Source organism: Agrobacterium sp. H141, assembly GCF_057158725.1.
On sequence record NZ_JBXENI010000002.1, the window covers coordinates 1 to 57404 of the forward strand.

A 57404-nucleotide genomic window follows, 5' to 3' on the forward strand; every position below is an offset into this window, starting at 1 on the left:
ACCGTCTATGGCAAACGAGCCTTTGTTGAAACCCGAGGGGCCGGCCCCTCGTCTGCCTTGCAGTTCGGCTCCCAGATTACCGTGAGTGCCTCGCGGCACACCTTCATCGCGATGCAGTTTGTCACCGAGCTTTCCGGCCGATCGTCGCGCTTTTCTTTGGCAAAGCGCCGCCTGAATGTCTCAGCCCAAAGGCTCGCAACAAGACCTTTCGCCAGAGCCAGTTATCCATGCGCGCCAATCGCGTGGCGATCAAGCTCTGCCCAGAGAGTGTCTGGAATGGATTGATCGAACAACTCGACATTTCGCCTCAGGCTCGAAGGCTTGGCCGTTCCGATCAACACGCTTGCCACGATCGGATTGTCCAACGGATAGTGCAGTGCAGCGGCAGCGAGTGTGATTCCGGCTGTCTTTGCCACTGTTTCCATTGCGCTGACCCGTTTCATGATTTCAGGTGGGGCTTCGGTGTAATTGAATGTTGCACCCGGCCGAGCGCCGGTTGCCAGAATGCCGGAGTTGAACACGCCGCCAATGACCAGCCGCGTCCCTGTTTCCCGGCAGCGGTCTAGCAATTCAGGCTCCGCCGATCTGTCCAGCAGGGTGTAGCGTCCTGCCAGCAGGATCGCGTCGAGTGGATAACTGGCAAGGAGGTTAAGGCAGGCCGGCACCTCATTTACCCCGAGACCAACTGCTTTGACGGCGCCCGAAGACTTCAAGTCATCAAGCGCCCTTGCGCCCCCATCCATAAACGCCTTGAAATGATGAGCGTAGCCGCTCTCGCCAAGCGTCGCGACCTCGAGATCGTGAATATAGAGAATGTCAATGGCGTTGATACCGAGGCGCGCAAGACTGTCCTCGTAGGAGCGCATGATACCGTCATAGCTATAGTCGTGAACCTGCGCGAAAGGCAGGGGACGTACAAATCCGTGATCAGGTATCTTGTCCTCCGCAACCGGCTTCAACAATCTGCCGACCTTGCTTGAAATGGCGTAGGATCCCCTGGGCTTGTCTCGCAGGTAGTCACCAAGCCTGCGCTCGGACAGGCCATGACCATAATGCGGTGCAGTGTCAAAATAGCGTATGCCGGCATCCCAAGCTACATCCAGCGTCGCCATGGCATCGTCGCGCGATACTTCCCGGTAAAGATTGCCAATTCCGGCAGCGCCAAACGAAAATGCCGAGAGTTCCAGCCCCGTTGTTCCGAGTGTGCGGGTCTTCATACTGTCGTCTCCTCACGATCAATTTGGCGCGCCATCGCGCGGATTGCGCCGCGCAATTCGCCGAGGCCTTTCACGCGTCCGATATAGGAATAGCCGGGGTTGGTCTCTTTCAAAATATCGTCTCCAAGCAGATGTCCATGATCCGGTCGAAACGGAATAGCCGGACGATCATCGCCAACTGCTGCACGACGGCTCTCCTCACGAAGCAGAATTTCCAGCACAGAGACCATGTCGGTGCCGCCATCAAGGTGATCATCTTCGAAGAATGAGCCATCCGCTTCGACGGTCACGTTACGCAGGTGCGCGAAGTTCACGCGTGATGCAAACTCCCTCGCCATCGCCACAAGATCATTGTCAGCCCGAGCCCCATAGGATCCGGTGCAGAGCGTAATGCCATTGTTGGGGCTATCGACAGCGCTCAGGATTGTACGGATATCCTCAGGGGTTGATACCACTCTGGGCAGGCCGAAAAGAGAAAACGGCGGATCGTCCGGATGGATGCCAAGTAGCACGCCATATTCCTCGGCGACCGGCACGACTTCCTTGAGGAAGGCCACCAGATTGCCTTGCATCGTCGCTGCATCGATCCCGTCGAAGGACTCGAGCAACGCGGCGATTGATTGTCGGGTCTGAACGAGCGCACCGCCCGGTAAGCCAGCGATAATATTACGTTCCAGTCGTAGCTTTTCTTCCTCATTCATCTGTTCGACACGTAGCTCGGCACGCGCAACAAGATCTGCGTCATAGCTGTCGGCAGCGTTTTTGCGCTGGAGAATGAAGACGTCGTAGGCGACAAAATCTGTCATCTCGAACCGCAAGGCAAGGCCAGTGCCGCGCGGAGAACGCCAGCGCAGGTCAGTACGGGTCCAGTCAACCACAGGCATGAAATTATAGCAGACGACCGGAACACCGGCACGACCGAGCTGGGCAAGCGTATCCTTCCAGCGAGAAATCGCTTTCGGCGCGTTCTCATCGCCGCGCTTCACGCACTGCTCCATGGGGATCGATTCGCAAACCGTCCATTCAAGACCTGCAGCTTCGATCATGGCCTTGCGTCGACTGATCTCCTCTGCTGGCCAGGATGTACCGTCCGGTACTTGATGAAGAGCTGTGACCACGCCGGTCGCACCGGTCTGGCGAACATGTTCGAGCGTGATAGGATCGTTTTCGCCGTACCAGCGCCAGGTTTCCTGCATTTTTTACTCTCCTCAAACAATAAGCTCTATGGCGCCCAGAGCGCCATGTGTTTTGATTGCGCGATAGGCATCGACCAATTCAGTGGCAAAATCCAAATTCGCCCCCCATTCCGCTCCAAACACGCCGTCGAAGCTTATAAAGCGGTCGATCACTTCCTCGGCTGTCAGACTGTTTTGATCGACAGGGGGCCATCCATTGAAAACAGGGTCGCGGATGACAATTATCTGCCCGTTTTCATCCTTGTGCGCGCAGGAGCGGATCCAGAGCGCAAGCGCCATAAGGACCGCGCGATGTTCCTTCTTCTCGCCGATCAACTCGCCAAGTGGTGCTAAAATACGTTGAGGGACCTTTTGCGATGCATCCGAGGCAATCTGAACAGAACGGTGTTGCAGCGCGGGGTTGGCGAAGCGCTGCCTGAGGCCAGCGACATATTCTCCGCCGCTGACTGCGGCAGACAAAGTTGGTTCCAGCTCGCGCCAATAGCAATCGATGAAGCGCTTTACATGCGGATTTCCATAGACGTCCGCAACTGTCGCCAGACCAGTGATCTGACCGATCGCCGCAATGGCTGTATGGGCGCCATTCAGCATTCTAAGCTTCATGTGCTCGTAAGGCTCGACATCATCGACAAATTCAACCCCGGAAGCTTCCAGTGCCGGGCGCCCATGGGGGAAGTTATCTTCTATCACCCAGCGGAAATATGGTTCGGCTACAACCGGCCAGGCGTCTGTCACGCCGAGTCCTTGCTCGACAGCGGTCCTGTCCGTATCCGTCGTTGCAGGCACAATGCGATCTACCATGACACAGGGGCAGGACAGGTTCTGGTCAATGTAATTTGCGAGATCGGGATCACCCTGCTTCGCGAACTGAACCAACAAGGTTTTCAGGACTTTACCGTTTGACGGAATGTTGTCACAAGAAAGGAGCGTTAACGGTACGCCTCCTTCTTGTCTACGTCGGCGGGTTGCCTCGGTCAGGACACCGTGGATCGTGCGCGGCTTATCACCATGGACGAGATCGTATCGGATGTCGGGGTGGTCAAGCAGCAAGCTTCGATCCGAGAGGTTCGCAAGATAACCCTTCTCCGTCACTGTCAGCGTCACGATGCGCACCCGCGGATCGCATAGGCGCTCGATCAGTCTAGCCGGGTTTTCCGGCGCGACTAAAATCTCGATGATGGAACCGATGACGCGTAGCGTCTCACTTCGGCCGTCACGCTCGCTGTATGTATACAGATTGTCCTGCGGAGCCAGGGCATCACGGGTATCGACACTGCGCATCGAGGCGGCAACTATGCCCCACTCCGCTTCACCTCGAGCGAGGCAATCGTCGATGAATACAGCTTGATGGGCACGATGAAACGCACCGACACCCAGATGAACGACGCCGGGCGTTATGCTCGCGCGGTCGTAGGCGGGGATTGTAATGCCAGTGGGGAGGCTCGCGAGAACGGATTCCGAGAGATGCATTTCAGACACGTCATTTTCCAATTGATTGAGATCGAGCGCGGCTTCGATCAGCCGAATTGAAGTCCACCGTTCATGTCGATCACCGTGCCGGTCATGAAACCGCTCAGCGGTGAGACAAGGAAGCGGACCGTATGCGCAACCTCTTCGGGCTCGCACAATCGTCCGACCGGAATGGCGGCGAGCTGGCGGTTGCGGTCCTCTTTCGAGAGCTGCTCCATGATCATCGGAGACACCACATAAGCTGGCGCGACGGCGTTTGCGGTCACACCCTCAGCGGTAAGTTCACGCGCCGTGGAGTAGGTCAATCCAACCAGCGCTGCCTTTGAGACGGCGTAGCCCGTACCTGCTGTCAGACCGCCCGACTTCCAGGCGTATGACGCTATGTTGACGATCCGGCCCCATTGCTTCGCCTTCATTCCAGGGACCACAGACTGGGTTAAAAGAAGGGCGGCATCCAGATTGATCGCCATGATGCGATGCCATTCCTCAAGCGAAGTTGAGGCCAGCTTGTTGGGCGACAGGATGCCCGCATTATTCACCAGGATATCGACATGCCCGTGGCGCGCCAGAACGTCTTGCATTGTCGCTGATATATCCGTCGGATTCGCCAGATCGACAACGACGGGCTCGCAGGCTTTCCCAAGACGATGGAGGGCATCAGCATCTCGATCAAACGCCAGCACCATTGCGCCAGCCTCTGTCAGCGACGCAACGACGGCGCCGCCAATTCCTCCAGCCGCACCCGTTACCAGGGCAGTCTTTCCACGCAATTCCATCAATTTCCTCCCCGCCCTGAATTCAGACGGCTAAATTTTTTCGCTGTTGTTCCGGCATGCGGTCAAAAATCACGAAAATCATATCGAGATGTGTCACAAGTGCCTGCTCTGCTTCCATCGCTTCACCGCGATCCAAGGCGTCAACGATTGCAAGGTGCTCGACGATGACGTCGTGCAGACGCTCGGCCGTTTGCCATGACCGCTGAAACCGTGTGAGCGAGACCTTGGCGGCGAGAATGGCCTTCCAGACACCTTCGCGACCGGCAAATGTACCGAGCAGATGATGGAAATCTTCGTCAGCACGAAAGAAACCGTCGCCGTCCCGGGCCTTGATGTAGCGCTCCTGCTCGGCAATGACCTTGCGCATGGAATTGCTCATCTCGGTCGTCCAAAGTGGCGCGACTTCTCTCAGCAGAGCTATCTCCAGCGATCTCCGAATGAAGTGACTGTCCTGCAGGCCCGTTAACCGGATCGGCGCAACGAAGCTGCCGACCTGCGGATAGACGTCCACCAGTCCTTCTTCGGACAACCGTTGTATGGCTGCCCGCACAGGTGTGCGGGATACGGCAAACTGCCGACAGATCGAGTTTTCGCTGATCGGGCTTCCCGGAGTCAGTCGCACTTCGATGATGGCGCGACGCAATACTGCATGGACTTGGTCGGATGCCGAACGCTGGCGATCGAGCGCCAGGTCGAGTCCTTCAAGGCCAGTCGCTCCGAGCGTTGCTCCCCCGTCACTGGCGATCGGCATTTCGGGCAATCGTTTTTTCATAGTGGCGCTCCCTGAAAACGCAGTGCCAAAAATTCTGTTTACAGCTTGGATACAAGTATTATAGTGTCCAAGATGTTATTGCAAGTGGCGAGATGATTGAGCGATCGAACGGCGATGTTGTGTCTCACCACCGGCGAAGGACAATCGAGGAGGTTTCGAAGTGAGGAGGATTTACATGTCTAGGATTTTGCGCGGCCTCGCAGCCGCAAGCGTGTTTGGGTTGAGCTTTGCAGGAATGGCTCAGGCCAGTGACAGCGCCATCGCGCTGGTGCCTGGTGGTCCGCATCCGTATTTCGCGGCGTGGGAGCAGGCTGGTGCGGATGCGGTGAAGGACTTCGGCCTCACTTCTGCCGACTACAAAGTGCCACAGAAGTGGGAATTGTCGCAGCAGAACCAGTTACTCGAGAGCTTGTTGTCTCAGGGCTATAATGGCTTTGTCATTTTCCCAGGAGATCCTGTTGGATCGGTCTCGACGGCTGACGAGTTAACGTCAAATGGCGCTCCGGTTGTTGCTGCCGGCGGCTGCTTCAAGGATCCGTCGACCGCGGCTTTCTGCCTCGGAACGGACACCGGAAATTCTGCCTATCTTGGCACCAAGGAATTGGTCCGCGCGATGGGAACGGGAAAGAAGCGCATCCTGCATCTGACCGGCTTCCTGGTCGATCCAAACACGCAACTTCGCATTGACGCTGTCAACAAGGCCGCTGCTGAAGCCGGCGACGAAGTCATACAGGTTATCGCCGACATCGACGCACCCGAACCCGCGGAAGAAAAGATCAATGCCTATCTGGCTGCACATGCAAGCGAGGTTGACGGCATCATCGCAACGGCGTGGGTACCTGCCGTCGTTGCAGCGAACTCTCTGCGGAAAATCGGTGACAAGCGCATCCATATGGTTGGCATCGATCACGACCAGACGGTTCTTCAAGCCGTTAAAGATGGCTTCCTCGACGGAACAATGATTCAGAACCCCTATGGACAGGCTTATGTCGGCGCATACGCGGTCAACAAACTGCGTGAAGGTTGCACAATAAAGGCAGATGCGCCGTTCAAGACGAACGCGCTGACGACCAAATTCATCGACTCCGGAACTGCTTTTGTCGATGCGAGCAAGGTGGATGGGTACGTCAAGACGATGCAGGACGAGACGAAAAAGCTCCTGGCTGGCTTCGACGAAAACTACCTGACCTGCAAATAAACTTCTGAGCGCAAAGCAAGGAAGGGGCCAACTGTCCCTTCCTTGCAATTGGCAGGCGGGTTTGGCTTCAAAGCCTGCCTGTTCCAGCGGGCGTATGTGTGCGCCTACCGATCAGAATTCCAAGGGAATGTCCCATGCCAACGCATGATACTCCAACAACCGCCACGCCCTTTTCGGAAAAGGGACCGAGCTTGCAGGCGGGACCACCGCGCAGTCGCATTTTCGTATCCAACGAATTCGGTCTGATATTGCTGATCGTGATTTTCACCATCGTTTTCAGTCTGTCCTCGAAGGGTTTTTTGAGCCCCTTCAACCTCTTTACTCTCGGACGTAATACCGCTGTCAACATCATGATTGGTCTGTCAATGATGACTGTGATCGTGACGGGCGGGCTTAACCTGGCTGTCGGTGCGGTGGGCGTTTGCGCAGCGATGTTCTGCGGCTATGCGATCGAGGTCTTGCATCTACCTTGGCCCGTTGCGCTCGTCTGTGGCATTGCGATGGGAGCGGCCCTCGGCTTCGTCAACGGTATAGCCGTTGTTAGAACCGGCCTGCACAGCTTCATCATAACGCTTGCAACGATGAGCATATTCTTCGGCGTCATGGTGTTTCTGACCCGCGGCGAGGCATTCCGTGGTCTTCCACCGGAGTTTACCGGCTTCGGAAAAATGAAGCTTTTGAACTATGTCTCGCCATTGTTGATCTTGACGATCGCGGTCGCTCTGGCGCTTGCTTGGCTCTATCGTAGCACTGTCCTTGGTCGTGAAATGCTGGCGTCTGGTGCTCGGCCCGAAGCTGCCGAGCTTTCGGGGATCCATGTCGGGCGCATCACCGTTTTTTGCCATAGTCTGTCCGGCGCATTGGCTGCTGTCGCAGCGTTGATGCTGGTGGCACGCAACGGTGCGGCGATCCCATCAATGGCCGGTCAGCTTGGGCAAGACTGGCTCCTGCCCGCATTTCTAGGCCCGGTACTCGGCGGCGCTATACTCAACGGTGGGAAAGCCCCCGTTTTAGGCACCTGTCTCGGCGCGACGCTCGTGACACTGCTGACCGGCGGCCTTCTCCTCATGCAAATTGGGGGGTTCTGGGTGCAGACCTTCCTGGGCCTGCTTCTTCTCGTCGCTGTGTTCATGGACAAGGTGCGCCGCAGCTATCTTGCCTATCGCAACCTTGCCTAAAAGGAGCCGTCCATGACGACCATCAATTTTTCACGGCTTGCTAAGGCTGACTGGTTCGGCCCGCTGCTCGCGACCTTGATCGCAATTATCGCCATCCGCTGGTACAGTCCGAACTTTCTCTCGTCGTTCAACATCCAGACTCTTCTTCTGGCAATTGCCATCAATGCGCTCATCGGCTTTTCGCAGATGATCATCATCGCCATTGGTCAAATGAACCTGTCTGTCGGTGCAATCGGGGGCCTGTCTGCGATTGCTTTTGCCGGCATGCTGCAGATCTGGGGATTACCTGTTCCGGTGGCCGCTGTTCTGGCACTTGCGATCGGAACTTTGTGCGGCATCGTGAATGGCGTGCTGATCAATATCACCGGTATCTCAGCCTTCGTCATAACGCTCGCCACCCTGTCGATCTACAAGGGAATAAACCTCGGCATCACAGAGGCTCAGCCCTTCTATGACATACCCGAAAGTGTCAAGGAATTCGGCTCCGCGCTCGCATTCGGTTCGGTGCCGATGCTGGCATTGCCAATGGTGATCATCGCTGTTGCCCTCTGGTATCTTCTATCTCGTCTGCCGATCGGTCGCTTTATCCTGGCGGTCGGCGGGAATGAGCATGCCGCATCGCTCTCCGGCATCTCGGTTCGCACAGTTGTTATCGTCGCGCACGCGATTTCAGGCTTTATTGCAGCATGTGCCGGCACTCTGCTTGTTGCCAGGCTGCAGATAGGTCAACCATCAATCGGTGATGATTGGCTGATCCTGTCATTTGCAGCACCCGTTATCGGTGGGGCCGTGCTGTCTGGTGGACATGTCGGTGTTGTGGCCACCTTCCTGGGTGTCGTGATCGTTGCACTGATCACGCAGGCTCTGGTTCTTTTTTCAATCGATCCGTTTCTGGTTCAAGTGGTCCTTGGCACACTGATATTGGCCGCAGTTGGCATAAACCGGCTTCGCGGAACGCGCAGAGCCGTCAGGAGAGCGTGATATGACAATCACTCCAACCTTCGAGGCACGTCGCATTGAAAAAAGATTTCCAGGCGTAAAAGCCTTGGACGGCGTGTCCCTTTCATTGATACCGGGCTCCATCCACGCGCTTCTCGGTGAAAACGGTGCGGGCAAATCCACCTTGATCAAAGTCATCACCGGTTACCACCGCCCAACAGGCGGGCAGTTGCGGATCGATGGCAAGGAGGTCCAGTTTTCCAATACGCGAGACGCTGTGGCGCACGGTATTGGCGTCGTGCATCAGGAGCGAAATCTGATCCCCCGTTTCTCGGTAGCCGAAAACATTCATCTGGAACAGATGAGCCGATCGGCCCTGAAGCCAATCAATTACGCCGAACTAAACCGTTCCGCGCGCGAATGGCTTGACGCGCTACACTTCGACATCGATCCAGCAACGCCCGTATCGGAACTCTCCGTTGCGCAGATGCAGCTTGTCGAAATTGCCAAGGCGCTGTCACTGAAAAGTCGTGTCCTGCTGTTGGACGAGCCGACTGCCTCGCTGACCTCTAGCGAGACCGAGGGCTTGTTCAAGATACTTTACAGACTGCGAGACAATGGAGTGAGCCTTGTATTCGTCAGCCACAAGCTGGAGGAGGTACAGGAAATCTGCGATCAGGTGACGGTATTACGTGATGGCGTCAATGCCTGCCAAAGCCAACCTCTGAAAGGACTTGATCGGCAGGATCTTGTCCGCTTCATGATCGGGCGCAGTGAAAGTGTCAGTGGCTGGGCCAAGCGCGATACAACTGAAAACCCGATTGCACTCGAGCTTAAAGACGTCTCCACTGTAATCGGTCATTCCGGTGTCAATCTTTCTGTCCGCAAAGGCGAGATAGTCGGACTTTACGGGCTGATTGGCGCTGGCCGGACCGAACTTGCGAAGGCGATCATGGGTCGAATTCCGGTCACGGCTGGCGAGGTGCAAATCTTTGATCAGACTGTGCGCATTACATCGATCGCCGATGCAATTCACCGCCATGGACTCGGCTATGTCAGCGAGGATCGCAAGACCGAAGGCCTGGTCTTGCCGCACTCCGTTCTCGCCAATGCGGGAATAGTTGTCTGGAAACGGCTTTCAGGGTTCATGGGAAGCCTTTCTGATACTAAGATCCGCGACACGGTAAGACCTTTTCTGGAGCGTCTGGAAGTCAAGGCACCAAGCCTGTCTCAGATTGTTGGCAACCTTTCAGGTGGCAATCAGCAGAAGATCAGTGTCGCCAAATGGCTGGCCGCCGGCGTCAAGATTCTGATCATTGATGAACCTTCAGTTGGAATCGACATCAAGACCAAGGCCTACCTTCATGACTTGATCCGCGAACTGGCAAACAGCGGCACCGCCGTTATCGTGATCACCAGTGATATGCCGGAGATTGTCGCCGTTGCCGACCGAATTGCTGTGATGGACGATTACCGCATCCAAGGCATGATCGATAACGATGGGAACTATGATCGCATGAGCGAAGGGATCATGAATTTGATCCACCGCGAGAAAAATGATCGAGCCGTCGAACCGGCGTAAGTCACTGATCGGAATCATAATGTTACCCTGCTGCGATTGGCTTGCGCGATTTGCGGCATGACACAAACCGTTCGTGATCCCCGGCATCGCCGCCACCGACTCCCAGCGAAATGAATGCTTATTCCGTCTGGCTTTATCTTCGCTTCCCGCTCAGCTTACGGATGGTCGAAGGCTTACTGGCGGCGCGCGGGATAGCAAAAGGCGCCGTTCGTGAGAATTGAGATTGAGCTCGCGGGGTTCCGTCGCAAACTTTCCGTGGGTTTGCCGGCAGCTTGATCTTGCCATAGATCTGGGTTGAGGGTGAGCAGGCATGTTGAGTTTCAAACTATGGTTGATTTCAAAGGCAGCCACTACCCCAAAGACGTAATTTTATACGCGGTGTTTTTCTACGTCCGATATGCAGCGTCCTATCGTGATCTGGAAGAGACCCTAGCCGTGCGCGGCGTCGCCGTTGACCACGCGACGTTGAACAGATGGGTCGTAAAATATTCGCCGCTTATCGCTTGCCAGGCCTGCCGCCGCAAATCCGCGACCAGCCGTTCCTGGCGAATGGACGAGACCTATATCCAGGTCAAAGGCAAGTGGACCTATTTCTATCGCGCTGTCCATAAATACGGTAAAACCCTTGATTTCATGCTGTCCGAGCATCGCGATGGGGCTGCAGCCAGCGCCTTCTTTGCCCGCACGATCGATAACAATGGTTGGCCCGAAAAGGTCGTCATCGACAAGAGCGGCGCGAACCTGGCAGGATTGCAAAACACCAACTGGCTGCTCCTACAGCATGGATGGTTTTGGCTGATCGAGATCCTGTAGGTCAAATATCTCAACAACATGATTGAGCAAGATCACCGGTTTATCAAGAAGCTGACCCGGCCCATGAAAGGCTTCAAATCCTTCCAGTCGGCGTCAGCAACATTAGATGGCATCGAGGTGGCTCACATGATCCGCAAGCGGCAATTTTCAACCAGTGGCCAATCCGCATTTCAACAATTCGCTGCGCTCGCCGCATAAATGTGTCCAGCGATAGACCTGTCTCCGGCCCTTGCAGAAATTTGCGACAGAGCCTGCGCCGGTCCTTGTTGCCGGTCCCTCGGCATTCGATGCCCTTCGCGACATTGCACAAATCGGCTGACTGGCGCGACGGGTCTGAGCCTGTCGGCGCCATGCATGCCGCGATGTCCACTGATAGAGCTGGACGCCTGCCGGCCATCTCGACAGTAAAATGCAAGCCGCCCGGGTTCGAACGGCTACGCCTGTTCGTATCTAGTCGCGGCCAGACGCCGTTCAGCCGGCCTTCAGGCTGTCTGCGATCTTCTCCGCAATCATGATGGTCGGGACGTTTGTGTTGGCGCAGGGAATGGTCGGCATCAACGATGCATCACAGACGATCAGCCCTTCGACACCGCGGACACTTCCGGATCCGTCCGTGACGGCCATGCGGTCACCAGCTGCCCCCATCCGGCACGTTCCTGAAGGATGCCAGACACCACTGACGACTTCGGAGAGATAAGCCTCCAGGTCAACTCTGTTGCCTGCGAGAAGTTTTGGATCATCGTAGTTGTCCAGCATATAGGGGAAGACTTTTTCGCGCAGACCGCCAATGGCATCGAGCCCAACGGCGCCGATAGCGGTTACCGCAGCTCCGAACCGTGACGGCTTTGAAAACAGCTTGCCAATCTCCGACATGCCGCCCGCATACACACCTGTCACGACCGATCCGAGGCTTGGATCGGATGTCAGCCGGACAGCGTGTTCAAAGGCATCGGCGAGACGCACAAGATCGCGGCGATCAGACAGCATGCGAAAATCGATGCGTGGTGCACCCTCGGGAGAAGACGAATCCAGCATGAGCTGGCCGCGGGAATAGGACTTGTTGACCCAGAAGAACACCGACCCCAGCTGGCGTCCGACGGAATGCCAGGCGGCTCGTGTGACGAAATTCATATGCATGTCGCCGGTCGGGCAACCCTCAAGCCCGGACGAAAAGCGGTATCCGATCGGGATATGATAGTCGGGGACGCCCTTTTGCCGCGCACCGGATCGCAGAAATGGCACCAAGCCTGTAGAGGGATGTTCCATCAGATTCTGCCCGATGCCGGGCAGGTCGCGCACGACGTCGATACCGCAATCGACCAAATGGGTCGCCGGACCAATGCCAGACCGCATCAACATTGCAGGCGTCGCAAGCGCCCCTGCAGACAGAACGACGCGATTGGCCCTCAATGTCTGCGTATATCTTGACCGCTTCGCCAGGACACTGGTCGCTTTTCCACCCTCGACCAATATTCTGGAAACAGTGGTCTCCGTGCGAATTTCGAGGTTCGGACGACGACGGACGTCAGGTGTCAAGTAGGCCCAGGCCGTGCTGACGCGACGCGCCTGGCGGTCCATGTTGACGGCCATTTCAAAGGCGCCTTCTTCCCAAGCGCCGTTCTGATCGGGCAGGAAGGGAATGCCGTTCTTCTCGCAGATCCTAAGCATGGCGCGCGTGAAGGGGGTCCACAGAACCTCCCCGCGTCGGCGGATCGGGAATGGGCCGCTTTTGCCGTGAAATTCATTGTCGAAATCGAGGTCGGTTTCGAGTTTCTTGAAATAGGGTAGGCACTCATCCCAAGACCAGCCCTCGACGCCCATGGCGCCCCATTCATCATAGTCGCTCGGTGCTCCGCGATTGGCTCCGATGCCGTTGATCGCAGATCCACCCCCCAGAACCCTTGCCTGCTCGTAGCGAGCGGCCTTCGCCTCCGGTCGATTGGAACCGGTGTAGGGATAAGACGCCTTGAGGTTCCAGGTATATTTCGGGTTCGAATAGGCGACGCCCGGATAAGGATTGGCCAGGTCGGGAAAATCCTCTGGACGCTCGGCATCCATGCCAGCTTCCAGAAGGATCACCCGCACATTGGGATCCTCGGTCAGCCGCGCGGCAAGGACACAGCCTGCAGAGCCCCCTCCTACGATTACATAATCCGCTTGAATGGTCTCTGCAGTGCTCATGTCAGTCCTCGAAGAGCGTAGCGATTTCAGATAGGAAAGGCGCCCCGGTCAGGGTGCCTTGTAGGCGATGCAGTCAACCTCAACCGTGCAATCGACCACCATGCGCGACTCCACGCAGCAACGCGCCGGAGGGTGGTCACCAAAATACTGTTCGAATACGCCGTTGAAGCTCCAGAAATCGCGTGCGTCGTCGACCCACACGCCAACGCGGACGATGTCCGATGGCTCATAGCCTGCATCCTTGACGATGGTCAGCATGTTCTCGATGGCGACCTTGGCCTGCTCGACGATCCCGCTGCCGACGATCTCGCCGTCGCGCATCGGCGTTTGGCCGGAGACATAGAGCCAGCCATTTGCTTCGACGGCCTTTGCAAAGGGAAGCTTGCGCCCCCCAGAACCCTTGCCTTCGCCCAGGCCGTGTCGTGTGATGGTCATTGCGGTGTCCTTTCAAATTCGAGGCCGCTCCCCGCAAATGGACGCGGCCTGTCCGCCTTAGCGTGTGATATCGATCGTCATGGTCTTGAGGTCGCACATCTCGACCAGGGTGTGGCGGCCGCCAGTGCGTCCAAGGCCACTATCGGTGCCGGCGGCACCACCGGCCGGGATATGCGGCTCCCAGTAGCAGCTCTTTTCATTCACATTGACGATGCCGCAGCGCAGGCTTTCGGTGTAGAAAAACGCCCGCTTGATCGAATTGGTGAAGACGGCTGCGCTGAGGCCATAAGGGCTCGATGCCGCCAGCTCAAGAGCTTCCTCATCGGTTTCGAACGTCAGTACCGGTGCAACCGGGCCGAAGGATTCTTCCACATTTAGCAGGCTTTCGCGCGTCAGGTTGGTCACAACCGTGGGCTCGAAGTAGAGATTGGTCGGCATGCCCTCGGCGACCTTGCCGCCCTTGACGACATTTGCCTTGCGCGCAAAGGCGTCATCCATGTGGCTCAACATCTTGTCGAGTGCCGTGGCATTGTTGACCGGTCCCATCGTGGTTTCAGGATCGAAGGGGTCGCCCATCTTCACTTTCTCGGCAACCTTGATAAGGCCTTCCACGAACCGGTCATGCAGGGACTTGTGCACGAGAACCCGTTCAGTTGCTGTGCAGATTTGACCGGCATTGGCAAAGCAACCGGCACCGACGATCGAGGCGGCCACATCCACATCCGCATCGGAAAGAACGATGGTCGGTCCGTTTCCACCCATTTCCAAGAGCAGCGGCTTGCCGGCACCGCGGCGGGCGATCATCGCACCGGTTGCAGAACTGCCGGTGAAACCGATGGCATGGGTACCTGGATGAATAACCGCCTCATCACCGACTTCTGCGCCATCGCCCAGGACGAGGTTGATCACGCCGTCCGGAAGACCGGCATCGATCATGCACTCCATCAGGGCGACAGCGATCAGGGACGTTGTCGGAGCCGGAACCCAGACAACCGTATTGCCTGTCGCGATCGCCGGACCGAGATAATACATGCACGGCAAACCGAGCGGGAAGTTCCAGGGAGTGATGATGGCCAGAACGCCCTTCGGCTGAAGGAAGGAGAAGGCGCGCTTGTTGGCGTCGGCAACCGGAAAGGCCGAGGTTTCAAGCCACTTCATCTGCTCCGCTGCATTGCGGAAGCCAAGTGCCGCACTCCCGACTTCGGCTTTCGCCTCGCTATGGAACGGTTTGCCCTGTTCGAGGCAGAGCAACCGGGCCAGCTCGTCCGTACCCCGCTCGATTTCGTCGGCGATCTTCATGCAAAGCTCGGCACGTTGGAAAACGCCCATCTTGCTGATCGTCGGGCGAGCAGCGTCGGCCGCCTCCACCGCACGGCCGACATCGGCGCGGGTCGACAAGGCGAGATAGCCGATTTCCTCGCCGGTCGAGGGACTATCGACGCGCAGGAATTTTCCCGCACTTCCGGGCACCCACTCGGATCCGATACGATTGGTGCCGATGCGAAGTCCGCTCTTGGGATCAACGACAATCGGCATGCCACGGAGGTTGGGGCCATCGAGCGTGGACTTGAAATGGACCGTCATGGGGTACTCCTTTGACCGTATTCTGCTTGAATTTTCAAAATGGTGTCGCGGCTGCGCCGGACAGCTTCCGCAAAGAGGGCATCTCCGGCATTCGGGGATGCTTGTGAGGGAGTGCCAATGACGCCGTTGTCGCGTATGCGCTCGAAAGGACGCCAGACAGTCACGGCCGAGCCCGCATAAAGATGCGGATCTGGCCATGACGACGGTGTTCCACCCTCTGGAATGAGGGCCTCGCGAACGCTTTCGGGAATGACATGCATCATCAGCGAGGTTTCGAGGGCGCAGGCATGGCCCGTCCCGCCCCAGTAGTCCGGAAGGGCCTCAGACGCCGCATCGGCGATGAGATCGAAATACGAGAAGCCAGCCGAGAGGACACCATCGCGCCCAAGCGTGGTGATCGCCACCTGGATTGCCGCGCGATTGCCGCCGTGACCGTTCAGGATCACAGGAAGGAAGCCGTCCTCCCAAAGGCACTTGCACAGATCAACCAGGACGGCGATGAAGGTCTGCGGGCTGAGACTCATTGTGCCAGGGAAGGCGCGATGGTGTTGAGAAGAGCCATAAGCGAAAGGTTCACAGACCCGAACCGCGTCCAGACCCTCGCAAGCAGCCAGTGTAACGGACGATGCCAACCATATGTCGAGCCCCATTGGCAAATGCGGGCCATGTTGTTCGACAGCGCCTGTCGGCAATACCGCGACCGGTCTGCAAGGCGACCTTTTCGCCAGCCGATCGGCATCGGGGGAGGTCATCCAGGCAAAGGATGACGGGCCCTTCGGGAAGCGCTCTTTAAATGTGTCACTCATCGTGCGGGCCTCGAAAGGCGCGCCTTGGCCAAGGTCATGCCTGTGTCTGCGAGCAAGGCGGCCATGATGATTGCGCCCTTGTAGAGCTCTAGGCTCGATGGGTCCGTTCCGAAGACACGCAGGGCCGTCGTCAGCAGGCTGACAATCAGGGCCCCAACAACGGTGCCCCAGACCGTACCGCGACCGCCAAAGATGCTGGTCCCGCCAAGCACGGTTGCAGCAATGGCGTCGAGAAGGAGAGACGTTCCACCGATATTGGGGGTGACCACGGGCACCCGGCTGATCATGACAGCAGCCGTCAGGAAAACGAAAAGCCCTGAGGCCATGTAAATCAGCACGGTGTGCCGCGCCACCGGAATGCCGGCAAGCTCGGCGGCGCCCGCATCCGAGCCGAGCGCATAAGTGCGCAAGCCAAATCGGGTCAGGCGCATCAAGATGGCAGCAGCCACGACAATGATCACCGTCAAGAAGATGACATGCGGGATGCCGAGGCTACGCTCCATACCGAGGAAGCGCAGGGTTGGGTCCTTCAGGATCAGCACACCCTTTGAAGCCACGGCCAATGTTGCGCCCTGCAACACCACCATTGCAGCCAAGGTCGTGACAAATGGCGGGATCCTCAAGAGCGAGATGACGATACCGTTGACGAAGCCGACAAAGAGCATCACGCCAAGGCCAATCGCCAGGGACGGAAAAAGACCGTAACCCCCATCGACCAGGCTTGCGATAAGGACAGCGCAGAAGGCCACCCCGACACCAGCCGACAGATCGATCCCTGCCGTCAGCAGCACGGTCATTGCGCCGATTGCCAGAACTGCAATCGGTGTCGCCTGGGAGACGATGTTAATGAGGCTCTGCCCGGAAACAACGCGCTGATCGACCGCTGCGAAGACTGCCGTCAATGCGACAAGCAGGATGAGGGGAGAAAGATCGAGTAGTCGCTTCAAGGCGACATTGTGTGAGGAAATCATATCAATTCACCCTTCTGCCGTAGGATGGCTGCAGGATTTTTGTCCGAGACCAGCAATTCATGACGCGTTCGCCCCCATGTTGATGTGGCTTTCAGCGTCGCGGACGATCCGAGGCTTCGGCCCTGCCCCGCCGGATCGGTTGGACTGCTCGCCGAAGGCAAGCGCCATGACGTCTTCTTCCGTCGCACCCCGTGGCAGTTCGCCAACGGATCGTCCTTCGCACATCACGACGATGCGGTCGGCAACACCTAGAACCTCGGGCAATTCGGACGACACCATGATGATGGCCGCGCCCTGCTGCTTGAGCTTGGCAATGAGATGGTGCAGGTCCGATTTCGCCCCCACATCGACGCCGCGCGTCGGTTCATCCAGCAGGATGACGCGTGGTTTAGTGGCAAGCCACTTGCCAATGACGACCTTCTGCTGATTGCCACCCGAAAGCTCGATCGTCATCTTGTCAGGCTGGGCTGGGCGCACGCCAAGGGAAGCAATTAGATCACGCGCCAATTGCCCCATTCCCTTGATCGGCAAAATGCCGAAGCGACTATGTTCGCGGATCCAGGCAAGGGAGAGGTTCTCGCGGATCGACATCGTTCCAACGAAGCCTTCCAGGTGGCGGTCTTCCGGAATGTAGACGATCCCGGCTTGGTGGGCGGCCTTCAGATTGCCGCCAGCATAGTATTGGCCGAACACCTCTATAGAGCCGCCTTGCAGGCTCTCCAGTCCCGCGATTGCCCGCAGCACTTCAGACCGTCCACTGCCCATCAGACCGGCAAGAGCAACAATCTCGCCGCAACGGACATTAAGCGTGGCCGCCTGCAGAAGCTTGCCGTTGGAGATATCGCGAACTGAGACTGCAACGTCGCCGAGTTCTGCTTCGAGATGCGGGAAGATATCGCCAACTTCGCGCCCGACCATCATGGAGACGATTTCTGCCTCGTCCGTTTCGGACGTCTTGCGTTCACCGATGAACTTGCCGTCGCGCAGGACGACCACGCGGTCGCACTGGTTGAAGATCTCTTCCATCTTGTGAGAAATGTAGAGAATGCCGGCGCCGCGCTTCTTCAACCGCTCGATCAATGTGTAGAGCTGGTCACGCTCGCGATTGGAAAGCGCGCTCGTCGGCTCGTCCATCACCATGAACCAGGCGTCGGCAAGGACTGCTCGCGCAATCTCAACCATTTGCTGGCGACCAACGGACAAGGTTCGCAATTCGGCGTCGACGTCAATGTCGAGCGACAGCTCGTCCATGATAGCCTTGGCCTCGCGCCGCATCTGGCCACGGTTGAGAAGGCCAACCACGTTGCGGGGCTCTCGGCCGACAAACATGTTTTCTGCAACCGTCAGATCGGGCGACAGGCTGAAATGCTGGTGGATCACGCTGATGCCCTTGACATCATTGGGTGATGCGAAGGTCACAGGCTTGCCATCGACCACCAACTGCCCCTCGTCAGGACGATAGACGCCGGAAATGCACTTCACGAGGGTGGACTTGCCTGCGCCGTTTTCTCCGGCCAGAGCCATGACTTCACCCGCCGACACGGTGAACGAAACGCCGTCAAGCGCCTTCACGCCGGGAAAGATCTTGCCGAGACCGCGAAGGCTGATGGAATGGCGGTCCGTGTTGGCATCGAGTGCCTCAGCCACGCCTTGCGTCTTGGACGATGCCAAACGACGACGAAGAGAGCGGACAAGTTTGGTGATCGCTTCAGGCTGGCTAGTTAGGACCGCGACCACGATCAAGGCACCGGTGATGTAATAGATGATGATTTGCGGCACCTGAAGGAAGGACAGGCCGGTATTGATGACACCGAGCAGGAGGGCGCCGATCGCGGTCCCCCAGATGGAGCCTTGCCCGCCAGACAGCTTCGTGCCGCCAATAATGGCCGCCGTGATTGCCGTAAATTCGAGCCCGGTGCCAGCCAGCGGCTGGGCGGAACCCAGGCGGCCGATCGTCAGGATCGCGCCAAGGCCCGCGGTTGCTCCGGAGAGAAGATAGACGGAGATGCGGACCAAGTTTACCGGCACCATTGACACGCGTGCAGCTTCTGCATTGCCGCCGATCGCGTAAATCCAGCGCCCGTAGACCGTGCGACGCAGGACAAACCACCAGACACAGGCCAGCACGGCAGCGATGATCACCGAGACCGGTACGGCGCCGACTGTCGCGCGACCGGCAAACAGCACCACGGGATCGGCGATCGCCAGGCTGGAGGCGCCAGACAGACTAAGCGACAAACCGCGCGCGAATGCCATGGTCGCCAAAGTGGCGATGAAGGGAGAAATCCCGGCAAAACCGATCAGTATCCCGTTCAGAAGCCCGATAATGGCGCCGCTGATGATGGCGGCTCCCAGCGTCAGAAACGCCGACCCGGTGGAGGTAAAAACAAGACCGCCTGCAACCCCTGCAAATGCAAGAGTACTACCGACGGAAATGTCTATCCCGCGCGCAACAATCACCGCCGTCATGGCAAAGGCAACGAGTGCAATGACGGCACTCTGCTGGGCGATACTGACGAAATTGCCGGCAGACAGGAACAGGGGATCAATCCAGCCGAAGACGGCAACGGCTACTGCAAGCACAACGATCAAGACCGGCTCGTTCCGCCCAAGAAGGGACTTAATCCAGGAGTGTGGCACGGACGCTCTCCATCGAACTACTTGCCCGAACGCTGACGCGGACAGGAGCAAGATCAACTACAATCAGATGACACCAACCGGCACGGCACCCCACGCCGGTTGGCCATTGCGATGGTTAGTCACCAACGGTCATTGCCGAAGCCGGTTGCTGTGGGCCGAGCTGTTCGGTGTAGTTCTTCGCTTCGACCGCTTCTTCTTCCGTGTTGAGCGCATCAACATCAAGGCCAGCCTCTTTCAGCTTTGCAGCTGTCTCATCCGAGGTGACGAAGTAGGTCGGCATATAGAGGTCCTTGGGGAGGTCTTCGCCCTTGGCAAGGCGAGCGGCAACCGCGACATTCCAGTAGCCGACGCGGTAGGCGCCGGTCAGGACATCCATGACCATCTTGCCGCTGTCGATCATGTCCTTCATCTCCGCGTCACCGTCATAACCGCCATAAATCAGGTCGGAACCCATGGCGCTGGCGACCGAGTCTGCTGCCAGGCAAAGGCTGTCGGAAATGCAGGCAATGCCCTTGAGGTCAGGATAGGTGGTCAACCAGGTCTGTGCAGCATTGGTGGCCTTGGTGGCATCCCACCCCGTCGGCTCGATGCCGACGATCTTGATGTCCGGAAACTCCTTGGCCATTGCATCGACGAAGCCCTTTTCACGGGTATCGGAGACGAAGTTTCCGCGCGAGCCGACAAGCAGCCCGATCTCGCCCTTGCCACCAAGCGACGTGCCGATTGCACGGGCAACCATGCCCATGTTCTCGTAGTCGGGGTAAAGGGTCGAGTAGTTTTCGCCAGCTTCGACCTTGTTGCCCATCGTGATGACCGGAATTCCGGCATCGGTCGCCTTCTTGATAACCGGAATAACGGCATTTTTGTCGATTGGATCGATCAGGATTGCGCTCACACCCTGATTGATGAAGTTCTCGATGATGCCAACCTGCTTTTCCAGGCTGCCTTCCGCGCTCTGCCATGTGGACTTGACGCCATAGTCTGAGGCCGCAACGTCACCGGCTTCCTTCATGCGAACATAAAAGGAGTTCTGCAGATCGATAGCGGCCAAGCCGAGCACCTTTTCCTGAGCCATGGAGGGCGTCGCCAGCGCCAGAGCGACCAGGGCGACGGACGTCTTTAGAATATTACGCATGTTTTAGTTCTCCTCTGCCAACAAGCAGTGTTCTGGTTTGGCTTCGGGCGTTTTCGCCTCTTCTTGGAATTGGCCGGCAATCAACCCTTATTTTGGGTCGGCCGGCGGACGCTCGCCGCAGAACCGCGACGGTGCATTTCTTGACGGATCGCCCCTCTTCAGGCGCCGAGACCGTCGACGCCGGCGCCACAAACGAGGCCGGCAATTCTGTCGTGTTTTCCGGGCGTTGCAGCGCCTGCCATCAGGGCGGCCAGCGAGGCTGCGCCGCTCAGATCCGCGGCGATGCCGAACTCGAACCACAAGAGTTCTGCTGCACGCTGCATGTGATCGTCCGAGATCAGCACGATGTCATCGACATGCTGGCGGGCGACTTCGTAGATGGTTTCGTCGGTGCGTCCGCAGGCCATGGTGGCGACACGGGTCGTCACCTCCGGCAGGCGCACGACCTTTCCGGCCGCAAAGGATGCATGGAGCGTAGGAGAGCCGACCGGCTCGACCCCGATAATCCGCGCCTTGGGATTTTTCGCCTTGATCATCTGGGACATGCCCGTGATCAAGCCACCGCCGCCAACCGCAACCAGATAAAGGTCGACGTCAGGAACCTGCTCGAGCATCTCGACGGCCACGGTGCCCTGGCCCGACACGATCGCGTCATCGGCAAAAGGGTGCATGTAAAAGGCTCCGCTGTCGGCGGCGAAAGCCTGCGCTGCCTCATGCGCTTCATCCCACACGCTTCCTGCATAGCGGACATCCGCTCCCCACGTCTTGAGCTTCTGCTCCTTGAGCAGGCTTGCATTGGTCGGCAGGAAGATCGTGGCCGGCACACCTGATTGCTTGGCCATATAGGCCGTCGCCAGCCCATGGTTGCCTCCTGATGCTGCGACCAGCCCATTTTTCAGCTGCTCGGGCGCCAGGGTTTTTACACGGTTGACCGCACCACGAACCTTGAACGAGCCACTGACCTGCAAGCACTCAAGCTTGAGGTAGAACTCCTGTGGCAGCGTGGCACCGGCGCAATGGTCCAGTTTGATGATCGGGGTTTTGCGAATGAAGGGACGGATGCGTTCCGCAGCCGCCTGAATGGTTTCAACGCTCATCGACGCTTCCCTCCTCTGCCAGTGCTTCCGGATACTCGTTTGCAAGAACGAAACAGCAATTGCCTGGCCGCACCCGGCCCGGCTGACGCTTTGCAAAGACGACGCCATCAATCGGATAACGAAGCACCACGGGTTCGCGCTGCGGTGTGCGCAGAAAATGAATGCGACCGGCGACATCGCCCTTGTTGACGACGGATCCCAAGTCGCTGATCGGCTCGAACACGCCGTCCTCGTCAGAGATGATGTAGCCCTCGGCGCCAGGCACCTTTAGGACACGGGCATTGGCGGTCGCGGGCATGTCCGGCTCACCCTTCAGGATGCCGGCATGTTTCAGCACGTTGCGAATGCCGCGGCGGCAAATCGCAAGTGCTTCCTGGCTCACCAGGCCGCCGCCTGCCATCTCGCTTCCAATGACGATCAGTCCCTGGATGTTTGCCGCAGCCGTCGACGTACGGGTCTCGCCGAGATTGTCGACCATGACGACCGTTGGCGCGCCAAATGCGAGCGTCGCCTTGATGTTGCGACGATGACCGTCCGGCGTCGGCGACGGCTCGATGATCGCGCTTGGAAGGATCATCAGCGAAGATCCACCGGAATGCAGGTCGAGGAAATAGTCTGCAGCGGGGATGAGGCAGTCATTGACATAGGCTGCGATCTGCCGCGTCAGCGTGCCCTCGAAATCTCCGGGAAAACTGCGATTGAAGTTCAGACCATCGACGGGCGACGTACGGGTGCCGGCTTCGACGGCACGCACGTTGATTGCGGGGATCGCGATGATGCGACCGTTGATGTCGGCGGGTTCAATCTCGCGCAGCAATTCGCCGAGTGCAATCGGTCCTTCATATTCATCGCCATGATTACCGGCTTCGATGAGGATGGTCGGGCCCTGCCCGTTCTTCACGACGGCAAGCGGCACCTGGACCGCGCCCCAGGCATCGTCATTTGGCGACTGGGGAACATTGAAATAGCCGATCTGCTTGCCGCCACGGTTGAGGTCGATTGCGGTGAAGACGCTGTTGCGCCGCGGCTTGGCGACCTTGCGGGCCCCTTCATCACTCTCAACCACCGTCAGATTTGTCATAGAGCCCACTCGTCTTTTTTGTCGTTAGGGCAACTGTGACAGTTTTATATATAGAGTCAAGTTCTTATATGAAACAAATGACAACCCCTCTCTGATTTCATTATGGTCACGTCTGAAACAAGGATTCGCTGCATGAACGACACCACAACCGAACCGGGCAAGCCCGCCTATTCGGCACCTGCTCTCACCAAGGGCCTGGAGGTGCTGGAGCTTCTCGCAGAGGCGCGTAACGCTCTGACGATGAAGGAAATTGCAGACGGACTGGGACGTTCGAAAAGTGAAATCTTTCGCATGCTGGTTGCATTGCAGGATCGTGGTTACATTGATCGGGATGCCGAAACGGATGCCTATTCGCTGACCGACCGGCTGTTCAAACTGGGGCTGCATACCCCCAGCGCTCAGGACCTGATGAGTGCGGCAATGCCGGAACTTTCGCGAATTGCCCATGACACACGGCAGTCTCCACACCTTGTGGTGGTCAATCACGGACTGACGGTGGTAACGGCTGCCGTTCCTGGCGGCGAGGACATGTCGTTCACGTTGAGGCTCGGCTATGGCCGACTTGCGTCGGACTCCACGTCCGGCCAGGTGATACTGGCGTTCCAGACGCCCGAGATCGCTCAGCGCATTCTCGATGAATGCGATGTGACGGCGACGACACCGATCAATCGGGACGCATTGCAAAGCCAGTTGACCGCGATCAGGCAACGGGGCCACGAACTGCGTGAAAGCCGCGACTTCGTGGGAATAACGGACATCTGCTGCCCGATCCTCGGCGCCGACGGGAACGCAGTCGCATCCGTCATCATCGCCTATGTCAATCGCCACACGAGAGAGAGCCGACACGAGCATGCAGTCAACCTCTTAAAGGCGGCCTGCGATCGCATATCCGCCAAGTTGTCCAATCGTGTCCGGCCACCGGGAGAATTTTCATCCGACTGAAGGCAGGCTTGCTTTCAGCAATCGCCTTCCGTCAGATGTCAGCGCATGATATTTCCCTTGTCGTCGAACCTGTGAATATGCCCCTCGACAGGCGCGATCGAGATCATGTCGCCGGCCCGGACTTTCGGAGCGCCGGGCATGCGAACCACCAGAGATCCTGTCTCGGGGCAGTGCACGTGGACGTGGCTCTCGGCGCCCAGATTTTCCGTGAGCTCAACTGTCCCGTGCCAGACGCCCTCAGCCTCTCCTTCGAAAATTCGCAAATGCTCGGGACGTACGCCGATAACGGCCGCCCCCATCTTCTTGGCCGGCGCGCCTTCGATGCGGTTCATCTTCGGTGCGCCGATAAACTCGGCAACGAACAAGTTAGCGGGGTGCTCATAGAGCTCCTGTGGCGTACCCACCTGTTCGATACGACCATGGTTGAGTACGACAATCCGGTCCGCCATTGTCATCGCCTCGACCTGGTCGTGGGTGACATATATCATCGTGCTCTTAAGCTGCTGGTGCAGCTTCATGATCTCGAGGCGCATGCTTCCTCGCAACGCCGCGTCGAGATTTGAAAGCGGTTCATCGAAAAGAAAGGCCGTCGGATTGCGGACGATAGCCCGGCCGATCGCCACACGCTGGCGCTGTCCACCCGATAGCTGCGATGGGCGGCGCTCCAGAAAATGGGTCAGGTCGAGAATGCGTGCGGCATCGACCACCTTGGCACTGGCCGACGCCTTGCTCACTCCCGCCATCTCGAGCGGAAAGGCCATGTTCTGACGAACGGTCATGTGCGGATAAAGCGCATAGGACTGGAAGACCATGGCAAGACCACGATCGCCGCAAGGCGTGGTGGTCACGTCCTTGCCTTCGATGCCGATCGTCCCGCCGCTGGCCTCTTCCAGGCCGGCAATCAGGCGCAGCAAGGTCGACTTTCCGCTGCCGGACGGACCGACAAAGACCACAAACTCACCCTTGCCTATTTCAAGGTCAAGGGAGGGTATGACCGTGGTGGTCCCGAAAACCTTGGTGACGCCGTCAAGCTTGATCTGAGCCATGGTCGATCCTTTTCTGAGGTGTCCGGCTCAGCCTTTGACCGCGCCTGCGGTCATGGATCCGGTCAATTGTCTGTAAATGAGCATGCCGAGTACCGCCGGCGGCAGCGCGCCGAGTATCATGACGGCCGATGCAACGCCCCATTGCACACCGCCACCGCTGGCAGAGAAGAAGAAGGAGGCGCCGACTGTCACGGGCACGGCATCGCGCGTGGTCAGCATCAAGCCGAACAGGTATTCGTTCCAGGCAGTAATAAAGCCGAAGATGAAAGCCGTCACCACCGCTGGCCGGATCACGGGACGGACAATGCGTCGCAAGATCACCCAGGCGCCGGCACGATCCATGCGCGCGGCTTCGTCGATTTCCGACGGCATGTCGGCAATCGCGTTCACCATCATCATGAGGCTGAGCGGGAGATTGACGATGGTCAGAATGAGACCCAGCCCCAGCCGGGTATCAAGCAGGCCGACAAACTGGAACATCATGTAGAGGGGGATCGCAAAGACCACCAACGGCAACGCTCGGAGATTGGCCACCAGAGGCAAAAGATGCCGACGGCCGGCTCCCGTTCGAACGATCGCATAGGCTGCAGGCAAAGTCAGCAACAGCGCCAATAGCGAGCCGATGAGGGCGGCAACAGTGCTGTTGAGAAGATAAGCGTAGATGTTGAACCGGCTGGGATCGGTCAAGACCTTGGCATAGTTGGCAAGGGTTGGCGCCTGAAGGATCAGACCCGGGTTCATAGCGATTTCCTTGGCGCTCTTGAAGGACGTAATCAGCGTGACGATGACCGGAAAGTTCATCGCGAATGCCGCAATCGCAAAGACGATCCAACGAAGCATGTTCATAGCGCGATCCTCTTGCGATCAAGACGGGATTTGAGAACGGCCGCGCCATAAAGGACAATCAACGAGACGATGAATAGAAGCGCCGAGGCTGCAACGGCCCGCCCGATTTCTCCGCCCTTGAAGAAGGACTGGTAGATGTAGATCGAAAGCGACATCGTGGAGCCACCGGCGCCTGCGCCCGTCAGGGCAAAGACATTGTCGAAGACCCTGAAGCCATCGATAAAGCGGATCCCGAGTGCGATCGCAATCGGTGCCTTCATCATCGGAAGCTCAATGCGCCAAAGCACCTTCCAGGCATTGGCGCGATCCATGGCAGCGGCTTCGCGGATCTCGGTCGGTATGGAAATATAGGCGACGTGAAACAGCAGAAATGCAAATGGCGTCCATTGCAGGCTTTCAACGACGACAAGCGTCCAGAACGCATTGCTGGCGTCCAGAAATGCCGGGCTGTCTCCGAACCACATCAGGAGATAATAGGGAAGCGGACCTGCAAATTCATGCAGGACCAGGCGGTACATAAGCCCCACCATCGAGGGCGCCACCATCATCGGCAGCATGATCAGTGCAAGGGTCCAGCCATGACGGCTGACGATCGGCGACAGGAAGATGGCAAGCCCCATACCGATCCCGCATTCGATCAGCGCGGTCAGCACACCAAAGCGCAGAGAGAACCAGCATGCCGACCAGAACTCGGGGTCCTGAAGCACGTCGACAAAATTTCCAACCCCTGTGATCTGCGGCGCCCGCATCGTCTCAAAGGTGACATTCGACAGGGCATAGACAATATCCACCAGAGCCGGAAAGCTCAGGAAAACAATCAGGAAGGCAATAAGTGGCGCCAGAAGAAGCCGTCCTTCGCGCTGCTGTGGAGTGGAGTTCATCATACCGCCCGTCAGGATGTGCCCGGGCGCCATGGCACCCGGGCGTTATCGCTCATTGCTTCAACATCTCGGTCATGCTCGCAGAGGCTGCCGAAAGCGCCTCGTCGAGCGTCTTCTGCCCCGACCAATAGGCCGTGAATTCCTTGGCCTGTGCTTCGTAGATCGACAATGCATTGGCCGAGGTCGCACCATTCATCACGTAGCCGTAGCTACCGGCGAATTCACCAAGCTTGACGAGATCAGGACGATCTTCGGCGATCTTGGCAACCACGTCGGGCGACAATGCCGGCGAACCTCCTGCTTTGGCATAGGTCAAGGCTGCATCTTCGGAGGCGAGCCACTGCAGGAAGCGAATGGCGCCTTCCTTGTGCTTGGAGTTCTTGTTGAGCCCGAGACCAAGACCATGGATATGGTCGGCGCGACCTTCCGGTCCCGCAGGCGGCGCAACGACCGCCGTGTCTTCCGCGACAGCCGGGGCTGTTTCCGGGTTCATCAACTCGCCAGCGGCCGCATTCCACTGCAGAGCCGTCGCGACCTGACCGGATGTCCAGGCGGCGTTGGTTTCCGGATATTCATAGCTCAAGGAGTCCTTCGGCGTCGCACCGGCATCGTAGAGCTTCTTGTAGAGCTCGAGGCCTGTTCGGTAGGCTTCGGAATCAACGGTCACATTGCCCTTATCGTCCATCCAGTCGGCCCCATAGGCGCGCGGCAGGGATTGGAACACCATCATGTTGAACAGCAGGTTCTTCATCTGCAGCACGGTGCCGTAACGGACGGGGCTGTCAGGATTGACGGCCTTGGAGAAGTAGAGCGCCGTTGCGGCCCAATCATCCCATGTCCACTGGTCCGGATCCTTCGGCGAAAGATCCTTGCCGAGATATTCCTTGGCTATCTCGGAATACTTGGCCTTGGCCTCATCGTCGCCCATCAGCGCGTCGATCAGATCCTTGCGGTAATACATGAAATGCAGGGAAAGGTCGGTTGGCACGCCATATTGCTTGCCGTCATACTGCATCGTCTCAAGGATCGCCTTGCCGAACACCGTCTCGGCGTTGGGGTCGAGATCAACCGGTTCCATGAACGGCGCATAGCGGCCAATGGAATAGGTCGCGATCAGATTTATGTCGAAGGCATCCGAACCGGCAGCAAGGTCGGCCTGCAGCTTGTCGTAAAAGCCATCGCGGTTGAAGAACAACAGCTCGACCTTGTCCTCATCCGAGGTGTCGGGAAGCGCGTTATAGACGTCAACGGCTGCGCGAAGAGCCGTTTCTTCGGAGCCGCCTGGCCATCCGAGAACAGTGACCTCTGCCGAGGCAATACCCGGCAGTGCCACGCTTGCGAAGAGAGCCGCGACGCCGGCGGCCATGAGACTGTGAAATCTTGCCATTTTATTCAACCCTTCCAGAGATTTATCGGTTTTTTTTATGCGTTATTGCCAAGTCAGCCATGCCGATGACGCCGGCACATTTACCAAGTCGAGCAGGCTGCAGTTGCGGGACGACCGCCGGTGACAAAGCGGCAATCTCGGCCTTGACCCTGTCGAGGAAACCAACGGCGAGCCCCACACCACCGCCAACGACGATGCGGGCAGGATCAAGCGACAGCTGGATGTCACAGCACAGCCGCGCAAAGCGGCGCGCCACACCGTCAATGATAAGGCCTGCCCATTCCTCGCCAGACAGAGCCGCATCAAACACAGCCTTTGCATCACCGCTATGGCCCAGACGACCGGCTTCCGCGGCAATGAAGGGACCGCAGATGCGGCTTTCGAGCGGCAGGTTTCCGCCATCCGGATCCCGCATCTGACCGAAATGACCGGCAATTCCGCCCAGCAAGCTGCCATTGGCGACGATACCGCCACCGAGACCTGTCGACACCGTCGTGAAGACCAGATCGCCCTCATCCTCACTTGCCCTGAATTCGCCCCAGGCCGCCGCCTGCGCATCGTTGACGACAGCAACGGGAACACCGAACATCTCGACAGCGCGAGCTTGAAGGGGAAACTCGCCCTTGATGCCGAGCGTTACCTCGTTCATGGCCCGCCAGCTGCCGTTGCGGACCGCACCGGTGACGGCAAAGCCCATGGCGGCAAATCGTCCCTTCCAGGGCCCGACAGCCTCGGCGATCGCCTCAAGCCAGCTTTCCGGCGAGCCGGACCGGTTCGTGCGGATCTCCACGGTCTCAAGGATCTCACGTCCCTGCACGAGAGAGGCCATGGTCTTGGTTCCACCAAGATCGATGGACAGAACGATGGGGGCCGGCGCTGGTGCATAAACCTCCTGCAGGGCATTGCGAAACCAGGTCGTCACATGCTCCGTGCGCGTGATCGCCGAACCAACGACCACCGAGGATGCGCCGGCTCGAGCAGCAGCCTGTGCATGTTCGGGCGTGCGGATGCGTCCCTCTGCGATCACATTGGGTGTCAGCTGGCGCAGTGCTGCGACCAGATCGATATCGGGCTCTGTCGGCTCCGGCCCACCGGTATATCCAGACATGGTCGAACCCACGAAATCCACACCGGCCGCAAGCGCGCGGCGCGCATCGTCAACGCAGCTGCAATCGGCCATCGACAGCTTGCCGGCCTTGCGAACGGCTTCAGCAAGCGCTTCCACGCTTGCGGGGCGCGTACGATCCGTCGCGTCGAATGCAATGATGTCGGCGCCGGCTTCGGCCAAGGCCTCGACATCAGCGATAAAGGGCGTGATGCGCACAGGACTATCGTCGAGATCGCGCTTGATGAGGCCAATAATCGGAGCATCTGTCGCCTTGCGCGTAGCCGAGACATAGCGGGCAGCTTCGATGCGCAGGCCAACGGCGCCAGCCGAAAGTGCTGCCAGCGCGAAGGCCACGACATAGGGGCTGTCATCCATCGCGCCGCCCGGGACGGGCTGGCAGGACACGATTAGGCCGTTCTTGAGAATTTCAGTAAGCACGTTCACCACACCTGTTGAATATGAGCAGGCTAAGTCAATCAATACCAGATTACAACCAGTATCGATTGACTGTGCGCAAACTGGTTCACTCGTCGCTCTATCGGGCTTGAAACTGCATCCAATTTCCCCGAGAAATAGAAACGATCGAGAATCGCAGTCTGTTCTCTTTCGACGAGGTTTTCGCTTTGAACCAGAACGGGCCGAAAAACGTGGACAACACTGAACCGCACGCAGACGCCCTTCTCGAGCGGCTGGCCGTGAGCCTTGAGCGGTCAGACGATCACTCACCCATTTACATGCGGCTCGCCATGGCACTCGCCGAAGCCATCGACAACGGTCAGATTGGACGCGGTCGCAGCCTGCCAAGCGAAAGACTGTTGGCAGAGCAGCTTAACGTTTCGCGTGTGTCGGTGCGCCGCGCCATTGCCGAACTTGAAAGCGAGGGCCGCGTCAATCGTCGGCATGGTGCGCGCACTGTCGTTCAGACACGCGTACGCAAGGACCTACCCAATCTGACGGGCTTTTCCGATGACATTCGTGCCCGCGGAATGGAGCCCAGTTTCACGTGGATTTCAAGGGGAACCGCGATCGGAACACTGCAGGAGACCATGGCGCTCGGCCTACCAACGCAGAGCGAAGTGATTAGGCTGGTGCGTGTCCGCAGCGCCGATGGCGTCCCGATTGCTCTGGAGCGCGCTGTGGTGCCGAAATCCATCCTTCCAGACGCGATGCTGGTGACCCAATCCCTCTACGAAACGCTTGCCTCGCTGGATGCGCGTCCCCATCACGGCTTCCAGCGTATACGCGCAGATGTGATGTCGGATGCCGAAGCGCAGATGCTCCAGGCGGCTCCACAAACGCCCATGCTGGTGGCCGAGCGACGCTGTTTCCTGGAGGATGGCCGGCCGGTCGAGTTTACCCAGACCCGTTACAATGGCCGCGTTTACGACTTTATCTCGGATCTTCACCTGTAATCATTGGCGCAATCGCAAACAAACCAGTTTCATACCACTGTATGCTCTGGTCTATTCGCGCACACAGTGGCCTCATTGCGGCTGATCTCCCCCGTTGTAGCGATCATAGCGATGCCCATGAAAATCCAAGTGCTCGAGAACCCCGCGGCCGCCAGTGCTTTCGCGGCCCGCATTCTTGCCAACCAGGTGCGAAAGAAACCAGACAGCGTGCTCGGCCTTGCGACTGGCGGCACGATGCCTCCGGTCTACAGGGAGCTCTTGGCAATCGCCGGGCGGCAACAGATTTCGCTTGAGCGCATATCGAGCTTCAACCTCGATGAGTATGTAGGCTTGCCGGCCGAGCATCCTCAAGCCTACAGCGCATTTCATGCGCAGCAACCTCTTCAAGCTGATCGATGCCGACAACAGCCGGCTCTCGGTTCCGCGCGGAGACGCTCCCGATCCCCTGGCGGAAGCGCAGCGCTATGAGGCCGCGATCAAGCAAGGAGGCGGCTTCGATCTGCGGCTCCTCGGGCTTGGCGCCAATGGGCATATCGGCTTCAACGAACCGGGCGCATCCTTTGCGTCACGAACCCATGTGGAGGTTCTGACCGAGGATACCCGGCTTGCAAATGCGCGCTTCTTTGGCGAAGGCGAGACTGTCCCCACAAAAGCCATCACCATGGGAATTGCAACGATCCTCGATGCTGGCGCGATCCTTCTTGTTGCCACCGGAGAAGGCAAGGCAGAAGCCGTTCACGCCATGATCGAAGGCCCGATCGCGACGGCATGCCCGGCAAGCGCACTTCAGAAGCATCGCGATGTCACCGTTGTGCTGAACGTCGCGGCGGCACGCCTGCTCCCGGCATCATTGCGCGATGGGCGCCACGGCGATGTCGTCCCAACACGGCTGGAGAGAGCAGATGCCTGCCAGTAAAGAAACACCTGTAACAGGCGCGATTGTTGCCAATATGCTCCTCGACGGAACCGGAGCGGAGCCCCGCCATGATGTCGCCGTCATGCTGGCAGGCGATGTGATCAAGAGGTATTGCCAAGTTGTTTGTCTTTGGTTTCGAGGCGGCGATGCAGCGGTTTTTCAAGCCGCCATTTCTGCAGTATAGTCGGCCCACAGGCTGACGGCATCTGCCCTTGCGTGGCGGTATGAGAGAGCTGAGAGGTTGTACCGGCGAGGACGAAAGATCGTATTGATTTGATCGTGGGCTGACAGAAAGCGTTGCGCTTGACGAGGCGATTTGAACCGCCCCATGACCTTCTCCCTCTTCCTGGTCTGGCGGTGTGAGTTTTGAATTCTGTTGTTCAGGCCTTTATGCGCCCGATGGTCCGCATCCGGTATCAGGTCTTGTATAGGTTTGATGTAGCTGCGCAGTTTGTCCGTTACGACGACGCGTGGCTCACCAAATTGCTTGACCAGTCAGGAGAAAAAACGCTTGGCGGCCTCTGTGTTACGGCGAGTCTGAACCAGAATGTCGAGAACATCGCCGTCGGCGTCAATTGCCCGCCAAAGCCAAAATTTCTTTCCGCCGATCGTGATGACGGCCTCATCCATAAGCCATTTGTCGTTTGGCTTTGGTCGGTTCCTACGAATGCAGTCTGCAAAATGATGGCCAAAGCGGTTGATCCAAAGGCGAACGGTTTCCCGGCTGACAATTACACCACGCTCGGCAAGAAGGTCTTCCACATCCGCTGTGCTCAGGGCAAACCGATGATACACCCACACTGCGTAGGCGACGATGTCGCGCGGAAAACGAAACCCCTTCAGGCTGGGAAATGAGCTGGGTAATTTCATTCCGTCTCGATACCCAAAACGCGGGAGTCAAACAACTTGGCAATACCCTCTCAAGCAATGCGTTTCAAAGCGTTGGACATAAACCATTAATATCAGAGGGATAGCAGAGCCCATCGATATTGATGAGGACTGAAATGTTTCTAGAAATTTTGAAATCGGAAAGACAAGCCTTCTTGGTGCATTGCCAACATACTCGGGGGCTCAGCAAAAACACCATTGACGCCTATGACCAGGACATCGACGCTTTCCTCCGTTTTGGGGACTGTGTTGAAGTTGGGCACGAATTCACAAACCAAGTGGTCCTTGATTATCTCGAACACTTGAAATGCGCCCGAAACCACAAGCATGCTACCATACGCCGACGGCTCGTGACGCTACGTGCTTTTGCCGCTTGGCTGCGTAAAGCAGGGTTGATTGATGACGACCCCTTCGATGGGCTAGAAATCGATCTGCGACCGCCCAAGCGACTACCGCGGCCTGTAGAATGGGTTGACGTGCGCAGCATGCTGAAAGGTGTTGGCTACGCGCGTCCCAACCAGACATTCGCTATGCCGGCGCTTGCTAGCAACCTTTATGGAATACCCAACACGACAGCGCTGGCGATTAAGCTCATGGTCGCGACCGGCGTGCGTGTTGGGGAACTCACGCGCATCAAGCTTTCGACTATTTCCAATGACGGCTATCGCATACGCATCCATGGAAAGGGTAGCAAGGAACGCAATGTCTATGTTGGAAATCCGGATTTGCGATCCGAGCTGCAGTACATCAAATGGCAAGCAAGCCAAACCCCACATGAAGGCGACTACCTGCTGCTTAACAGCCATTGCCGACGCCTGACTGAGCAAGCGCTTCGGCGACGGCTTCGTCACCTTGGCAAAGCCTGTAACTTGGATACGCATGTAACACCTCATCGCTTCCGCCATTCAGCCGCAACGTTCCTGATTGAGGAAGGGGTGGACATCCGCTTCGTTCAGCGGCTTCTCGGGCATTCGAGCATCGCCACAACGGAGATCTACACGCGCGTCTCCGACACCGCTCTAATGCGCGCAATAGACGCCGCCGATCCACTGGGAAAAATGCTCACCGAGTTCACATAACTCGGAATTATGTATCTATGGTTCAAAGTGCCGTTGATGCCATATCCCAGCTTGCGCACCTCCGATCATTGATGGACATCGTTAGCGCGAGATCCGGCGAAATTGCGATTGTTATCCTGGCAGACGATGCGCGCGATGCCGTCGAAAAGCCGGCCTTGAACAGTGTGCGGTTCATTGAACGTCTCGACAAAGATACGTAACTCAACAGAGTTATGCAGGTCTTTCATAGGAACAACATCGCCTGCCAGGTGGTTTTTGGTCTCCGCGATTTTATGAGCAAAGCCCTCAATGACCAGCTTTTCCCATCAGTAGTTCGATTCAAGGTCGTGCTGGACAGAACCGAAGGAGGTGGCCATCGCGATGGTTTTGGTCCGGCACGACGATCTACTGGGGCGCTTCTATGTCGTCAGTTCGGATACTTCTACGGCCATGGCGATGCATATTCTGCTGCGATTACAAGACACAAATTCCATCAAGCTTTGATACTTGACGCGAGCGGGATCGCGGTACCCAAAACTTGGTGCTTCGACACGCGCCTTGGCTGGTTAAATGGAAAGCCCCCAGCAAATTTAAAGGTAATCTGTAAATCGACATATGAAGCATGGAGTATCGGTGTCAGTGAGGAGACAACGGGTCCCTTCTCCGAAAGCATAGAACGGTCAATTGGATCCCTTGCCGAGGAGATTGGGCAGCCGGTGTGCGTACAGCAATTCATCGATGGGCGAGAAATCTACTCGTTAGTGCTAGAGAGCGACCAGCTGTTTTGTGCTGGAATGGCAGATGTCTGGGCGTCATCAGGCCCAAAAAAGAATGGATCCTATCTCGCATTCAGTGATCATTTTAGCCAGGGGGGAATTGTTTACGGTGACGTTCAGGATCTCTCGCCTTCGGTCCAACAGTCCCTCGGGGATGCTGCCATCCGCGTTTTTCAACTACTGTTTATGTCAGCCTACGGACGGATAGATTTCCGCGTTGATCCGGCTGGTGGATCTTATGTGATTGACATAGCTGATAATCCGGGAACTTCTAAGGCGAGTTCGCTTATGTTCATATTGACAAAACAAGGCTTTTCACACGAGGAGATTCCCATCCTCCTCTTGGCCCTCAGCCTCCGCCGAATGCCGGACTTCTACCGCTAGTACATCGACCAGAACTGAATGTCTGGAAGGCGAAATCCCCGCTGTCAATCAGCGTTTAAAAGTTTCCAGGTTCTAGGCGGAAACAGCGTTTAAAAGTTTCCAGTTCAGTCGATGTTTTGACGGGTGCTTTTGCGCTGTTTGAAGCGAAAAGAATCGTTTCCAGTTTCCAGGATGACGCAGTGGTGCGTGATGCGGTCCAGGAGAGCGGTTGTCATCTTCGCATCGCCGAATACGGTGACCCATTCGGCAAAAGACAGGTTGGTTGTGACCAGCAAAGATGTTTTCTCATAGAGTTGGCTGATGAGATGAAACAGCAGTGCGCCACCAGCCGCCGGAAACGGGAGATATCCCAGTTCATCGAGTATGACGGCATCCACTTGTTGTAATTGTTTTGCCAGGTTTCCTGCCTTGCCGTCCCGCTTTTCCTTTTCCAGCAGATTGACAAGATCGACGGCGTTGAAGAAGCGGACACGTTTGGAATGATGGACAGCCGATACGCCAATTGCCGTTGCAAGGTGAGTTTTGCCTGTTCCTGTTCCTCCGACCAAAATGATATTATGTGCTGTTTCCATGAAGGCTGCTGTAGCCAATTGCTCGACCTGCGCGCGCGGCACCGTCGCTTCTTTCCAGTCAAAGCCTGAAAGATCTCGATGGACGGGAAAGCGTGCGGCCTTGAGCTGATACTTCAGACTTCTTGCCTGACGATCAACGATCTCGGCTTCGATGAGCTTTTCCAGAAAGATGTCCGGCGGAACGGGCTTTCTTGCCTCTTCAGCCAGCCACTCGCTCCAGATTGCCGCCATTCCATAAAGATGCATGGCCTTGAGTTGAGCCAGTTTATCAATGACCATGAGCGCCTCCCAACAGCATGTCGTATCGTGCGCAATTGGCAAGAGGCTCAATGGTCAGGCATAATAGGTCATCTTGCCTATCAGCTTGAGGTCTGGGCGGCTCGACCAGGCGACGCAGTTCATTCATCACGACACCTGCGGACAATGTGCCTGCATTCATTGCAAGTTGGCAGGCGATGTCGAGGGCTTCCAGCCCATGCTGGCTGGCGACCTGCAGCAGTTCAACAAAGGCACGATCCCCGCGCGACTGGCCAAGGATGTGATCCCTGACGGTCCTGATGGCACTGGGCAAATCCCACTCCCGAAACGGAATGCCATTGCGCAACGCGCCCGGTTTACGTTCCAGAACTGGCAGATAATGCCATGGATCGCAGGCAAGTTGGTCACGACCAAATTGTCTGGAATGGTCTGCAATCTCCTTGTTGTCGGCAACAATCCTAATCCGTGTAGCGCTTGTTCGAACCGAAACAATCTTTCCGGCAAAATCTGCCGGAACGCTGTAGCGATTGCGGTCAACGCGGACGAGACATGTACTGGAAACGCGCATCATCTGTTCAACATACCCGTCAAACATAGCCCGGACCGGCCGTAAAGCCTGCTTCTCCAGTTGGAAGCACTCGGCAATTGTTTGCTCGCCAAAGCTCGGATGTTTGCGCGCTCCCAGTTCCAGACAACGAACCGAAAGCCAAGCATTCAAGTCGTCGAAGCTTGCAAAACGGGCCATCGGTGTGAACAGCCATTCACGAAGATTGCCGACCTGGTTCTCCACTTGGCCCTTCTCCCAACCCGAGGCGGGCGTGCAGGCAACCGGCTCAAACAGATAATGGTTGGCAAGGGCCAGGAACCGGCGATTAAACTGACGCTCTTTGCCGACACAGATCAAGTCAACAACCGGCTTCAGATTGTCGTAGATCATGCGGGTTGGAACCCCGCCGAAGAAGGCAAACGCGCGATCATGCGCATCAAACACCATCTCCTGGCGTTCCCGTGGGTAGGCTGCCACGAAGCATTGGCGGCTGTTGGACAGGCGGAAATGCGCGATTTTGACAGTCTGGACGACACCTCCGATCTCCACTCGTTCATGGCTCCAGTCAAACTGGCATGCCTCTCCGGGTGAAAAGGCAAGCGGAACAAACGCCGCCTTTATCCCAGTTCCCGAAGCCGTGGCACCGGAGGGATTGTTGCGCTTCCATCGCCGGACATAGCGCTGGACGCTGTCATAAGCACCTTCATATCCTTCTTGCTGTAATCCTTCGTAAAGCCGCTGCGCTGTTCGCCGCTCACGAACAGGTCTACGCTTCTCTGTCTCAAGCCAATCCAACAATCGTTCTTCAAAGCGACCAAGCTGCCGGCCGGGCTTCACGGGGCGCGAATAAACAGGCGGAGTCGTCGTCATCAGATGTTTACGAATGGTTGGTCGCGAAAGTCCAACAGACCGTGAAAGCGCACTTATGCTCTCGCCGCCAACAAAATGTCGGCGGCGTATCTCGGATATCAATTCCATTTTTATCACCACAGGTTCTCCGGATCACTGTCCGGATTGGATCACATCCAAGTGGAAACTTTTAAACGCTGTTTCCGCCCAGAACCTGGCAACTTTTGCACGCTGATTGACAACCTTGACCTACAGATGCCGCTCGAATGGCTGTGTAGTGGATCAATGACTCAAGATTTTGCGAGTGAAGGTAGGTCTTGAATGGAATCGAACGCTCGACGCCATCTTTCTTTCTAAATACGCTGTGAATTCATTCTGCGTCGCGTAAATATTCGTAAGTGCTATGAATTCTAATGTCCGTTTCCTGATCTTGTCTTCGCTCGACGGCGGTCGAACATTTTCGGGAGAAGTCGTGGCCGTTGTTAAACGGCAGCATTATGGAATCTTGATCGGTAGGCGGCAGGCGCAACGCCCATGATCGTTCGAAACTGATTGCGGAAGTTGGTGGCTGACCCGAACCCGGCGTGACGAGCGATGCTTTCCACGGAGAGCGTCGTCTCTTCCAGCAACTCGCGTGCCTGCGCCACGCGTTCGCCCTGGAGCCACACACCGGGCGCCATCCCGGTCGCCTCGCGCACATGGCGCTGGATGCTTCGAACGCTCACACGCGCTTCATTCGCCATGCGCTCGATCGACCATGGCTCAGAGAGCCGGCTGCGGATCGTGTCGAGCAAGGCGGAGAGGTTCGCGCCGGAGACTGGCGGGATGGGTCGTTCGATGAATTGCGCCTGCCCGCCTTCGCGATGGGCGGCGACGACGAGCCGGCGGGCAACGCTGTTGGCGGCTTTCGCCCCGAAATCCTTCCGCACCACATGGATGCAGAGATCGAGCCCGGCAGCGCTCCCGGCCGAAGTCAGGATGTCACCTTCATCAACATACAGCGCGCGAGGCTCGACGGAGATGTCGGGATAATCGGCCGCCAGTTTTGCGACATGATGCCAGTGCGTCGTCGCTCGTTTTCCCGAAAGCAGTCCTGCCTGAGCCAACACGAAAGCCCCACCACAGATAGAGACGATGCGGCGACCATCACGATGCGCTTGCCGAAGCGCTTCGAGAAACGCCTCAGGCGCCCTTGTGTCAGGGCCTCGCCAGCCCGGGATGACGATCGTACCGGCCTTGCCAAGCAGTTCCAGCCCACCGTCGGGGACCAATGTCAGTCCCCCGGCGCCGCGGATGGGACCAGAATCGACGGCCGCCGTCGCACAGCGATACCAGTCCTGCCCGATTTCCGGTCGCGACAATCCGAAGACCTCGAAGGCACAGCCGAACTCGAAGGTGCACAGGCCGTCATAGGCAACGATCGCCACCAGAGGATTCACGTAATTTGGCATGATCCTTACGGTAATGGCAATTATGGCCACTGGCAAGAACCCACTCTATTTTATAGGTTTTTTGATATTGGATCGGCGCAATCGCTCAGTTGAGCGAAGTATCAAGGAAGTGGGGAACTGCGATGAGATTGATTGGAATGCTGGATTCGCCTTACGTCCGCCGCGTGGCAATCTCGCTGACAATGCTGGACCTGCCGTTTTCCCACGAGTCACTGTCGGTCTTCAGTAGGTTCGATGATTTTGCTGCGATCAATCCGATCGTAAAGGCGCCATCCCTCGTGACCGATGACGGTGTCGTACTGATGGATTCCAGCCTGATCCTCGAACACTTGGAGCGCCTGGCTTCGCCAGCGCTTAGCCTTGTGCCCGCCGACCGTCAGGTTCACAGCCGAGCCCAACGGATCATCGGCCTGGCACTCGCTGCATGCGAGAAAACGGTGCAAATCGTCTATGAGTACAACCTCCGGCCAGATGAGAAACGCCATCAGCCCTGGCTCGACCGGGTCCATGGCCAGCTTGCAGCCGCCTATCGGCTCCTCGAAGCGGAGGTGTGCCAAGCCGACCCCTGGCTGTTCGGCGACCGTCCGTTGCAAGCGGACGTGACCAGTGCCGTCGCCTTCCGGTTTACCCGCGAAATGCTGCCGGAAACCATTACCGAAGAAGAGTATCCCGCCCTTGTTGCGCTTTCGACGCAGGCCGAATCCACGCGGGAATTCATCGCCTTCCCCTTTAACTGACCCCTGCCCGGCCGCGCCGGAGAGACTGGAGACGCGAGCCATGGCCGAACCCATTCAGCTCTATTACTGGCCCACACCCAACGGATGGAAAATCAGCATCATGCTGGAGGAGTTGGGCGTTCCATACGAGCTCCGGCTCGTAGATATCGGCAAGGGCGATCAGTTCGAACCGGCTTTTCTCCAGATCTCACCCAACAATCGCATGCCGGCAATCGTCGATCCGGATGGTCCGGATGGTCCGGATGGTCGATCGGTCTCTGTCTTTGAGTCCGGGGCAATCCTGCAATATCTCGGGCGCAAGTTCGGCCGGCTTTATCCAAGCGACGACCGCGCGCGAATCGAAGTCGATCAATGGCTGTTCTGGCAGGTCGGCGGCCTGGGTCCGATGGCCGGGCAAGCGCATCATTTTCGTCAGTATGCGCCCGAACCGATTTCCTATGCGATCGACAGATATACGGCCGAAGTGCGCCGTCTTTACGGCGTCATGGATCGTCGGCTCGCCGATCGCGACTATCTGGGCGGCGCCTATTCGATCGCCGACATTGCCTGCGTGGGGTGGATTGTGCCTCATCAAAAGCAGGGGCAGAACCTTGCCGAATTCCCGCACCTGAAACGATGGTTCGAGGTCGTTACCGCCCGACCGGCCGTTGTTCGTGGTATGGCGATGGGTCGGCAAGAAAGGGAAAGAACAGACTTCGCAAATGATCGTAAGGCGCAAGCTGTCCTTTTCGGACATGGAGACGTGCCACATGCAGATGACAGCTCTCGATAATGCCTCGCTGGACGCCCCGCTTTGGACATTGGGCGACAATCGGCGGCGTCTGCGTAGCTAACGCGCCATGGCCCAGATTCGGCGGGTGTGGCGGGCCACGCCCGACGATGATGAGCACTACGTCTACGCGGCGTTGGTGCAGCGATCAGCGACAGCTCATCATTCGGTCTTTGATGGCCCTGCTTATTTGGTTGCTCCCGTCGAGGCTTGGCGTTGAGCGGATTTCGGGCGTCCACAGGCAAGCATTCGGTTAAGGATGGCCACGCCGATCGCAGCCTCTGTCTGCTGAGCCAGGAATGACCGAGCGCGCAAACGCGGCCCGATGACGCCTTTGTATCGACCCATCGCGGTTTCAACCAAAGCTCGTTTGCCATAGCTGGTAGACGTCTGCCATTTCAGCCGGCCGTCTATCTGCATGGATGCTATGTGGTCGTCTCTCTGGCAGCATGCGTCGGCTTTGGGCTGTTCAACCGCGTTCGAGCGCGGTGGCACGACAACTCTTGCGCCTGGGCTGTGACGCAGAACTGCGTCGTAGGATGGATAGCCATCATAGGCTCCATCGGCAGTGAACTGGCCGATTTCATCATCGATCTGATCAAGCAATGGCTCCAGCTGCGAGGCGTCGCCTGTTTCCTGATCTGTCAGGCTATGGCCAATAATCTCGCCGCTGTCGGCGTCAACCGCCAGATGCAGTTTTCTCCAGCCACGCCGGGACTTTACGCCATGCTTCTCCTCGAGCCATTGGCCGGCGCCATAGATCTTCAACCCAGTACTGTCGACCAGCACATGAATGGGTCCGTCCGCCACATGCTGCCGGTCGTTGCTTCTGGTCGATGGCTTCCAGGTTCTGGCCCGTCGGCTCAGCACGGTGTGATCGGGCACAGGCAAATCTAATGCCATCATATCAAGCACCGAACTCAGAAGCCCTTCGCTCTGGCGCAATCGCAATCCGAATACCATACCCAGCATCAGCGTGGTTTCGATCGCCAGATCCGAATACAGAGGCTGGCCGCCACGCGTCTTGCGAAGTGGGGCAACCCAACCGCTAAGCGCTTCCGGCGTTATCCAAAGGGTTAAACTGCCACGGCGGCGAAGGCCCGCCTCATACTCCGCCCAATTCGTCACCTTGAACTTCATTTTACCGATGTGATGGCGGCGGGCGGCGTTATGTTTGTGCGGCATGCTGGATCAATCAAGCTATTTTCGATCGCAGCCACATAGTTGCAAAACGTTGAAATTTGATCCCTGCACCAACGCTTGTTCCCGTTCAAACGTCCAGTGCGGCTCCTGGGGATCACCCTGTCGTCCCTTAACACGGAAGAGAGCGGGCAGGAGCCGCAGCTAGCTCTCGGGCTCTGATCAGCAAGTCCGCAAAACGAAAAAGCCTGCCGCGGGAGGAGGTGCGGCAGGCTTTCCGAAAAGAACCGAACAACGGCTGGGAGGAGGAGTGCCGCTGTTCCGACAGACGTCCCTTGGGAGGAGGAGTGGGCCGTCTGAAATCGAAGCTCTGCGGGAGGAGGTGCATCGCATCGATGAAAAACAAGATACCAGTTTCCGCCGCACACGAAACAGACTTTGCTGCAGTGCAGCTATGCGAGAGACGCAAGGCTAATTTGCGGCTTCAGAAGTCCCGAGCCACGTCCCGGGGTGGGAGAACGCATACAAAAACGCCCGCGTCATCAGCGGGCGTAGCATCAGTTCGACAAGTTGGAAAAGCCGCTTAGAGGGCGACTGACTGGCGGGCAACGCTGTGGATGTCGGCACAATTGATACCGAGGTCCTGCAGTTCGCGCGAGCTCATGCGGCCGAGTTCGGTAACGGTCTGACGGTACTTGCGCCAGTTGTTGAAGGAGCGTGCTACGTTCATGATGATCCCCTTTCGTGAGGTCTCTTGACGCCAGCAACCATGCCTTGGTTCCAACGTCGTTTCGATGATTGGAATATAGGCTCTTGGCCGTCGGTCGATAAGGCACAAGGTCTCAAGTCGGCCATGCGTCCAAAGCATGAGTCTTCTCGGAGGCTGATCAAAGCGATAGCATCAAGCCCGGAAACGGTCGAAGGCAGTCAGGCGTTTGATCGGTGGATCGGCATCGGGATAACGGTAGATTTCGGCCCTGAGATAGCGGAGCTCCTCGTCGAGGGCCTCTTCGCCCACCTCGATCCACCAGGATTTGGGACGGCCGTCGCTTCCATCAGACCAGCGATAGCCTCGCGCCTTCAAATGATCCTTCATGTCGAAGGGACTGTTCTCGGCAAAGATCCTGACACGCGACCTCTGGCTTGCCTCATAAAGCTCGGCGAAAGCAGCGGAGACCGATCCGGCCGCCTCGCGAGCCAGTACCTCCAGAAGTGCAAAGCAATCATCAACAGCCCGATGACCATCATGGAAGTAGCCAGCCTGCCCGATGAGGTAGCCGAGCTTGGTGCCCTCATATCCGCGCGAAACCCAGTCGATCTCGGAGTTGGAGCAGGCCCAGGCCTTGCCAGAAAACAGATGGGAAAACGCCTCGCAGAATGGCCGGTCAAAACCGGCATTGTGGGCGATCAACAGATCCGCTGGTTCGATCAGCGCCTTTAAAGCAGCGATATCGATCGATTGTCCGGCCACCATCTCGTTGGTGATACCAGTAAGCCTGGTAATGTCGGAAGGAATCGAAATGCTCGGCTGTTGAAGTCCACCATAGACCCCGGTGACGTCACCGATGTTTCCTGTCGCATCGAAGGTGAATGCGATAACGCCAATCTCGATGATCTCATCCTTGCGAGCATTGAGGCCCGTAGTCTCGGTGTCGAGGATGATGCCTTTGAGGGGGAATTCCGGGCGCGGGTTTGGCGCAACCGTGCGCGGCGCCAGTTTCGTGAGAACACGGTAGCGACCCGTCTGCGAGAGATGCCGGACCATGTCCTCGTCACTCATCGGGACGGCAGGCTGTTCGGGCTTGGCGTGTTTGGGGAGGTCACGCTTGACCACCCGGTCGCGCGCAGCCTGCTCCGAAAACATGTCGAACTGTTCTGCCATTCTTGCCGTCATCATCCTGCCGCAGGTGCCCACCTTCAAAACACGGCAGGACCGGCAGATCAACCTTGTTGGTGCGAGGCATCATCCGTGAGCTTGGCGGTTATCGAGTGAGAACCGATCCGTGCGAAATGGAGACAGTCCCATGAGCATCGAGAAAAACATCCAGACCGTGAACGACTTCTCTGCCGCGATCGGCCGCGGCGGCAGGGAGGCTCTGCTGGCACTGGCCACTGAGGACATCGCATGGGTCATTCCGGATGAGGACTGGCCGCTGGCCGGAACGCGCCACGGTCACGCCGGGCTGGCGGATTTGCTTGAGACAGCATCGAGGTCGGTCGAAACATCCACGGAACCCCGCGAGTTCGTGGCGCAAGGAGACCGGGTCCTCGTCCTCGGTTTCGCGAGTGGAAGGATGCGGCGTGAAGGCGCACCTCATGCCGCTCCTTCGACCTCCTCCTTGAGCGGATTCTGCGCATTCGTCCTCAAAAACACGAACACCACGAGTGCCGTTAGGAGGGTGATTGCCGTCAACAGCAGTAGAAGTTCGCTGAACGCATCGGAATAGAGCGTCACAAGCATTGTGCGCTCCGTCTCCGGCATCGCGGTCATGGCCATGCTAACATCTCCGGCGGCAAGCCTCTGGGCGGCAGCGATGATGTCGCCATTCGCGGCGACCCCACCCAATCTGCCTGCAACAAGCATGGACAAGACGGCGCCGACGACCGCGAGCGCGACACCCTCGCCCGCCACCCGCGTGGTGCTGAAGATGCCTGTCGCCATGCCGGCACGCTCCGTCGGCACGACGCTGACGGCCAGCCCGTCCATCAACCCCCAAGGCAGGCTGATGCCGGTCCCGATCACCAGCATTGGCAAGGCTGTCATCCAGATGGGCGCGCCGACAGGGATCTGCGCTAGCCAGAACAGGCCACCGGCCGAGATCACGAGGCCCGTGCCGCAGATCGTGGCGGGACGGAACCAGCGCGTCAGCAGTCCGGCCACAACAGGCAGGAACAGCAGCGGCGCCGACAACGCAATCATCACCGTGCCCGCTGCGACCTCGCGCATGCCTTCGATACCGATGAAGCGTGCGGGAAGTAGAATCAGTAGCACGACGAAGCCATAGGCTGGAGCTGCCGCCAGCAGCTGAACGCCGACGAAGCGTGGATAGGCAAACAGCGAGAGGTCCAGCATCGGCCGGGAAACTCGGCGTTCTATCGCCACGAACAGCATGAGGAAGAGAGCGGCACCGACGAGCAGGCCAACGACCGTGCCGTTGCCCCATCCAAGCTCAGGGGCCAGCAGGATGCCGTAGGTGAACAGACCAAGGGCCGTGGTGAAGGTCAGCGCACCGGCCCAGTCGAGCCCGCCGGAGGCCGGATCGCGGCTTTCCTTCAGCGTGTTCCAGCCGAGAGCAAAGGCGAGAACCGCAAAGATCACCACCGCCAGAAAGATGCTGCGCCAGCCGAAAGCCTCGATCATCAGGCCCGACGCGACCGGGCCGAGTGACAGGCCGACGCCAAAACTGGTGCCGACGATGCTGAAGGCGCGAAGCCGGGCCGGGCCTTCGAATTCCTGCGCAAGTGCAGCCATCCCGCCAGAAAAGGCTGCCGCCGCCGCAAATCCCTGCGCTGCGCGCAACAGGTCGAAGACCACAATGTCTGGTGCAGCGACGAGCGCCAGGGAGAAAGCAGCGAACGATCCGACACCGGTGAGGAATATGCGCTTGCGGCCATAGCTATCCGACAGCGCGCCCGCCGCCATCAAGCTGGAGCCGAAGGACAGCATGAAGGCGTTCGTCACCCAGGCGATCGCCACGGGGCTACCACCCAATGTCCGACCGATCGAGGGCAGCGCCACCGCCGTGCCGGTGAATGTCAAAGGCATGGCTGCGGCAGCAAGGGACACCGCGAGCAGCGCCAGCCATTTGGAGGTACTATCAGACTGTTTCGAATGTGGGGACATGATTGCTCCTGAAGCTGGAGACAGCCGCAAGGGTTGGCGACCTGTTTCCAGATCAGTATATCTGTGCTTGAATAGCGAAAAATAACGCTCCGTTTCCATTCATAACGGAACATTACGCTCGAATAAATTGAACTGGACCTCTTTCCATGGACCGACTATCCGGCCTGATGGCCTTCGTTCGAACGGCCGATCTCGGCAGCTTCGTTGCCGCCGGACGCGTGCTGGGGCTGTCGCCATCTGCCGTCGGCAAAGCCGTAACAAAACTGGAAAGCCAGCTTGGTGTCAGACTTTTGCAGCGTTCGACCCGCAGCCTGCGCCTGACAGAGGAAGGCATCGCGTTTCACGAGCGATGCCGTCACATCCTCGACGATCTCGACGATGCCCAGGAGACCCTCCTGCAAACCCGAGAGACACCGCGCGGGCGCGTCAGGGTCAGCGCGCCCATCGTCGCCTACCACCTGCTTTTGCCAGTGCTTGCCGAGTTCCTGTCGCTCTATCCGGAGATCGAACTCGATCTGGATTTCAACGACCGCATCGTCGACCTCATCGATGAGGGCGTCGACGTCGCCATCCGCAGCGGACAAATGCCCGACAGCCGCATCATGATGCGCGCGCTGCGTCCGTTTCGACTGCTCCTCTGCGCTTCTCCGGCCTATCTGGGACGAAAGGGAACGCCCACCTGCCCGCGCGACTTGTCCGCCCATGTCGGGATCGGATTTCGCTTTCCCAATAGCGGGAAGATACAGGATTGGCCGCTCGTACTTCCGGCAGGAGAGCCCGAGGTCCGGATCCGCCATATCCTGACCTGTAACAATATGGAGGCGTTGCGTGGCGCGGTGTTGCGTGGCCTGGGCATCGGCTGCATGCCCGATTTTCTGGCAGCGGCCTCTGTGAAGACCGGCGAACTCGTGCCGCTGCTGGTTGAACACCTCGATCTGCCCGGCCAGTTCAACCTGATCTGGCCATCGAGCCGGCATCTTTCACCCAAGGTCCGGGTCTTCGTCGATTTCGTCAGCAGCCGGCTGTTTTCGAGCGACTGTCAGTTGCCGCCCGTACCGCAAAGCCCCTGAGGTTCGCGCAAAAGATTTTCCGCCATGAAGGAGACGAAGGCTGACACTTTCGGTGAGGGATGCCGGCTTGCCGGCCACAGGATGTGGAACGCACCGACCTCTTGCATATAGTCCTCAAGCACACTGACCAGCGTACCTTGCCTAAGTTGCTCCCGGATCGCGAATTGCGGCAGGCAGGCAAGCCCAAAACCCTCCTCGGCCAGGCAGATCTGCGGCTCCAGCGTACTTGCCACCGATGTCACGGGAAGGACGACATCAAGATCGGCGCCGTCCGCCGACAACGGCCAGCGCTCCAGCTTGCCGGTGGACGGATATTTGTGATGATGGCAAGCATGACCGAGCAGATCTTCCGGGGTGGAAGGGACGCCACGTGCCGCGAGATAATCAGGCGAGCCTACGATCCGGTGCGAAAAGCCACCGGCCCGGCGCATCATCAATCGTGAGTCCCTGGCTTCGCCGGTGCGGATGACGGCGTCGAAGCCTTCATCAATCACATCCACCAGCCGGTCCGTGAAGTCGAGATCCAATTCGATCTCCGGATAGGCACGCATGAAAGCCATTACGGGCGGCATCATCAACATGCCAATCAGCGGCAGGCTGACGCGCAAGCGGCCCCGCGGGGCCTGACGGATCTGCGACAGCTCCAGTTCAGCGGCTTCGATCTCGCTGAATATGCGGCGGCAGCGATCGAGGAATAGTGATCCTTCCGCAGTCAACGTTAACGAGCGCGTCGAGCGATGGAAAAGGCGAACGGCAAGCCGCTCTTCCAGACGTGCGACTGCCTTGCCGACAGCAGAGCCCGAGATGCCGAGTCTGGCAGCGGCACCCGCAAAGCTGCCGGAATCTGCCGTCTGCATGAAGGCATTGAGTGCGCCGAGAGGCTCCATCCACCGATCCTATTACGGACACCAGTGTCCGTTATGATTGGAACTCTGGCATAGTTCTCCTGTCGGAGCGACCGACTTATGGTCGGACCATGACAAACACACACATATTCGCCACTTCCCCCGTCGACCCGCCCCACCCCGGTCGTCTGCCGCTCCCCGGCCTGCTCGCACTCGCCATGGCTGGCTTCATCACCATTCTGACCGAGGCCTTGCCCGCGGGTTTGCTGCCGCAGATCGGCGCGGGCCTAGCTGTGTCGGACGCGTTTGTCGGCCAGATGGTGACGATCTATGCGATTGGATCGCTCATCGCCGCGATCCCGCTGACGGCAGCGACGCAAGGCATGCGGCGACGGCCGTTGCTCCTCGCCGCCATCGGCGGTTTCGCAATCGCCAATACCATCACAGCCGTCTCCCCGAGCTATGCAGTGATAATGGTCGCACGGTTCTTTGCCGGTGTTTCGGCAGGGCTGCTCTGGGCGCTGCTCGCCGGCTATGCGGCACGCATGGTGCCCGAGGCGCGGAAGGGGCGGGCCATCGCGGTGGCAATGGTGGGAACGCCGCTCGCCCTGTCGCTCGGTATTCCAGCCGGCACGTTTCTGGGAACGTTGATCGGCTGGCGCGCCTGCTTCGGCCTCATCACCCTGTTGACGCTGCTACTGATCATTTGGGTCCTGGCGAAAGTCCCGGACTTCGAAGGGCAGCCGATGGACCGCCGCCACAGGCTTGGGTCTGTCTTCGCATTACCGGGCGTGCGCCCGGTCCTGTTCGTCACCCTCGCCTTTGTCCTCGCACACAACATACTCTATACCTACATCGCGCCGTTCCTGCTCAAGGCAGGCATGGCTGCGCGAACCGATCTGGCGCTTCTGGTCTTCGGCGTAACAGCATTGGCCGGCATCTGGATCGTCGGAGTTCTGATCGATCGCCGGCTGCGAACGCTTTCTCTCGCCAGCATCGCCCTGTTCGGATTGGCCGCCCTGGCGCTGGCTCTGTGGGGCCGGAACCCGGCGATCGTCTACGGTGCAATCACAATCTGGGGCCTTGCCTTCGGCGGCACCGCCACGCTGTTCCAGACCGCTCTTTCGAATACCGCAGGCGATGCTGCCGATGTCGCCCAGTCGATGCTGGTCACCGCCTGGAACCTGGCCATCGCCGGCGGTGGCATCGTCGGCGGGTTGATCCTGCAGCAGAGTGGCGTCGAAGGCTTCGCCCCAGCCATTCTTATCCTCCTCGTTCCGGCCTTCATCACGACGCTCTGCGCCCGTCATCATGGCTTCCCATCGGCTTCCCGTCCCTGATCCAAAGGAACATCTCATGACATCCTCCAATTCCCTGATCGCATCGCGCGTGAACGCAGTGATCGACGGCGCGATCGCGGCCGAACGCATTGTCGGCGCCGTCGTCCTCGTCGCACTCGGCGGCGAAACAATTCATATCCGCGCCGCAGGGCTCGCCGATCGGGAGGTCGGCACTGCGATGCGAACTGACGCAATCTTCCGGCTGGCCTCCGTCTCTAAACTCTTCACCGCTGCTGCTGCCCTAGCGCTGGTCAGCCGAGGGAAACTGGATCTCGATCGACCGATCGCGGAATGGCTGCCGACGTTCACGCCGACCTACGAGGGACGCCCCGCTCTTATCACCTTGCGTCATCTGCTCAGCCACAGCGCGGGGCTGAGCTATGGATTCTTCGAGCCGGAAGACGGGCCACTCGCCCAAGCCGGCGTGTCGGACGGTATGGACCGCTCCGGCCTGACGCTTGCCGACAACATCCGGCGCCTTGCGGGCGTCCCCCTCTCCTTCGCGCCGGGGTCGGCATTCCGCTATTCGTTGGGGATAGATGTTGTGGGTGCGGTGATTGAGGCAGCAACGGAGGTCAGCCTGCCGGAGGCGATCCGCAAGCTCGTTACCGATCCACTCGGTCTTCCGGACACCGGCTTTACGCTTTTAGACATCCCTCGGCTCACCATCGCTTATGCGGACGATACGCCGCGTCCACGGCGAATGCTCGAGCCGGACCGCCTGCCGTTGCTCACCGGTATGGCCAGCGTCATCATGGATCCATCACGTGTGTTCGATACCAAGGCTTTCCCTTCCGGCGGCGCCGGTATGGTCGGCACAGCGTCCGATGTGTTGCGGCTGATAGAAGCGTTGCGGCAAGGTGGCGGCGATATCATGACGGCAGACCTTGCCGCCGAGATGGCGCGCGACCAGATCGCCGGAACTGAAATAGAGGGGTCGCCGGGCTGGGGCTATGGTCTCGGTTTTTCGGTGCTGCGCGACAGCCAGGCCGCCGGCGTCGCCGAGCCGGCAGGCACCTGGCGCTGGGGCGGGGCCTACGGGCATAGCTGGTTCACTGACCCAAGCAACGGCCTGACAGTTGTGGCCCTGACCAATACCGCATTCGAAGGCATGTCCGGCGCCGGGCGGTTTTCTGCCGATCTCAGCCGAGCGATCCATGCAGCGATGGCGGAGCCGTCATGAACGGGCAGTGGAACGAGCGATGCTATCCGACATTTTTAGTCGAAGACTACCGCCTTGATGGGATCCGAACCGCGGACCACCTCGGCCGGCAAGCCGACGCGGAAGGGAATCAAGTAGTTGCCCGAGTCCGGCATATCGGCATCTTGCCTTCGGTACGCTAATCGCATACCATGGATGTGACGAGAAGAAGGCTCCTACAATGACGACGGTTGAGAAGATTACCATTGCACTGACACCTGAGATGGCGGGATTTGTGCGAAGCGCGGTCGATGCTGGCGAATATGCGTCGACTAGCGAAGCCATCCGCGACGCCGTGCGTGAGTGGAAGGAAAGACGGGATTTGCTTGGTTATACAGTCGAGGATCTGCGAACCCTTGTTCAGGAGGGCGTCGACAGCGGTCCGAGTTCGCGTTCGACGATGGCAGAGGTAAAAGCTGCCGCGCGGCATCGCATTGAATCTTCACGACGCGAAAGCTAACTATGCTTTCTATTGTCCGCACGGATCGTGCCGATGAGGACCTGATCGAAATATGGTCCTACATTGCCGTTGAAAACATAGTCGCAGCTGATCGAGTTCTCGATGCGATTGAGGCGCGCTGGCAGCATCTCGCACGACACCCGTACTCGGGAGTGGCGCGCGACGACATTGCACCGGGTATTCGGCATCTGGTCTCAGGCGAGTATCTAACTCTTTATCGGCTCACTGGCGGCGCAGTCGAAATCATCCGCGTGCTGCACGGGCGCCGGAAGATTTCCTCCCAAGTCGTTGTTTAAGGGTGGCCTGTCAGCGTTGCTACTGGCACGAAAACCACCAAAGCGACATCGCACGCACGCGTAGCATAACGCCTAGTTATGGAACTTTAAGGTGTAGTGCCTGATTACGGCATTTCGGACACGAAATATCTGGCGATTTTCAATTACCAAAGTCCGCGTCAGCCTTTGCTCCATTTCGCCAATCATTCGCGCCAGGTTCATTCATATCTCCGAGGCTATCCAGCATCTTCGTACTGGCCAATACTCAGCGAATTCGATGTCTCAACCCAGCCTGATCCGGAAGCAAGTCGGGAAGATCAAACGGTGCGCGTGAAATGCCCTTCTACTTTCCGTCGATCTCCGGTGTGGCTGTGGGACCACCCTGGAGGTCAATGATCAGAGCTTTCATTTCGCCTATCTCGCGCTTCTGTGCCTCGATAATTCCGTCCGCGAGCTTACGCACACGGGGATCGGTTATCCCTGCGCGCTCGGAGGTCAGGATGGCGATGGAATGGTGCGGAATCATCGCCTTCATGTAGGCCACATCATCGACGGTCGCCTGACTGCGAAGCAGAAACAAAGATCCCGCGAAGAACACCGCGCTGACGGCGAAAATCGCGATATTCATGGTGCGGTTCGTATACATGCCAAGCATAAACGCCAGCATAATAATCGCCATACTCGCCCCCATATAAAGGGCCGCGAAGCTTCGCGTTTCGCTGAAGAAGATATGATCCCAAGCGTAGGTGTTCAAATACATGAGTGCGAACATGACCACGGTGGAAACGATAATCATTGCGAAAAAACGGGAATAGGACATGGGGCCTCCTTGCATCATCTGTCACGTCACCAAACAACCTTCCCATACGGCAAGGTTCCCTCTGCCGGGAAAATACTGATTTCCACCCTTGACCTTCCAGTTGGGGGAAGCTGTATCTGGTTCGTGGGACGAAGTCTGCGCCGCACAATTGACGCGAATTGTTCAGACCATTTGTAGCAGTTGAACTTCGGGCCATTTGAATATAACCATTCGGATATGAGCGCGATGTATCGAATCATGAGCAAAAAGCTGCTGGTTCTCGTCAGGCTGGTGATCATCGTGTCGCTTGCCGGATACTCGTTGTCCAATGCCACTGCCGCCATGCATGATGCGCAAGAGGCTCAGTCCTCCATATCGGCTCTCCTGCAACACAGCGACGGGGCATCAGCCCATAAACATCATGGCCAGATGTCATCCGGCCACGACGAAGCCGGCACGAAGCTCATCAAACAGGAGTGCTGCCAGGATTTCTGCATCGGCATGGCAATCATAGTGTCCTGCAATTCCATGCGCGGCCCCGTCCTGTCCGCGCGCCACGACGTCATCGATGATCGTGGTCTCAAAGGCGAGATGCCTTCCCTTCATCGTCCCCCGAATATCTGAACCAGAGCACCCGCCACGCGGGTTCCAATCGTGCGTCAGTGAGCTTTAAAGGTTCACTGCGCCCGCGCGTTCTCCTGTTCGGATTCCACCCATGAAAAACATATTTCTGGTGACAGTCATCCCGCTCTTCGCGAGCGGTTGCGCTGCCACGCTCCCGCCTGAGGTCATTGCCTCCAGTGACATCGCCGATGTTGCGGCAGAGGTTCGCTCCGTTCATTATCACAGTCCCCTGGCGGCCTATACACACCGCGTCCCGGTCGATCCCAAACCGTGGCGAAACCAGAATGACGCTCAGTCTCCGCAAGGAGGCAAGTCATGACGATACTCAACTTCAAACGTGCAGCCACACTGGCCCTGCCGCTCATTCTTGGCGGGTGCGTTTCGGCAACGGAGTATTCCGCGACAAATGCCGGCTTTTTCACCGTGTCGGACAAGGCGGCCAACGCGACCGGTAAGGAAACCGTCTGGGTCCAGAACAGCCACGACGCTCAGGCTGTGTCGCGGCATGTGGAAACGCTTCTCTCAAAAAAAACCATCGATGCTGAAACCGCAGTGCAGATCGCACTCCTCAACAATAAAGGACTTCAGGCCGCTTACGCGGATCTGGGCGATTCGGCGGCAGAGGCATGGCAGTCGACAATGCTCATCAACCCCAATGTCGGCATCGGTCTGACCGGAATTGGAACGCCGGGACTGGAGGCATTCAAGACTGTTGAAGGCGTGATTGCCACCAACATCCTGGCTCTCGCCACGCAAAAGCAAAAGGTAGACATCGCCGATGGCGCGTTCCGCAAGGCACAGCTCGCCGCGGCGCTGAAAACGCTTCAGCTCGCAGCCGACACACGCCGTGCTTGGATCACGGCGGTCGCATCGTGGGAAACAGTCGCGCAACTGAACCAGGCGCAGGCGGCCGCCGACGCGGCGGCCGAACTTGCCAGAAAGCTCGGCGAGACCGGATCACTGACCAAAGGGGCCCAAGCCCGCGAACAGGTATTTTATGCCGAACTCGCAGGCCAAACCGCCAAGTCCCGGCTTGAAGCACGCCTGGCAAAGGAGGATCTGACTCGGTTGATGGGCCTGTGGGGTTCCCAGATTGACTATCAGATCCCCAACCGGTTGCCGTCGCTCCCCAAGGCTATCGTCAAGCGTGATCTGATCGAGGCGGAAGCGCTGCGCAGACGGGTCGATCTCCAGATGGCCAAGCTTGATCTCGCCAACACAGCAAAATCCTACAAGCTGACGGAGGCGACGCGATACGTCACCGACCTCGAAATCCTTTCAGGTTTCGAGACGGAGCGCGAGCTTGAAGACGGCGACAAGGCATCGAAAACGACCGGGAATGTCGAACTGGAGTTCGTGATCCCCATTTTCGACAGCGGCAAGGCGCGCATGCGCAAGGCGGAACTCGGTTACATGCGGTCGGCGAACCTTCTGGCGGAAAAGGCGGTCAATGTCCGGTCCGAAGCACGCTCCGCCTATCAGGCCTATCGCGCCACCTACGATATCGCCCGGCACTACCGCGACAGCGTCGTGCCGCTGAGAACCAGGATCGAGGAGGAATCGCTCCTCACCTATAACGGCATGATCACCAACACATTCGAACTGCTCGCCGACAGCCGGGAAAAGGTCAACTCGACCCTTCTGGCGGTCAATGCAAAACGCGACTTCTGGCTGGCCGAAGCCAATGTCGCGCCTGCCATTTACAGCGGCGGTACGGGCTCGGCGGGTGCGGAAACCCAAGTTGCTGCGGCAGCCGGTAGCGGCGGCGGTCATTAAGAAAGGACACTGACATGTTCAACAGAAGACAAATGCTCGGCGCCGGGGCTGCTCTGGTATCAACCGCCGCCTGGGCAAAAACCTCCAACATGGGACTTCCCGAAGCGGCGATTATGGAAAGCGCGGAAACCCAGACGCCGGTTCGCCCGTCATCCGGCCCTGACTATACGCCGGTCGTGACCCTCAATGGATGGACGCTCCCACACCGGATGAACAACGGCGTCAAGGAATTCCACCTTGTCGCCGAACCCGTCGAGCGCGAGATGGCGGAAGGTATGACGGCGCATCTCTGGGGCTATAACGGTCAGTCCCCCGGCCCGACAATCGAGGCGGTCGAGGGAGACCGGGTACGTATCTTCGTCACCAACAAGCTGCCGGAACACACCACTGTCCATTGGCACGGCATGATCCTGCCATCGGGCATGGACGGTGTCGGCGGACTGTCACAACCGCATATCCCTGTCGGCAAGACATTCGTCTACGAGTTCGATCTCGTGAAGTCCGGCACCTTCATGTACCACCCGCATTCGGACGAGATGGTTCAGATGGCGATGGGCATGATGGGCATGTTCATCATCCATCCCAAGGACCCGGCGTTTATGCCGGTCGACCGGGATTTCGTGTTTCTGCTGAACGCGTTCGACATCGATCCCGGTACCTATGTACCGCGCATCATGGAGATGACGGACTTCAACCTATGGGCCTGGAACAGCCGTCTCTTCCCCGACATCAGCCCGCTGGTCGTGTCGAAGGACGATCGGGTGCGGGTGCGGGTCGGCAACCTCACCATGACCAATCATCCAATCCATATGCACGGCTACGACTTTGAAGTCACCTGTACGGATGGCGGCTGGGTGCGGCCGGAGGCACGCTGGCCGGAGGTCTCGATCGATATCCCCGTCGGGGCCATGCGGGCCTACGAGTTCGATGCGAAATATCCGGGCGATTGGGCGATCCATTGCCACAAGTCACATCACACGATGAACGCCATGGGCCATGACGTCCCGACCTTCATTGGCGTCGACAAGAAGGAACTCACAGAAAAGATCCGGAAGCTTCGCCCGGAATACATGCCGATGGGCACCGCCGGCATGGCGGATATGGGCGAGATGGAGATGGAGATCCCGGAAAATACCGTGCCGATGATGACCGGCTGGGGGCCGCACGGCCCCATTGAGATGGGTGGCATGTTCTCCGTGGTGAAGGTTCGCGAGGGCATCTCTGCCGACGATTACAGCGATCCCGGCTGGTACGAAAACCCTCCCGGCACGCAGGCCTATGAATGGACGGGCGAACTGCCGGACACGGCAAAAGCCACGGATGCAAAGACCCAGATCACGCCCAAGCCAGAGAAGCAGGGTTGAGACCGGATACCTCCCAACTAAAACCAAAAGGAATGAATCATGAAAACTGCAATGATCGCGCTGCTGCTGGCGGCACTCGCTACCCCTGCCCTCGCAACCGGCAGCCACAAAGGCGGCCACGCTGAAGCCATGGCCGTCGGCGAGCCCGGCAAGAAGGCCAATGCCACTCAAACCATTCGCGTAACCATGAAGGAAACCGATGACGGCAGGATGATCTTCAGCCCGGCGTCCTTCAAGATCCGCAAGGGCCAGACTGTGCGTTTTGCCATCCAGAATGCCGGCGAACTCGACCACGAATTTGTCCTTGATACGCAGGCGCAGGTCATGGAGCACAAGGCCGTGATGGAGAAGTTCCCGGAGATGGAACATGACGACCCCAACGCCATCCGTCTCGCCGCCGGAGAATCCGGCGAAATCATCTGGAAGTTCAGCAATGACGGCACGTTCAAAATCGCCTGCCTCGTGCCCGGGCACTACGACGCCGGCATGCATGGCGACGTGACCGTGGCAAAGAAATAATCCAACCCCAAGGAGACAAGTTGATGCACACTATTTTGAAATTCGCAGCGATTTCGGCTGCAGCGATTGCCATCGCCTCCGGCGCATTTGCGACCGAGTACACCAAAGGCACCGTCAAGAAAGTGGATGCTAAGGCCAAGAAGGTCACGATCATTCACGAGGAACTAAAAAACCTCGACATGCCGGCGATGACAATGGTCTTCCGCGTCAAGGACGAGGCCATGTTCGAAAAGCTCAAAGAGGGGGCAGTGATAGAGTTCGTCGCCGACCGTGTCGAAGGCAAACTCGCGGTCACGGAAGTTAGGTAAATCGCGGTGGCCCAGGCCTGCCCTGGGCCACTGACACCACTGCGAGATGCAACTTAAACATTTAAAGATCGCGCCTCCAGTCGCTTACGGGTGTATCATGCGTAGCAATCGCATTTTCGAGATGCCGGAAACGAGGGGCGCGACGAACCGTTCCCGGGTCGTGGGCTTATGTTGCTGAGGGTGACGTCTAAGTCGAAGCGAATCGCAAATTTGCCAACGTCTGCGCATGCGGTGCGCGGACGACGCACTCAGTGCACCGTATGGCCGCAACAGTTGAATTGACCCGCCGGCAACGCCTCACCATGCCTCCAGATTTTTACCGGTTGCATTTTTATTCCATTTGAGGAGAGCGACATGAATGACCACAACAATCCATTGGGAGCCACGCCCGGCCCATCAAAGGATCAACACAACCACCACCCGGAGATGGCAAAGCAGGGACAGCAGGTTCATGACCCCGTTTGTGGCATGATCGTCGATCCGCAAACCGCAAAACACAGTCACACACACCAAGGTGAGCAAGTGTTTTTCTGCTCAAAAGGCTGCCACGACAAGTTCGTCGCAGATCCCGACAAATACCTCGACGGCGAAAAACCTGCCAAAGCCGGTCCGAAGGGCACCCAGTACACATGCCCGATGCACCCGCAAATCATCCGCGACGAACCCGGAAGCTGTCCTATCTGCGGTATGACGCTGGAACCCATGGGCGTGCCAACCGGTGATGAAGGGCCAAGCCACGAACTGATCGACTTTACCCACCGCTTCTGGCTCAGCACTGCCCTGTCCGTACCCTTGCTGTTGCTCACCATGGGGATGATGGTCGGGCTCCCGTTCCGCGACTTGATCGGAGAACAGTACGCTGTCTGGGTCGAGTTCGCATTGGCGACGCCCGTTGTCCTTTGGGCAGCCCTGCCCTTTTTCAAGCGCGCCTGGGATTCGGTTTTGAACCGCAGCCCGAACATGTGGACCCTCATCGGTCTCGGGGTTGGTTCGGCCTATCTCTACAGTGTTGTTGCGACGGTCTTTCCCGGGATTTTTCCGCCATCGTTCCGCGGCGGGCAAGGAACCGTCGCTGTCTATTTCGAGGCAGCATCCGTCATCGTGGCCCTCGTCTTCCTGGGTCAGGTGCTCGAACTGCGCGCCAGAGAGCGGACAGGATCCGCCATCCGGGCCTTGCTTGATCTGGCTCCCAAGACCGCGCGACGGCTGGATTCGGACGGAACAGAAACTGACGTGCCCTTGGATGAGGTCGTAGAAGGTGACCGCCTGCGCGTACGCCCCGGCGATCGGGTACCGGTGGACGGCATTGTGCTGGAAGGCCGTTCCTCGATCGATGAATCGATGATCTCAGGTGAGGCGGTTCCTGTCGAAAAGACAGAGACGGATGGGGTCACCGGTGGCACCCTCAACAAGAACGGATCGTTGATTATCCGCGCAGAGAAGGTTGGCGCAGACACCATGCTGTCGCAGATCGTCGGAATGGTGTCCAAGGCACAGAGATCAAGAGCCCCGATCCAGGGACTTGCCGATACTGTGGCGGGATACTTCGTTCCAGCGGTTGTCGCTGTGGCTGTCGTCGCCTTTGCGGTCTGGGCACTCTTTGGGCCGTCGCCAAGCATGGCGCATGCCATCGTGGCTGCCGTTTCGGTTCTGATCATCGCCTGCCCTTGCGCGCTCGGCCTGGCAACCCCGATGTCGATCATGACCGCGACCGGGCGCGGCGCCCAGGCCGGCGTTTTGATCAAGGACGCGGAAGCGCTCGAACGCTTCGCCCATGTCGATACACTGATCGTTGACAAGACCGGGACCCTCACCGAAGGTAAGCCAAAACTAACTGATGTCATTGCGTTTTCTGGTCATGACGAAATGCGGATACTCTCTCTCGCAGCCAGCCTTGAGCGTGGCTCGGAACATCCGCTTGCCGAGGCGATCCTGGAAGGT

General features: G+C 58.2%; 53 protein-coding genes and 4 pseudogenes (1 of these 57 running past the window's edge). 28 read left to right on the forward strand and 29 right to left on the reverse strand.

What is annotated here, in order from left to right; translation table 11 throughout:
• Positions 1-221: 221 nt before the first annotated feature.
• From ACWPM9_RS20225 to ACWPM9_RS20245, 5 genes are read right to left on the reverse strand one after another with little or no spacing between them, the layout of a single operon-like run.
• The gene (locus ACWPM9_RS20225) at positions 222-1217 is read right to left on the reverse strand and encodes an aldo/keto reductase (protein WP_484757699.1); all 996 of its coding nucleotides are present in this window, start codon (positions 1215-1217) and stop codon (positions 222-224) included.
• Positions 1214-2413: a mannonate dehydratase gene (uxuA, locus tag ACWPM9_RS20230; protein WP_484757700.1), complete on the reverse strand. Its 1200-nt coding sequence runs from the start codon at positions 2411-2413 to the stop codon at positions 1214-1216. Before uxuA ends, ACWPM9_RS20225 begins: the two co-directional genes overlap by 4 nt.
• Positions 2414-2425: 12 nt before the next feature.
• Complete coding sequence (locus tag ACWPM9_RS20235) at positions 2426-3883, reverse strand: mannitol dehydrogenase family protein (RefSeq protein ID WP_484757979.1); 1458 nt, start codon at positions 3881-3883, stop codon at positions 2426-2428.
• A 47-nt stretch (positions 3884-3930) separates the two neighbouring features.
• Positions 3931-4659, reverse strand: coding sequence for an SDR family NAD(P)-dependent oxidoreductase (locus ACWPM9_RS20240; RefSeq protein ID WP_484757701.1), 729 nt, complete (start codon positions 4657-4659; stop codon positions 3931-3933).
• Positions 4660-4681: 22 nt separating this feature from the next.
• A complete protein-coding gene (locus tag ACWPM9_RS20245) occupies positions 4682-5431 on the reverse strand; it encodes a GntR family transcriptional regulator (protein WP_484757702.1) in 750 nt (249 codons plus the stop codon).
• Between the two features lie 187 nt (positions 5432-5618).
• On the opposite strand from ACWPM9_RS20245, the gene ACWPM9_RS20250 reads away from it, so the two are divergent.
• The 6 genes and pseudogenes from ACWPM9_RS20250 to ACWPM9_RS20275 all read left to right on the forward strand — a co-directional run bounded on the left by ACWPM9_RS20250 (position 5619) and on the right by ACWPM9_RS20275 (position 11339).
• Complete coding sequence (locus ACWPM9_RS20250) at positions 5619-6629, forward strand: sugar ABC transporter substrate-binding protein (protein WP_484757703.1); 1011 nt, start codon at positions 5619-5621, stop codon at positions 6627-6629.
• A gap of 134 nt (positions 6630-6763) precedes the next feature.
• The gene (locus tag ACWPM9_RS20255; protein ID WP_484757704.1) at positions 6764-7807 is read left to right on the forward strand and encodes an ABC transporter permease; all 1044 of its coding nucleotides are present in this window, start codon (positions 6764-6766) and stop codon (positions 7805-7807) included.
• Between the two features lie 12 nt (positions 7808-7819).
• On the forward strand, positions 7820-8788 hold the full coding sequence (locus ACWPM9_RS20260; protein WP_484757705.1) for an ABC transporter permease: 969 nt from the start codon (positions 7820-7822) through the stop codon (positions 8786-8788).
• 1 nt (position 8789) lies between these two features.
• Positions 8790-10328: a sugar ABC transporter ATP-binding protein gene (locus ACWPM9_RS20265; protein ID WP_484757706.1), complete on the forward strand. Its 1539-nt coding sequence runs from the start codon at positions 8790-8792 to the stop codon at positions 10326-10328.
• A 57-nt stretch (positions 10329-10385) separates the two neighbouring features.
• Positions 10386-10522, forward strand: a pseudogene (locus tag ACWPM9_RS20270) (IS6 family transposase); the annotation flags it as partial.
• Positions 10523-10655: 133 nt separating this feature from the next.
• Positions 10656-11339, forward strand: a pseudogene (locus ACWPM9_RS20275) (IS6 family transposase).
• Positions 11340-11612: 273 nt separating this feature from the next.
• On the opposite strand, the gene ACWPM9_RS20280 reads toward ACWPM9_RS20275, so the two are convergent.
• The 9 genes from ACWPM9_RS20280 to ACWPM9_RS20320 form a co-directional block, all read right to left on the reverse strand.
• A complete protein-coding gene (locus ACWPM9_RS20280) occupies positions 11613-13322 on the reverse strand; it encodes a GMC family oxidoreductase (protein ID WP_484757707.1) in 1710 nt (569 codons plus the stop codon).
• 48 nt (positions 13323-13370) lie between these two features.
• Entirely contained in the window at positions 13371-13751 is a 381-nt protein-coding gene (locus ACWPM9_RS20285) for a RidA family protein (RefSeq protein WP_484757980.1), read from the reverse strand.
• 63 nt (positions 13752-13814) lie between these two features.
• A complete protein-coding gene (locus ACWPM9_RS20290; RefSeq protein ID WP_484757708.1) occupies positions 13815-15341 on the reverse strand; it encodes an aldehyde dehydrogenase family protein in 1527 nt (508 codons plus the stop codon).
• Positions 15338-16147 (reverse strand): creatininase family protein, encoded by an 810-nt coding sequence (locus ACWPM9_RS20295; protein WP_484757709.1) that lies wholly within the window; start codon positions 16145-16147, stop codon positions 15338-15340. The genes ACWPM9_RS20290 and ACWPM9_RS20295 overlap by 4 nt, the downstream gene beginning before the upstream one ends.
• Positions 16144-17118, reverse strand: coding sequence for an ABC transporter permease (locus ACWPM9_RS20300; protein WP_484757710.1), 975 nt, complete (start codon positions 17116-17118; stop codon positions 16144-16146). The genes ACWPM9_RS20295 and ACWPM9_RS20300 overlap by 4 nt, the downstream gene beginning before the upstream one ends.
• A gap of 57 nt (positions 17119-17175) precedes the next feature.
• On the reverse strand, positions 17176-19758 hold the full coding sequence (locus ACWPM9_RS20305) for an ATP-binding cassette domain-containing protein (RefSeq protein ID WP_484757711.1): 2583 nt from the start codon (positions 19756-19758) through the stop codon (positions 17176-17178).
• Positions 19759-19873: 115 nt separating this feature from the next.
• Entirely contained in the window at positions 19874-20893 is a 1020-nt protein-coding gene (locus ACWPM9_RS20310) for a sugar ABC transporter substrate-binding protein (RefSeq protein ID WP_484757712.1), read from the reverse strand.
• A 158-nt stretch (positions 20894-21051) separates the two neighbouring features.
• Positions 21052-21990, reverse strand: a complete 939-nt coding sequence (locus ACWPM9_RS20315) for a threonine ammonia-lyase (RefSeq protein ID WP_484757713.1) — start codon at positions 21988-21990, stop codon at positions 21052-21054.
• Positions 21980-23071 carry a succinylglutamate desuccinylase/aspartoacylase family protein gene (locus ACWPM9_RS20320; protein ID WP_484757714.1) on the reverse strand — a complete coding sequence of 364 codons (1092 nt, stop codon included), beginning with the start codon at positions 23069-23071 and terminating at the stop codon, positions 21980-21982. The genes ACWPM9_RS20315 and ACWPM9_RS20320 overlap by 11 nt, the downstream gene beginning before the upstream one ends.
• 132 nt (positions 23072-23203) lie before the next feature.
• Between ACWPM9_RS20320 and ACWPM9_RS20325 the strand changes: the two genes are divergently transcribed.
• Positions 23204-24013, forward strand: coding sequence for an IclR family transcriptional regulator (locus ACWPM9_RS20325; protein ID WP_484757715.1), 810 nt, complete (start codon positions 23204-23206; stop codon positions 24011-24013).
• 38 nt (positions 24014-24051) lie between these two features.
• Here the strand turns inward: ACWPM9_RS20325 and ACWPM9_RS20330 are convergent, their stop codons facing one another.
• Genes ACWPM9_RS20330 through ACWPM9_RS20350 form a run of 5 tightly spaced genes read right to left on the reverse strand, consistent with a single transcriptional unit; the run spans position 24052 to position 29728 of the window.
• Positions 24052-25059 carry an ABC transporter ATP-binding protein gene (locus ACWPM9_RS20330; protein WP_484757716.1) on the reverse strand — a complete coding sequence of 336 codons (1008 nt, stop codon included), beginning with the start codon at positions 25057-25059 and terminating at the stop codon, positions 24052-24054.
• Between the two features lie 27 nt (positions 25060-25086).
• Positions 25087-25905, reverse strand: coding sequence for a carbohydrate ABC transporter permease (locus ACWPM9_RS20335; RefSeq protein WP_484757717.1), 819 nt, complete (start codon positions 25903-25905; stop codon positions 25087-25089).
• Positions 25902-26819 carry a carbohydrate ABC transporter permease gene (locus tag ACWPM9_RS20340; protein WP_484757718.1) on the reverse strand — a complete coding sequence of 306 codons (918 nt, stop codon included), beginning with the start codon at positions 26817-26819 and terminating at the stop codon, positions 25902-25904. The genes ACWPM9_RS20335 and ACWPM9_RS20340 overlap by 4 nt, the downstream gene beginning before the upstream one ends.
• 19 nt (positions 26820-26838) lie before the next feature.
• Positions 26839-28173 (reverse strand): ABC transporter substrate-binding protein, encoded by a 1335-nt coding sequence (locus ACWPM9_RS20345; protein WP_484757719.1) that lies wholly within the window; start codon positions 28171-28173, stop codon positions 26839-26841.
• A 22-nt stretch (positions 28174-28195) separates the two neighbouring features.
• Complete coding sequence (locus ACWPM9_RS20350) at positions 28196-29728, reverse strand: putative N-acetylmannosamine-6-phosphate 2-epimerase (RefSeq protein ID WP_484757720.1); 1533 nt, start codon at positions 29726-29728, stop codon at positions 28196-28198.
• 200 nt (positions 29729-29928) lie between these two features.
• On the opposite strand from ACWPM9_RS20350, the gene ACWPM9_RS20355 reads away from it, so the two are divergent.
• The 3 genes from ACWPM9_RS20355 to ACWPM9_RS20365 all read left to right on the forward strand — a co-directional run bounded on the left by ACWPM9_RS20355 (position 29929) and on the right by ACWPM9_RS20365 (position 31793).
• Entirely contained in the window at positions 29929-30693 is a 765-nt protein-coding gene (locus tag ACWPM9_RS20355) for a GntR family transcriptional regulator (RefSeq protein ID WP_484757721.1), read from the forward strand.
• 367 nt (positions 30694-31060) lie between these two features.
• Positions 31061-31609 (forward strand): glucosamine-6-phosphate deaminase, encoded by a 549-nt coding sequence (locus tag ACWPM9_RS20360; protein ID WP_484757722.1) that lies wholly within the window; start codon positions 31061-31063, stop codon positions 31607-31609.
• Complete coding sequence (locus ACWPM9_RS20365) at positions 31596-31793, forward strand: hypothetical protein (protein WP_484757723.1); 198 nt, start codon at positions 31596-31598, stop codon at positions 31791-31793. The genes ACWPM9_RS20360 and ACWPM9_RS20365 overlap by 14 nt, the downstream gene beginning before the upstream one ends.
• Here ACWPM9_RS20365 and ACWPM9_RS20370 read toward each other — a convergent pair.
• Positions 31769-32479 (reverse strand): annotated as a pseudogene (locus ACWPM9_RS20370) (IS6 family transposase). The gene ACWPM9_RS20365 and the pseudogene ACWPM9_RS20370 sit on opposite strands and share 25 nt — an antisense overlap.
• Before the next feature lie 134 nt (positions 32480-32613).
• Between ACWPM9_RS20370 and ACWPM9_RS20375 the strand changes: the two are divergent.
• The 3 genes from ACWPM9_RS20375 to ACWPM9_RS20385 all read left to right on the forward strand — a co-directional run bounded on the left by ACWPM9_RS20375 (position 32614) and on the right by ACWPM9_RS20385 (position 34715).
• Complete coding sequence (locus tag ACWPM9_RS20375) at positions 32614-33576, forward strand: tyrosine-type recombinase/integrase (protein WP_484757724.1); 963 nt, start codon at positions 32614-32616, stop codon at positions 33574-33576.
• A 71-nt stretch (positions 33577-33647) separates the two neighbouring features.
• Entirely contained in the window at positions 33648-33776 is a 129-nt protein-coding gene (locus ACWPM9_RS20380) for a hypothetical protein (RefSeq protein ID WP_484757725.1), read from the forward strand.
• Between the two features lie 72 nt (positions 33777-33848).
• The gene (locus ACWPM9_RS20385) at positions 33849-34715 is read left to right on the forward strand and encodes a D-alanine--D-alanine ligase family protein (protein WP_484757726.1); all 867 of its coding nucleotides are present in this window, start codon (positions 33849-33851) and stop codon (positions 34713-34715) included.
• 104 nt (positions 34716-34819) lie between these two features.
• Here ACWPM9_RS20385 and istB read toward each other — a convergent pair whose 3' ends face one another.
• From istB to ftrA, 3 genes are all read right to left on the reverse strand, one after another.
• Positions 34820-35566: an IS21-like element helper ATPase IstB gene (gene istB / locus ACWPM9_RS20390; protein WP_484757727.1), complete on the reverse strand. Its 747-nt coding sequence runs from the start codon at positions 35564-35566 to the stop codon at positions 34820-34822.
• The gene (gene istA / locus ACWPM9_RS20395; protein ID WP_484757981.1) at positions 35556-37079 is read right to left on the reverse strand and encodes an IS21 family transposase; all 1524 of its coding nucleotides are present in this window, start codon (positions 37077-37079) and stop codon (positions 35556-35558) included. Before istA ends, istB begins: the two co-directional genes overlap by 11 nt.
• Before the next feature lie 344 nt (positions 37080-37423).
• A complete protein-coding gene (gene ftrA / locus ACWPM9_RS20400) occupies positions 37424-38392 on the reverse strand; it encodes a transcriptional regulator FtrA (RefSeq protein ID WP_484757728.1) in 969 nt (322 codons plus the stop codon).
• A gap of 122 nt (positions 38393-38514) precedes the next feature.
• Here ftrA and ACWPM9_RS20405 point away from each other — a divergent pair, with 122 nt between their 5' ends.
• Together ACWPM9_RS20405 and ACWPM9_RS20410 are read left to right on the forward strand one after the other, a co-directional pair.
• The gene (locus ACWPM9_RS20405; RefSeq protein ID WP_484757729.1) at positions 38515-39129 is read left to right on the forward strand and encodes a glutathione S-transferase; all 615 of its coding nucleotides are present in this window, start codon (positions 38515-38517) and stop codon (positions 39127-39129) included.
• A gap of 40 nt (positions 39130-39169) precedes the next feature.
• On the forward strand, positions 39170-39901 hold the full coding sequence (locus ACWPM9_RS20410) for a glutathione S-transferase family protein (protein ID WP_484757730.1): 732 nt from the start codon (positions 39170-39172) through the stop codon (positions 39899-39901).
• 183 nt (positions 39902-40084) lie between these two features.
• On the opposite strand, the gene ACWPM9_RS20415 is transcribed toward ACWPM9_RS20410, so the two are convergent.
• The 3 genes from ACWPM9_RS20415 to ACWPM9_RS20425 form a co-directional block, all read right to left on the reverse strand.
• Positions 40085-41083 (reverse strand): IS5 family transposase, encoded by a 999-nt coding sequence (locus ACWPM9_RS20415; RefSeq protein ID WP_484757731.1) that lies wholly within the window; start codon positions 41081-41083, stop codon positions 40085-40087.
• A gap of 538 nt (positions 41084-41621) precedes the next feature.
• Positions 41622-41768: a DUF1127 domain-containing protein gene (locus ACWPM9_RS20420; protein WP_484757732.1), complete on the reverse strand. Its 147-nt coding sequence runs from the start codon at positions 41766-41768 to the stop codon at positions 41622-41624.
• A 171-nt stretch (positions 41769-41939) separates the two neighbouring features.
• On the reverse strand, positions 41940-42920 hold the full coding sequence (locus tag ACWPM9_RS20425; RefSeq protein WP_484757733.1) for a 3'-5' exonuclease: 981 nt from the start codon (positions 42918-42920) through the stop codon (positions 41940-41942).
• 142 nt (positions 42921-43062) lie between these two features.
• On the opposite strand from ACWPM9_RS20425, the pseudogene ACWPM9_RS20430 reads away from it, so the two are divergent.
• Positions 43063-43338: pseudogene (locus ACWPM9_RS20430) on the forward strand (nuclear transport factor 2 family protein); the annotation flags it as partial.
• Positions 43339-43352: 14 nt separating this feature from the next.
• Here the strand turns inward: ACWPM9_RS20430 and ACWPM9_RS20435 are convergent.
• Entirely contained in the window at positions 43353-44882 is a 1530-nt protein-coding gene (locus ACWPM9_RS20435; RefSeq protein ID WP_484757734.1) for an MFS transporter, read from the reverse strand.
• Positions 44883-45028: 146 nt separating this feature from the next.
• Between ACWPM9_RS20435 and ACWPM9_RS20440 the strand changes: the two genes are divergently transcribed.
• On the forward strand, positions 45029-45952 hold the full coding sequence (locus ACWPM9_RS20440; protein WP_484757735.1) for a LysR family transcriptional regulator: 924 nt from the start codon (positions 45029-45031) through the stop codon (positions 45950-45952).
• On the opposite strand, the gene ACWPM9_RS20445 is transcribed toward ACWPM9_RS20440, so the two are convergent.
• Positions 45922-46839, reverse strand: coding sequence for a LysR family transcriptional regulator (locus ACWPM9_RS20445; protein WP_484757736.1), 918 nt, complete (start codon positions 46837-46839; stop codon positions 45922-45924). The genes ACWPM9_RS20440 and ACWPM9_RS20445 overlap by 31 nt on opposite strands.
• A gap of 89 nt (positions 46840-46928) precedes the next feature.
• Here ACWPM9_RS20445 and ACWPM9_RS20450 point away from each other — a divergent pair, with 89 nt between their 5' ends.
• The 4 genes from ACWPM9_RS20450 (at position 46929) to ACWPM9_RS20465 (ending at position 50094) form a co-directional block, all read left to right on the forward strand.
• Positions 46929-48137, forward strand: coding sequence for an MFS transporter (locus ACWPM9_RS20450; protein ID WP_484757737.1), 1209 nt, complete (start codon positions 46929-46931; stop codon positions 48135-48137).
• A gap of 16 nt (positions 48138-48153) precedes the next feature.
• The gene (locus tag ACWPM9_RS20455) at positions 48154-49320 is read left to right on the forward strand and encodes a serine hydrolase domain-containing protein (RefSeq protein ID WP_484757738.1); all 1167 of its coding nucleotides are present in this window, start codon (positions 48154-48156) and stop codon (positions 49318-49320) included.
• 199 nt (positions 49321-49519) lie between these two features.
• On the forward strand, positions 49520-49798 hold the full coding sequence (locus tag ACWPM9_RS20460) for a type II toxin-antitoxin system ParD family antitoxin (protein ID WP_484757739.1): 279 nt from the start codon (positions 49520-49522) through the stop codon (positions 49796-49798).
• 2 nt (positions 49799-49800) lie between these two features.
• Positions 49801-50094: a type II toxin-antitoxin system RelE/ParE family toxin gene (locus ACWPM9_RS20465; protein ID WP_041365275.1), complete on the forward strand. Its 294-nt coding sequence runs from the start codon at positions 49801-49803 to the stop codon at positions 50092-50094.
• A 322-nt stretch (positions 50095-50416) separates the two neighbouring features.
• On the opposite strand, the gene ACWPM9_RS20470 is transcribed toward ACWPM9_RS20465, so the two are convergent.
• Positions 50417-50893 carry a DUF305 domain-containing protein gene (locus tag ACWPM9_RS20470; protein WP_484757740.1) on the reverse strand — a complete coding sequence of 159 codons (477 nt, stop codon included), beginning with the start codon at positions 50891-50893 and terminating at the stop codon, positions 50417-50419.
• A gap of 237 nt (positions 50894-51130) precedes the next feature.
• Here ACWPM9_RS20470 and ACWPM9_RS20475 point away from each other — a divergent pair, with 237 nt between their 5' ends.
• From ACWPM9_RS20475 to ACWPM9_RS20505, 7 genes are all read left to right on the forward strand, one after another.
• Positions 51131-51496 (forward strand): hypothetical protein, encoded by a 366-nt coding sequence (locus ACWPM9_RS20475; protein ID WP_484757741.1) that lies wholly within the window; start codon positions 51131-51133, stop codon positions 51494-51496.
• Positions 51497-51587: 91 nt separating this feature from the next.
• Positions 51588-51815 (forward strand): hypothetical protein, encoded by a 228-nt coding sequence (locus ACWPM9_RS20480; RefSeq protein ID WP_484757742.1) that lies wholly within the window; start codon positions 51588-51590, stop codon positions 51813-51815.
• Positions 51812-53272: a TolC family protein gene (locus tag ACWPM9_RS20485; protein WP_484757743.1), complete on the forward strand. Its 1461-nt coding sequence runs from the start codon at positions 51812-51814 to the stop codon at positions 53270-53272. The genes ACWPM9_RS20480 and ACWPM9_RS20485 overlap by 4 nt, the downstream gene beginning before the upstream one ends.
• A 14-nt stretch (positions 53273-53286) precedes the next feature.
• Positions 53287-54636: a multicopper oxidase family protein gene (locus ACWPM9_RS20490; RefSeq protein WP_484757744.1), complete on the forward strand. Its 1350-nt coding sequence runs from the start codon at positions 53287-53289 to the stop codon at positions 54634-54636.
• 39 nt (positions 54637-54675) lie between these two features.
• Positions 54676-55155, forward strand: a complete 480-nt coding sequence (locus ACWPM9_RS20495; protein ID WP_484757745.1) for a cupredoxin domain-containing protein — start codon at positions 54676-54678, stop codon at positions 55153-55155.
• Positions 55156-55178: 23 nt separating this feature from the next.
• Positions 55179-55463 (forward strand): copper-binding protein, encoded by a 285-nt coding sequence (locus tag ACWPM9_RS20500; protein ID WP_484757746.1) that lies wholly within the window; start codon positions 55179-55181, stop codon positions 55461-55463.
• Positions 55464-55889: 426 nt separating this feature from the next.
• A protein-coding gene (locus tag ACWPM9_RS20505) for a heavy metal translocating P-type ATPase (RefSeq protein ID WP_484757982.1) crosses the window boundary here: on the forward strand, positions 55890-57404 show its 5' portion. Its footprint extends 792 nt past the window's final position; 1515 of the gene's 2307 nt are visible here — the first part of the coding sequence; the start codon lies at positions 55890-55892; its stop codon lies off the right edge, out of view.

Bases quoted from the DNA above. Each gene is read 5' to 3' on its own strand.
- ACWPM9_RS20225 (WP_484757699.1), bottom strand. From the start codon at position 1,217: ATGAAGACCCGCACACTCGGAACAACGGGGCTGGAACTCTCGGCATTT.
- uxuA (WP_484757700.1), bottom strand. From the start codon at position 2,413: ATGCAGGAAACCTGGCGCTGGTACGGCGAAAACGATCCTATCACGCTC.
- ACWPM9_RS20235 (WP_484757979.1), bottom strand. From the start codon at position 3,883: ATGCATCTCTCGGAATCCGTTCTCGCGAGCCTCCCCACTGGCATTACA.
- ACWPM9_RS20240 (WP_484757701.1), bottom strand. From the start codon at position 4,659: ATGGAATTGCGTGGAAAGACTGCCCTGGTAACGGGTGCGGCTGGAGGA.
- ACWPM9_RS20245 (WP_484757702.1), bottom strand. From the start codon at position 5,431: ATGAAAAAACGATTGCCCGAAATGCCGATCGCCAGTGACGGGGGAGCA.
- ACWPM9_RS20255 (WP_484757704.1), top strand. From the start codon at position 6,764: ATGCCAACGCATGATACTCCAACAACCGCCACGCCCTTTTCGGAAAAG.
- ACWPM9_RS20260 (WP_484757705.1), top strand. From the start codon at position 7,820: ATGACGACCATCAATTTTTCACGGCTTGCTAAGGCTGACTGGTTCGGC.
- ACWPM9_RS20265 (WP_484757706.1), top strand. From the start codon at position 8,790: ATGACAATCACTCCAACCTTCGAGGCACGTCGCATTGAAAAAAGATTT.
- ACWPM9_RS20280 (WP_484757707.1), bottom strand. From the start codon at position 13,322: ATGAGCACTGCAGAGACCATTCAAGCGGATTATGTAATCGTAGGAGGG.
- ACWPM9_RS20290 (WP_484757708.1), bottom strand. From the start codon at position 15,341: ATGACGGTCCATTTCAAGTCCACGCTCGATGGCCCCAACCTCCGTGGC.
- ACWPM9_RS20295 (WP_484757709.1), bottom strand. From the start codon at position 16,147: ATGAGTGACACATTTAAAGAGCGCTTCCCGAAGGGCCCGTCATCCTTT.
- ACWPM9_RS20300 (WP_484757710.1), bottom strand. From the start codon at position 17,118: ATGATTTCCTCACACAATGTCGCCTTGAAGCGACTACTCGATCTTTCT.
- ACWPM9_RS20310 (WP_484757712.1), bottom strand. From the start codon at position 20,893: ATGCGTAATATTCTAAAGACGTCCGTCGCCCTGGTCGCTCTGGCGCTG.
- ACWPM9_RS20315 (WP_484757713.1), bottom strand. From the start codon at position 21,990: ATGAGCGTTGAAACCATTCAGGCGGCTGCGGAACGCATCCGTCCCTTC.
- ACWPM9_RS20320 (WP_484757714.1), bottom strand. From the start codon at position 23,071: ATGACAAATCTGACGGTGGTTGAGAGTGATGAAGGGGCCCGCAAGGTC.
- ACWPM9_RS20325 (WP_484757715.1), top strand. From the start codon at position 23,204: ATGAACGACACCACAACCGAACCGGGCAAGCCCGCCTATTCGGCACCT.
- ACWPM9_RS20330 (WP_484757716.1), bottom strand. From the start codon at position 25,059: ATGGCTCAGATCAAGCTTGACGGCGTCACCAAGGTTTTCGGGACCACC.
- ACWPM9_RS20335 (WP_484757717.1), bottom strand. From the start codon at position 25,905: ATGAACATGCTTCGTTGGATCGTCTTTGCGATTGCGGCATTCGCGATG.
- ACWPM9_RS20340 (WP_484757718.1), bottom strand. From the start codon at position 26,819: ATGGCGCCCGGGCACATCCTGACGGGCGGTATGATGAACTCCACTCCA.
- ACWPM9_RS20345 (WP_484757719.1), bottom strand. From the start codon at position 28,173: ATGGCAAGATTTCACAGTCTCATGGCCGCCGGCGTCGCGGCTCTCTTC.
- ACWPM9_RS20360 (WP_484757722.1), top strand. From the start codon at position 31,061: ATGCGCAGCAACCTCTTCAAGCTGATCGATGCCGACAACAGCCGGCTC.
- ACWPM9_RS20365 (WP_484757723.1), top strand. From the start codon at position 31,596: ATGCCTGCCAGTAAAGAAACACCTGTAACAGGCGCGATTGTTGCCAAT.
- ACWPM9_RS20375 (WP_484757724.1), top strand. From the start codon at position 32,614: ATGTTTCTAGAAATTTTGAAATCGGAAAGACAAGCCTTCTTGGTGCAT.
- ACWPM9_RS20380 (WP_484757725.1), top strand. From the start codon at position 33,648: ATGGACATCGTTAGCGCGAGATCCGGCGAAATTGCGATTGTTATCCTG.
- ACWPM9_RS20385 (WP_484757726.1), top strand. From the start codon at position 33,849: ATGAGCAAAGCCCTCAATGACCAGCTTTTCCCATCAGTAGTTCGATTC.
- istB (WP_484757727.1), bottom strand. From the start codon at position 35,566: ATGGTCATTGATAAACTGGCTCAACTCAAGGCCATGCATCTTTATGGA.
- ftrA (WP_484757728.1), bottom strand. From the start codon at position 38,392: ATGCCAAATTACGTGAATCCTCTGGTGGCGATCGTTGCCTATGACGGC.
- ACWPM9_RS20405 (WP_484757729.1), top strand. From the start codon at position 38,515: ATGAGATTGATTGGAATGCTGGATTCGCCTTACGTCCGCCGCGTGGCA.
- ACWPM9_RS20410 (WP_484757730.1), top strand. From the start codon at position 39,170: ATGGCCGAACCCATTCAGCTCTATTACTGGCCCACACCCAACGGATGG.
- ACWPM9_RS20415 (WP_484757731.1), bottom strand. From the start codon at position 41,083: ATGCCGCACAAACATAACGCCGCCCGCCGCCATCACATCGGTAAAATG.
- ACWPM9_RS20420 (WP_484757732.1), bottom strand. From the start codon at position 41,768: ATGAACGTAGCACGCTCCTTCAACAACTGGCGCAAGTACCGTCAGACC.
- ACWPM9_RS20425 (WP_484757733.1), bottom strand. From the start codon at position 42,920: ATGGCAGAACAGTTCGACATGTTTTCGGAGCAGGCTGCGCGCGACCGG.
- ACWPM9_RS20435 (WP_484757734.1), bottom strand. From the start codon at position 44,882: ATGTCCCCACATTCGAAACAGTCTGATAGTACCTCCAAATGGCTGGCG.
- ACWPM9_RS20440 (WP_484757735.1), top strand. From the start codon at position 45,029: ATGGACCGACTATCCGGCCTGATGGCCTTCGTTCGAACGGCCGATCTC.
- ACWPM9_RS20445 (WP_484757736.1), bottom strand. From the start codon at position 46,839: ATGGAGCCTCTCGGCGCACTCAATGCCTTCATGCAGACGGCAGATTCC.
- ACWPM9_RS20450 (WP_484757737.1), top strand. From the start codon at position 46,929: ATGACAAACACACACATATTCGCCACTTCCCCCGTCGACCCGCCCCAC.
- ACWPM9_RS20455 (WP_484757738.1), top strand. From the start codon at position 48,154: ATGACATCCTCCAATTCCCTGATCGCATCGCGCGTGAACGCAGTGATC.
- ACWPM9_RS20460 (WP_484757739.1), top strand. From the start codon at position 49,520: ATGACGACGGTTGAGAAGATTACCATTGCACTGACACCTGAGATGGCG.
- ACWPM9_RS20465 (WP_041365275.1), top strand. From the start codon at position 49,801: ATGCTTTCTATTGTCCGCACGGATCGTGCCGATGAGGACCTGATCGAA.
- ACWPM9_RS20470 (WP_484757740.1), bottom strand. From the start codon at position 50,893: ATGTCCTATTCCCGTTTTTTCGCAATGATTATCGTTTCCACCGTGGTC.
- ACWPM9_RS20475 (WP_484757741.1), top strand. From the start codon at position 51,131: ATGAGCAAAAAGCTGCTGGTTCTCGTCAGGCTGGTGATCATCGTGTCG.
- ACWPM9_RS20480 (WP_484757742.1), top strand. From the start codon at position 51,588: ATGAAAAACATATTTCTGGTGACAGTCATCCCGCTCTTCGCGAGCGGT.
- ACWPM9_RS20485 (WP_484757743.1), top strand. From the start codon at position 51,812: ATGACGATACTCAACTTCAAACGTGCAGCCACACTGGCCCTGCCGCTC.
- ACWPM9_RS20490 (WP_484757744.1), top strand. From the start codon at position 53,287: ATGTTCAACAGAAGACAAATGCTCGGCGCCGGGGCTGCTCTGGTATCA.
- ACWPM9_RS20495 (WP_484757745.1), top strand. From the start codon at position 54,676: ATGAAAACTGCAATGATCGCGCTGCTGCTGGCGGCACTCGCTACCCCT.
- ACWPM9_RS20500 (WP_484757746.1), top strand. From the start codon at position 55,179: ATGCACACTATTTTGAAATTCGCAGCGATTTCGGCTGCAGCGATTGCC.